Below are 56,080 nucleotides of genomic sequence, written 5' to 3'. Positions count from 1 at the left end.
TCCGTACGAGGAAGGGTGATCCCGCCGTTCAGGAGATAATCGGGGAGGTGCGAGGAGTGGTGATCGAGGTCCGTTTCGAACCACTTACCGGTAAGGTCCTCACCGCCTTCCCGAGATGATGAGGGCAATATGGAGAGATACCAATACCTGCGTTCTCTCATCTCGGGTCTTCTCGACGAATCTCCGTTGACGTCGACGGAGGTCATCGCCGATGTCCGTCATCTGATGAGCGTGGGCGAGGAGGAATTGGCCTTCGACACGATGTGCTCGTGGCTGTACGAGGATGATCTCCCGATCACCTCCGCCTACTACGAGCGTCTCGTGTCAGCCGCGAAGGAACTGGGAACGCTGAAGTCGATCAACAAGCTGGACGAGCTCATCGCGGACTAGTGGGGTTCGGGAGGCTGTTCGCCCGGCGGGCGTGCGGCGACCGGAGCAGCGGTCGGTGAGGTCGGGTGGGCTCTCGTGGTCAGCGAGCCCACCCGACCGATCACCGTCGGGGGCGAGCCTGAACCGCAGGCTCACCGGCTGCCGACGGGCTGGACCAGCACCTCGTCGACTCCCCGGCGCGGGGTGGGTCGGCCCGGCTGGCCGTACCCGATGCGCAGCACCATCTGCGGCGTGCCGAACCGCCCCAGCGACACCCGTAGCTGCTCCCGCGCGGTCGGCACCTCGATCGGCTGGGACAGCATCGACACGCTCAACCCGGAGTCGGTGGCGGTGAGCAGCACCCGTTGCAGGGCCTGCCCGGCGACCACCTGGTCGATGGCGGTGTTGCCGACCGAGCCGAGCACCCCCACCAGCGGTTCGGGTTCGAAGTCGCGCCCCGGCGCGCGGTCGCGCCCACCGAAGCCGCGCGCCGGCAGCACGTCCTGCGGCTCGTGCTGCGGGCCGCCCGCCGAGGTGGGTACGCCGTCCGGCGCGGGCTCATGCCGCAGCCACAGCTCCCGCTCGGCGCGGTACGCCGGGTCGCGCTCCAGCACCCGGTGCGCGCTGCGGGCGATCTCGCCGAACGCGTTCACCGCGCTCACGCCGACCAGCAGCTCCAGCCAGCACCCCTCGGCGCGGGCCGCGTCGCCGAGCCGCCACCGCGCGTCGGACGGCACCGGGTCCGGCCAGAACGGCAGCCGGTTGCTGTACCGGCGGGGGATGGCCACGTGCAGGCTCTGCTCGGCGGGTGTGGGCCGGCGCGGGATGTCCGGCACCAGCCGGGCCAGCAGATCCGGCTCGGACGGGTCCGGGCGCAGCCGCACCTGGGCGGGAACGCCGGCCACGGCCAGCGCGATCCGCAGGTTGAACAGGGCGGCGCCGCACGCGACCCGTACGCCCCAACCGCTCGGATCGGTCGCCGGCAACCGGCGGGTCGGGTCGGCCAGCACCTCGATGCCGCCGTCGCGCAGCCGGAACCGCCACGGCTGCGTGTTGTGCAGCGACGGCGCCCGGACCGCGTCCGCGGCGGCGGCCCGCAGGTGGGCTGTGGTGTAGCCGATGTCCATGGCGGTGCTCCCTTCCGGTGGGCCGGCCGTCGAGCCGCGACGGCTGGCGCACCCCCACGGTCCGCCCACCGGGTGGGCGCCGAGCAGGGCCGTACGTCCCGATCCACCGGGCCCGACCGCCCGGGCCGAGGCCACCCCGGGTTGGGACCACCCGGGCCGGGACCACCCGGAGTCCGGGCGGGTCGGGACCTTCGGCCCGTGCACCCGTCGCTCGGCACCTGTAGAAACGAGGGATGATCCGCGTCTTCCTCCTCGACGACCACGAGGTCGTCCGCCGTGGCCTGGCCGACCTGCTGCAGAGCAGCGGGGACATCGAGGTGGTCGGCGAGTCCGGCTCCGCGCAGGAGGCGTCCCGCCGCATCCCGGCGCTGCGGCCGGACGTGGCGATCCTCGACGCCCGCCTGCCCGACGGCAACGGCATCGACGTGTGCCGTGACATCCGGGCCGTCGACTCGTCCATCAAGGGCCTGATCCTCACCTCGTACGAGGACGACGAGGCGCTGTTCGCCGCGATCATGGCGGGGGCCGCCGGGTACGTGCTCAAGCAGATCCGCGGCACCGACCTGGTCGACGCGGTGCGCCGGGTCGCGGCCGGGCAGTCCCTGCTCGACCCGGCGATCACCACCCGCGTGTTGGAGCGCATCCGCAACGGCGTCGAGCAGCCGCGCGAGTTGAAGTCGCTCACCGAGCAGGAGCGGCGGATCCTGGAGTACGTGGCCGAGGGGCTGACCAACCGTGAGATCGCGGGAAAGATGTTCCTCGCCGAGAAGACGGTGAAGAACTACGTCTCCAGTGTGCTGGCCAAGCTCGGCCTGGAGCGCCGCACCCAAGCCGCCGTCCTGGCCACCCGGCTGCTGGGTAAGACGCCCTGACCCGGCCCGCGCCGGTCAGTCCCGCAGGGGCACCGACCAGCACAGCTCGGTGCCGTGCGGAACGGCCGGGCGGATCGTGAAGATGCCGCCGAGGCGGTCGGCGCGTTCCCGCAGGTTGACGAGGCCACCTCGGGCGGCGGCCGGGTCGCAGCCCACCCCGTCGTCGGTGACCGTCACGCTGACCTGACCGGCATCGACGCGTACGGCCACGTCGACGCGGGTGGCCCGCGCGTGCCGGACGGTGTTGGACAGCGCCTCGCGCAGCACGGCGGTGAGATCCGGGCGGATGGTGTCCGGCACGGCGCTGTCCACCGGGCCGGTCACCTCCAGGTGCGGCTTGAAGCCCAGCGACTCGGCGGCCAGCTCGATGGCCTCGCGGATCTCGGTGCGCAGCGCGGCGGTCATCGGCGTCCGCAGCTCGAAGATGGTGCGCCGGATGTCGCGGATGGTGGCGTCGAGGTCGTCGACGGCCGCGTTGATACGTCTGGCGACCTCGGGGCGGGTCATCATCGGCGCGGCGCTCTGCAACTGCAGGCCGGTGGCGAAGAGTCGCTGGATCACCACGTCGTGCAGGTCGCGGGCGATCCGTTCACGGTCCTCCAGGACCACCAGCAGCTCTCGTTCCTCCTGGCCGCGGGCCCGTTCCATGGCCAGCGCCGCCTGACCGGCGAAGCTGCCGAGCAGCGCCACGTCCTCGTCGCTGGCGCCGCCGCCGCGCTCGGGCCGGTGCGCCACGATCAGCACGCCGTGCAGAGTGTCGGCGGTGGCCAACGGCGAGACGATCGCGGGGCCGGTGTGCAGCAGCGCCGGCCACGGCGCGGCGTGGGCCAGGTCGTCCACCTGGTCGTGCCGGCCCTCGGCGACGGCCGCCCCGAAGCTGGTGTCGGCGGCCGGCAGGACCGCCCCGACCAGCGCCCGGGCCCGCTCGTCGACGCCGTCGACGACCTCCACGGTGAACTGCGCGGACTCGCTGTCGTGCAGCAGCACCAGCGCCAGCTCCGCCTCGGCGACCTCCCGGGCGCGTCGGGCGACAAGCGCCAACGCGTCGGTGCGGCGTACCTCACCGAGCAGCACAGTGGTGATCTCGGCGGTCGCGGCGAGCCAGCGTTCCCGCCGGTGGGCCAGGGCGTACAGGCGGGCGTTCTCGATGGCCACACCGGCGGCGGCCGCGAGCGCGACGACGATCTCCTCGTCGTCCTCGGTGAACTGCGCGCCGCCCTGCTTCTCGGCCAGGTAGAGATTGCCGAACACCTGCTCCCGGATGAGCACCGGCACGCCCAGGAAGCTGTGCATGGGCGGGTGGTTGGCGGGGAAGCCGTAGGAGCGCGGGTGCTGGGTGATGTCCGGCATGCGCAGCGGGCGCGGATCGTCGATGAGCAGGCCGAGCACGCCCCGCCCGTGCGGCAGGTCGCCGATCTGCGCGTGCTGCTCGGGCGTGATGCCGTGCACGATGAAGTCGTGCAGCAGATGGTCCGGGCCGACCACGCCCAGCGCGCCGTACCGGGCGCCGACCAGCTCGCAGGCCGCCTGCACGATGCGGCGCAGGGTGGTGCGCAGATCCAGGTTGGTGCCGATGCCGACGACCGCGTCGAGCAGCGCCCGCAGCCGCTCCCGGCTGGTCATCACCTCGCCGACCCGGTCCAGCATCTCCTGGAGCAGTTCGTCGAGGCGGACCCGGGACAGGGGGCTCAGCCCGAGCGACGGCGTCACCGGGGACTCCGGGCGGGGCTGCGGAACGCTGCTGGTCACCGCGCGATCGTAGCGCCGGCGTACACCGTCGATCTGCCCCCGTCAGGCCCGCTCGCCGCGCACCGCTGAGGTGTCCACCACCTGCTCGCCGGCCAGTCGCGGGGTGTGCGGTGGGCCGGCGTGTGCCGGGTCCGCGATCCCCATGCGCAGCACGAGGTACGGGTAGCCGATGCCGGCAAGCATCTGGCGCAGGGTCTGCCGGGTGCCCGGGACCTCCACCACCGCGCTGAGCGGCACCATCGACACGCCGAGTCGGGTGGCGGTCAGCCAGGCGGCGGAGAGGGCTTCACCGGCGCGCAGCCAGCTGTCCCGCTCGTCCTCGTCGCCGTGCAGCAGCGCGTACACCGCCGCGCGGTCGTGACCGGGGCCGACCGGCAGGCTGCCGGGGCGGCCGAAGTCGCGGGCCGGCACGGTCGTCTGCGGCGGCTGCTCGGGCAGCACCTCGGCCGGCAGGCCGGTGCCGGCGCCAGCCCGGCTGGTCCAGTACGCCAGTTCGGCGCGCAGCTCCGGGTCCTCGGCCTCGACCGTGTCGGCGTGCCCGGCCGTGGAGGCCAACTCCAGCACCTGGTCGCGGTCGAGGACCTGGAGTCGGCCGCCCTCGGCGGTGACCGCTCGCGCGATCTCCCCGATCGCGTCGGTGGGCACCGGCTCGTCGCTGACCGGCCGCCGGTCGGTGTGCCGCACCGACATGCACTGCACCATGCGCATGGCGTCCGGGTCGGCGGCCGTCCGGCTCAGGTCGGTCAGGCGTGCCAGCAGGCTGGGGTCGCTCGGGTCGGGCAGGCGCCGCACCACCGCGCGCCAGCCCTCGGCGGCGAGCGCCAGCCGGGCGTGGTGCAGGGCGGCGCCGCAGCTGATCGCCAGGAGTCGTCCCTCCGGATCGCTGGCGGTGAGCTGCCGGTCGGCGACCGTGTGCAGCTCCAGCGCGTCGGGGAGCACCCGCCAGCGCCACGGCTGCGTGTTGTGCACCGAGGGGGCGTGGCCGGCGGTGGTGGCGGCCTCCGCCAGCGCGGTCGTCAGCTGACTGTCCTGACTCATCGTCACGACCTTTCCGTCTCTGCCCATCGTGCCTCACCTGGCGTGGTCGCGCGGTGTGTTGCCGCTCCATCCTGCGGCATCGGCCGGGGGCGTGCAGGGGCCAGAGGTCCCGACCGCGGCGGGTCGTTGCGCCTCCCCGGACGGGCCGGCCGACACCCGTCGCGCCGCCGCCCAGGGCGGGAAAAACCCTGCGGTGTGCCGTCGAGGAGGGTCGTGGGCTGCGACGATGCGCAGGTGGCAGCCGAGTCGACCGAGTGCGTGCCGGAGCGGCCGGCCCGCAGCCGCATCCGGCGGTGGGGAACGTGGACGCCGCTGGTCGGGCTGGGCGTCGCGGTGCTGGCGGGCGCGGCGCTGCGGATCGCGGGCCGCCCCGGCGCGGCCGACCTGATCTGGGCCGCCGTCACGGTGGCCGCGCTGCTGCCCGCCGTCTGGTCGATGCTGCGGGCGTTCTGGCACCGGCACTTCGGTGTGGACGTGATCGCCGTACTGGCCCTGGCCGGTGCGCTCGGCGTCGGCGAGTACCTGGCCGGGGCGGTGATCGCCGTGATGGTGGCGACCGGACGGTCGCTGGAGGCGTACGCGCAGCGCCGGGCGACGCGCGACCTGCGGGCCCTGCTGGAGCGGGCCCCGCGTACCGCGCGTCGGCGGGGGCCGGGCGGCACGATCGAGGTGGTGCCGCTGGACCGGGTGGCGGCGGCGGATCGGCTGCTGGTCGGGCCCGGTGACGTGGTGCCTGTCGACGGGACCGTCGACGAGGCGGCCACGCTGGACGAGTCGGTGGTGACCGGCGAGTCGCGGCTGGTCCAGCGGGCGGCGGGCGAGGCGGTGGCCAGTGGCGTGGTCAACGCCGGCGCGGGGTTCGGCATGCGGGCGACGAAGAACGCGGCGGAGAGCACGTACGCGGGGATCGTCCGGTTGGCCGAGGAGGCGACAGCCCACCGGGCCCCGATGGTCCGGCTCGCGGACCGGTACGCCGCCGCGTTCGTGCCGTTCACGCTGGTGCTGGCCGGGCTGGCGTGGCTGCTCTCCGGCGACGTGGTCCGGGCGGTGGCGGTGCTGGTGGTGGCCACCCCCTGCCCGCTGCTGCTGGCCACCCCGATCGCGATCGTGTCCGGGTTGTCCCGGGTGGCCCGGCGCGGGGTGCTGGTCCGCGACGGTGGCGCGTTGGAGCTGCTCGGACGGGCCCGGACCCTCCTGGTGGACAAGACCGGCACGTTGACCGCCGGCCGTCCGCGTACCGCCGAGACGGTGGTCGCGCCGGGCGGTGACCGGGACGAGGTGCTGCGGCTCGCCGCGTCGGTGGAGCAGCTCTCCCCGCACGTGCTGGCCAGCGCCCTGGTCCGGCACGCCCGCGAGCGGGGGCTGGCGCTGACCGAGCCGACCGGGGTGACCGAGGAGCCGGGGCGCGGCGTCAGCGGCCGGGTCGACGGGCGGCTCATCCGGGTCGGGCAGCTCGCCGGCGCGCTGCCCGAGTGGGCCGACCGGGCGCGGTCCCGCACCGAGCTGGCCGGCTGGTCCGTGGTGTGGGTCAGCGACGACAGCGGCCCGCTCGGCGCGATCCTGCTGGAGGATCCGGTACGCCCCGACGCCCGCCGGACCGTACGCCGGCTGCGCGCGGCGGGGCTGCGGCGCATCGTGATGGTCACCGGCGACCGGCCGGCGACCGCCGCGCAGGTCGCCGAGGCCGTCGGTGTGGACGACGTGCTCGCCCGCTGCACGCCGCAGGAGAAGGTGGGCCGGGTCCGGGCGGAGGCCGACCGGGCCGTCACGGTGATGGTCGGTGACGGGGTGAACGACGCCCCGGCGCTGGCTCAGGCGCACGTCGGCGTCGCGATGGGCGCTACGGGCGCCAGCGCCTCCGCGGACGTGGCGGACGCGGTGCTCACCGTGGACCGGCTGGACCGGCTCGCCGACGCGGTCGAGATCGCCCGCTACGCACGCCGGATCGCCGTGCAGAGCGCCACCGTCGGGATGGGCCTCGCGGTGCTGGCGATGCTCGTGGCGGCGGTCGGCCGGCTGCCCCCGGTCGCCGGCGCGTTCCTCCAGGAGGGCATCGACGTGCTGGTGATCCTCAACGCGCTGCGGGCCCTCGGTGGTGGGCTGCGCCGTCGGGACGTCCCGCCGCGTACCCGGGAGCTGCTCGCCCGCTACGCCGGGGAACACCAGGAGGTACGCGATGTGCTGGCCGGGCTGCGCGACACCGCCGACCTGGTCGCCACCGAGCCGGCCTCCCCGAGGTGCCTGCCGGCGGTACGCGAGACGCACCGCCGGCTGACCGAACGGGTGCTGCCGCACGAGGCCGCCGAGGAACGGCAGCTCTATCCCGCCCTGGCCGACCCGCTGGGCAGCGGCGAGGCGACCTCGACGATGAGCCGGGCACACGTGGAGATCCGCCGACAGGTCGACCTGCTGGGCGCGCAGCTCGCCCAGACCGCCGACGGCCGGCTGCGCCCGGATCAGGTGCCCGACCTGCTCGCCACCCTCTACGGGTTGGACGCGGTGCTGCGTCTGCACCTGGCCCAGGAAGAGGAGGAGTTCTTCTCGCTCGACCCGTCCGATCCGGTGCCCGAACGCCGCTGAGAGTTGCCGCTCAGCGTTCGCGGACGACCGCGACCGGGCAGCCGGCGTGCTGGATCACCTGCTGGCTGACCGAGCCGAGCAGCATCCCGGCCAGCCCACCCCGGCCCCGACTGCCGACCACCACCAACTGCGCGGACCGGCTCGACTCGATGAGCGTCCCGGCCGGACTGCCCGCGACGAGGTCGAGCGTGATGTCCAGCTCGGGGAACGTCCGCCGCCACGGCTCCAGCGCCTCCTCGACGGCGGTCTGCTCGTCCGGCGCTCCGGCCGCCCCACCGGGGCCGGGGGTCCAGGCGTGCAGCACGCGCAGCGGCACCCGACGTTGGGCGGCCCGCTCGGCCGCGAACCCGAGCGCCACCAGCGACGGCTCCGAACCGTCCACCCCGACCGCCACCGGGGCCGGTGGCCCGCTGGCGGTCCCGTCGCGGACCACCACGACCGGGCAGTGCGCGTGCGCGGCGACCGCCACCGCCGTGGACCCGGCCAGCAGCCCGCCGAACCCGCCGTGGCCCCGGCTGCCGAGCACCAGCAGCCCCGCGTCGGTCGAGCGCTCCTGCAACACCAGGGCCGGCGGCCCGTCGTACACCTCGCTGGTGATCGTCAGGCCGGGGTGCGCGGCGGTGGCGTCCGCCGCGGCCTTGCGGACCAGGTCGTCCGCCTGCCGCCGGGCGGTGTCGTCCGGCCAGACGCCGGGCGCCACGCCCGGACCGACCCAACTGGCAACTGTCAGCCACTCGAAGACGTACGCCAGCCGCACCGGCTGGCCGCTGTGCTCGGCCTCGGCCAGCGCCCAGGTAAGGGCCACCGACGCGTCGGTGGAGCCGTCGTAGCCGACCAGGATCTCCGCGTCCCGCACGTCGTCCTCCTCAAGGGTTCATCGGGTCGGTCTCGCGGACCCAGCGCCACTCGGCGACCCGGGGGTCGTCCTCACCGTGTTCGCGCGTGTAGTCGCGGGCGGCCTGGCGCGCGTCGACCATCTGCTGGCGCAGGTGCGCGGCGCGGGCGCCGAGGCCGGGCACCCGGTCGATGACGTCGATGACCAGGTGGAACCGGTCCAGGTCGTTGAGCATCACCATGTCGAACGGAGTGGTGGTGGTGCCCTCCTCCTTGTACCCGCGCACGTGCAGGTTGTCATGGTTGGAGCGGCGGTAGGTCAGGCGGTGGATCAGCCACGGGTAGCCGTGGTAGGCGAAGATGACGGGCCGGTCCGCGGTGAAGATGGTGTCGAACTCCTTGTCCGGCAGGCCGTGCGGGTGTTCGGTGTCCGGCTGCAGGCGCATCAGGTCGACCACGTTGACCAGCCGCACCTTCAGCTCCGGCAGGTGCTCGCGCAGCAGCTCGGTGGCGGCCAGTGTCTCCAGGGTGGGCACGTCACCGCAGCAGGCCAGGACGACGTCCGGTTCGCTGCCGCCGTCGCTGCTGGCCCACTCCCAGATGCCCAGGCCGCGCCGGGTGTGCTGGATCGCCTCCTGCATCGTCAGCCAGTTCGGCGACGGCTGCTTACCGGCCACCACGACGTTGATGTAGTGCCGGCTGCGCAGGCAGTGGTCCATGGTGGAGAGCAGGGTGTTGGCGTCCGGTGGCAGGTAGACCCGCACCACCTCGGCCTTCTTGTTGACCACGTGGTCGATGAAGCCCGGGTCCTGGTGCGAGAAGCCGTTGTGGTCCTGCCGCCAGACATGGCTGGACAACAGGTAGTTCAGCGAGGCGAGGGGCTGGCGCCAGGGGATCGCCCGGGTCACCTTCAGCCACTTGGCGTGCTGGTTGACCATCGAGTCGACGATGTGGATGAACGCCTCGTAGCTGGTGAACACGCCGTGCCTGCCGGTCAGCAGGTAGCCCTCCAGCCAGCCCTGGCACAGGTGCTCGGAGAGCACCTCCATGACCCGGCCGTCGGGGGAGAGGTGGTCGTCGCCGGGGACGGTGCGAGCGACCCACGCCCGGTCGGTCACCTCGAAGGCGGCGTCCAACCGGTTGGACGCGACCTCGTCCGGGCCGAACAGCCGGAACGTCTGCGGGTTGGCGGTGATCACGTCACGGATCCACGGACCGAGCACCCCTGTCGCGCCGGCCATCGGCTGGCCCGGCTCGGGGACGTCCACGCCGTAGTCGCGGAAGTCGGGCAGGGTCAGGTCGCGCAGGACCACGCCGCCGTTGGTGACCGGGTTGGCGCTCATCCGTCGATCGCCGCGGGGCGGCAGCGTCCGCAGCTCGTCGACCGGGGCGCCGGTGGCGTCGAACAGCTCCTCCGGCCGGTAGCTGCGCAGCCAGTGCTCCAGCTCGTCCAGGTGGGCGGGGTTGTCGCGGACGCCCGACAGTGGCACCTGGTGGGCGTGGTACGTGCCCTCCACCTGGGTGCCGTCGACCTCGCGCGGGCCCGTCCAGCCCTTCGGCGTCCGCAGCACGATCATCGGCCAGCGGGGGCGCTCGACGACACCACCGGAACGGGCCCGCCGCTGGATCTCGGCGATCTCGTCCAGCGCCCGGTCCAGCGTCGCGGCGAGGGTGCGGTGCACCACGGCCGGGTCGTCGCCGGACACCACGTACGGCTGGTAGCCCGAACCCCGCAGGGTGTCGAGCAGGTCGGCCTCGGGGATCCGGGCCAGCACGGTCGGGTTGGCGATCTTGTAGCCGTTGAGGTGCAGGATGGGCAGCACCGCGCCGTCGCGGGCCGGGTTCAGGAAGACGTTGGAGAGCCAGCTGCCGGCCAGCGGCCCGGTCTCCGCCTCGCCGTCGCCGACGACGCAGGCCACCACGAGGTCCGGGTTGTCGAACGCGGCACCGTAGGCGTGGCTCAGGGCGTACCCGAGCTCGCCGCCCTCGTGGATCGAGCCCGGCACGTCCGCCGCGACGTGGCTGGGAATGCCGCCCGGGAAGGAGAACTGCCGGAACAGCCGGGCCATCCCGGCCTCGTCGCGCGCCACGTCGTGGTAGCGCTCCGACCAGGTGCCCTCCAGCCAGGTGTTGGCCACGATCGCCGGGCCGCCGTGCCCGGGGCCGGTGACCAGCATGGCGTTCAGGTCCCGGGCGACGATCACCCGGTTGAGGTGCGCGTAGATCAGGTTGAGCCCGGGGCTGGTGCCCCAGTGCCCGAGCAGCCGTGGCTTGATGTCGTCGGGGGTCAGCGGCTCGCGCAGCAGAGGGTTGCCCAGCAGGTAGATCTGCCCGACGGTGAGGTAGTTCGCGGCACGCCAGTAGGCGTCCAGTCGGCGCAGCTCGTCTTCGGTCAGAGGGCTGTGCAGGTCGACAGCGGAATCCATGCTGCGTAAGCCTCTCGCGAAATCGGGGACGTCGCGTCCGGTGTCCCGGGTTCTCCCGGCCACGTCCAGCTTCATCGCCGCCGAGAGGATGGGGCAGGGCCGTTGACCCCCACTGGTGCGGACGTGTGTCCCGCCTGGCGCGATGGAGGCCGGTCCGCGAACGGCCCCACCTCCCGGCGCCGCCCCTCTTCCCTGACCGAGGGTAGTCGCGTCGGTGCGTCGACGGGGTCGGATCGGCGGTGCGTGAAGGCCGCCGGGGAACGTGGTCCGCTCTGGCAGGACCCGTCGGTAGGCCCACCTCGGCTTGCGCTGCGTGGCGTGGCCGGGCCGGAGAGACCAACGATTGTGATCGATTCGAGACTTGTGGATCTATGAACTTTACACAAAGATCATTGATGTAAAGAACTGACGACCGACAACTGACGACGGACCATCGACGTACGTCGAGGTGAGTGTCGGATCCCCTACGTGTCCCAGGTCAGACAGCGGGTGGGCCTGGAAGTCCGGCGCCATGATCTGTCGGAGTCGACTTCCCGATTCCACCCTGCGCGCCATGATCGGACAGAGAGAAGTCCTCCATGCCTCATTCCCGTAATCGATCATGGGTGCACAGAAATAGGCGGCACGGCACCCGTCTCACGGCGTTCTTCCTTGCGTTGGTGCTGGTCGTGGCCGGCTCCACCAATATTGGCGTGACCCAAGCGGCCGCCGCCCCTGCGGATGCCGCGTGCTCCGTGCACGGCTCGTCCTTCGACGTCAAGCCGGTCGAGGCGGATAGCGTAGGGCTGCGCGTGGGCTGCGCGCGCGACTCCGGGCAGTTCCGGCAGTTGGCCAACAATGACGACGATGTCGTGGCGATCCTGGACTTCAATCCTGTGCAGCGCCCTGAGCAATTTCAGGAGATACTGCTGCAAAGGGTAGCGGTCTTTCACCGCGACCAGACCCAAGCAGGGCTTCTTCTCAGCGAGTCTTTCGCGCGCCAAGCCCAAGAAAATGCGGCAGGCTATTACTCACCGCGGAGCGACATCACGTTCGGCGGAAGCATCCAGGCTTTCGGCAACAGCCTGGTGATCGTGGTGCCCAAGGGGGACGTCGGCGCTGCGGGCTTCTGGGATGGCTTCTGGAAGGCGCTTGTGGTCGGCCTCGTCCAAGCAGCGACAGTGATCCTGATCGGTGCCGTTTGCCTAGCCTTCTTCAACGTCGGTGCTCCCGCCGCTGCACCGTTCTGCGGTGCTGTCTCTGGAGCCTTCGCCGGAGCCTTCGGCGAGTTGACGAGCGCCGGCGTGGACGGACATCCGATTGACGCCGACGTCTGGGGCAAAGCGGCAGGCGCCGCGTTGTGGGGCGCTCTCGGCGGCGCCATCACCGGGGGTCTCATGCAAATCCTCTCCAAGAGCACGCGGCCGTTTATAGAAGAGGGCCAGAAGTTCTTGCAAAAATTGGCGACTCAGTTCCGTTTCTGGGAGACACCTCTTACTGCCATAGCCAACATACTCAACCCGAAAACTGCCGACACGATCTTCGAGACGGTCATGCGGTTCAGGCGGGGCGCCGGGTCAACGACAGAAGGGCCAGCCGGGGCTCTCAGGGTCATGGTGGTGGGCGATTCGATGTCCCAGGGTGCCGAGGGTGACTGGACTTGGCGCTACCGGCTGTGGGACTGGTTCAGAACTCAGAATGTCGCTGTCAACTTCGTCGGTCCCTACTACGGCACCACGCCCCCTACGGAAGCAACCGGTCCGACTCCGCCGCGTTTGCAAGGGGCTCCCGACCCTGGGGAGGGCATTCCTCGCGTCTGGGGGCAGTACGCCGCAGGAGCGCCGGCCTTCGACTCCGACCACTTCGCGGTCTGGGGCCGCCAAGCGGCGCAGGTCAAGAACGAAATCCGTACGCAGGTAGCGGAGCACAAGCCCGACCTGCTCCTGGTCGGGCTCGGGTTCAACGACCTGGGCTGGTTTGTCGACAACCCCGACGGGACCATCGCCAGCATGAGGACGCTGGTGAGCGAGGCCCGTGCCGCCAATCCCAACATCAAGGTGGCCCTGGCCAACATCCCTCAGCGCACCCGGCTCGGTATCAATCCAGATCTGCCAGCCAAGACGGATCGTTACAACACGCTGCTGGCCACCTCGATCCCGTCGTGGAGCACCAGCCAGTCCCCGGTGGCGTTGGTCGACTGGCGGGCGAACTACGCCTGCGGGCCCGACAGCTGTCCGGACGGTTACGACGGGCTGCACCCCAACGCCCGCGGCGAGTACAAGATCGCCCAGGCGTTCGAACGCACCCTCGTCAACAACTTCGGCATCGGCTCGAGCGTGCCCGCCATCCCCAACACCATTCCGGCGCGGCCGACCCCCGTGCCGAGAAACGTCGTCGTCGAGCCCGGCCCCCAGGGTCTCAAGGTGACGTGGGATGCGGTCTTCGGTGCCCACGGATACACCGTCCGGTCCCGTCTTGTCGGCTCCGCGGACTGGAGCGAGTCCAGGGCGGCGTCCAACCGCCACGACACGCTCTCTGTCCATGGCCTGAAGTGGGAATACCAGGTCCGCACCGACAACGGCGACACCGAGGACCAGAAATCCGCTTGGACGTCCCCGACGGCGCCCGTGGTGGCGAGCCCGACGGCTCCTCCGGGCCCGGCGCAGATCGTCACCCGGGCCACCAGCACCGGCTTCGACATCACCTGGGGCGAAACGGTCGGGACGGTCGAACGTTACGGCGTCATCTACTGGGACCAGGACGATCCGGGCGCATTCCTCAGCGCGGTCGGAATCAGGGGTCATGCGGCCCACATCGACGGTCTGACAGTCGGCCACCGCTATCTCGTCTCGGTATCGAGTTGGGACACCAGCGGCGGCGGAGGGGTGCCGAATCCCGGCCGCCCGGTCCTCGTCGGCGGCGGAACCCCCGCGGCGCCGAGCGGCCTGAAGGCCAATGCCCTCGACGCCTCAAGCGTCTACCTCACCTGGAACAAATCCACCGGTGCGGCCGGCTATCGCGTCTGGGTCCGCAACCCTCTCGATGGCAGCGAGATGACTGCGAGTGATCAGACGAGCATGGAAACGACCTGGGGCGTCGGGTTCCTCGTCTACGGTGCCTTGAACTACGAATTCTGCGTCACCGCCGTCAACGGTGCGTTGGAAAGCGGAATGTCCAACTGCGTGAAGCCCGTGGGATCGTCCTGACCGTCGTGCTGTGGCGCGGTCGGGTGACCGCGCCACAGCCATGCCGCCACGGAATTGTCCGCCCCCGCGTCAGCTCTTGTTGAGACTGCGTGTCGCCGCCCCGGGTCAGGGCCGTTGGTCCCTCGCCGGACGGGTGTCGGGCCCGGTCAGTGGCATTTCAGCCAGACCGCGGACGACGACCACCGGGGCGGGGGAGTGGTAGAGCAGGGACTGGGCGACCGCGCCGAGCATGGCTCGTCCCGGTTCGTCGCCCCGGGCGGCGACAACCGCCACCTGGGCCGACCGGGACGTGTCGACGAGCACCTGCCCGGGGTCGCCGCGGACGACCCGGCACTCGGTGGGCACCCCGCTGTGGGGGTCGGCGTGGCGGGCCAGTGCCTCGCTGAGCTGTTCGGCGACCGCGTCGGTGTCCTCGTCGCTCTCGACCACCCGCAGCGCCACGAGGCGGGCGTCGCGCCCGCGGGCGCAGTCCGCTGCCCACCGCAGGGCGAGGTGTGAGCTGGGGGAGCCGTCCACCCCGACCAGGACGGGGCCCTGCGGTGGCGGTTCGCGTCGGACCACCAGCAGTGGGCAGTTGGCTCGCGCGGCCAACTGCACGGCGGACGTCTCGGCCGGGACGCACTGGCCACTGCCGGCCATTCCGCTGTCGCCGACGGCCAGCAGGAAGGCCGTCTCGGACCGGCGGATGAGGGTGGGCAGCAGGCCGCTCTCGACGATCTCGGCGCGTACGGTCAGGCCGGGTTCGACCTGGTGGGCGAGCTGGGCGGCCCGGGTGATCAGGTTCTCGGCCTCGTCCCGCGGCGCGGCGACGGTCTCCGCCGCGAAGGCCGCCTGCCAGTCGAAGGTGTGTATGACGTGCAGGGGTCGGTCGTGCCCGGCGGCCTCCTGCGCGGCCTGCTCCACGACCGGAAGGTCACCGTCCGAGCCGAGGCCGACCAGCACCTCCGCGTCGGCGGATACCGCCATCGGATATCACCTCCCGGGCGTCGCGCCCGGCACGACTGCGCTGTCTCCTCACCGAGGGTAGTCGTGTGGTGACGACGGCGGGCCGGTTCGGGTCGCGCCGACGGGCCTGCGGTGGTCGGCACGTCGGGGTCGACGCGATTGGCGTCAACAAAGGTTGACAGCGGGGAGGCTGTCAACGTATGTTGACGGCATGAGTCAGGCGACGGAACTCGCGGCGGCAGCCGGCAGCACCGACCCCCGGGTCGGGCTGCGCGCCGTCCGCGCGCTGCGCCGGCTGCTCGAGCGACTCGAGGTGGTCCAGGTGGACAACGCCCGTCGACAGGGCTGGTCCTGGCAGGAGATCGCCGACGCGCTCGAGGTCAGCCGGCAGGCGGTGCACAAGAAACACGCTGGGCGACCGGCGGTCAACTCATCCTGGGAGGCGTGATGTTCGAACGGTTCACCGAGCGGGCGCGCGGCGTGGTGCGGGCGGCGCTGGAGGAGGCACGGGCCGAGGGTCAGCGGCCGGTCGGCACCGAGCACCTGCTGCTCGGCCTGCTCGCCGACGAGGCCGGCCTGGCCAGTCGGGTCCTGACCGACGCCGGGGTGCGCGCCGACGACCTGCGCGAACGGGTCCGGCGGCACACCAGCGGCGGAGGCGCGGGCCTCGGCGACGCGGACGCGGCGGCGCTGCGCGAGATCGGCATCGACCTGGCCGCCATCGTGGCCCGCATCGAGCAGTCCTTCGGGCCCGACGCGCTGCGCGAGGCCGTGCCCGCGCCGCGGCGCCGGTGGGGGCGTCGACGCTACCTGGGCGGGCCGTTCTCGCCCCGGTCGAAGAAGGCACTGGAGCTGTCGTTGCGCGAGGCGCTGCGGCTGCGCCACAAGCACATCGGCACCGAGCACATCCTGCTCGGGGTGCTGCGAGAGGGTCAGGGGCTGGGCGCGCTGGTGCTCACCGAAGCGGGCGTCGACCTCGACGATCTGCGCCGACGGGTGGAGACCGCGCTGCGGACGGCGGCGTGACGGACGCGTACGCGTTGAAACCTGTCTGTGGCACTTCCGACGCCGGCGCGTCGTCGGGTCGCTGAAGGCGGCCCGGTGCTGCACACTGGCGCCGTGAATGCTGGACAGGACAGGCGCCCCTCAGGTGGCGACGGCGGGCTGCGCTCCGCCGTGGTGGTGAACCCGGCGAAGGTCGACGATCTCGACGGGCTGCGCCGCACCGTGAACGACGCCCTGAGCGCCGCCGGCTGGCCCGAGCCGCAGTGGTTCGAGACCACCGTCGACGATCCCGGCCGAGGCCAGACCGAGCAGGCCGTCAAGGCCGGCGTCGACCTGGTCTTCGCCTGCGGCGGCGACGGCACCGTGATGTCCTGCGTCAGCGGGCTCGTCGGCACCGACGTGGCCCTCGCCGTGCTCCCGCAGGGCACCGGCAACCTGCTCGCCGCCAACCTCGGCCTCTCCACCGACCTCGCGGCGGGGCTTCAGGTCGCCGTCGAACGCGGCCGGCGGCTGCTCGACGTCGGCGCGGTGGAGGACCAGTATTTCACCGTCATGGCCGGCATGGGCTTCGACGCCAAGATGCTCGAGGCCACCAACGAGACCACCAAGGCCCGCATCGGCTGGCCGGCGTACGTCGTGGGTGCCGTGAAGCACCTGCGCGACCGGCCGATGCGGGTGCAGATCCGCATCGACGACCGCCCACCGGTACGCCGCCGGGTCCGCTCGGTGCTGATCGCCAACGTCGGCCGGCTCCAGGGCGGGGTGCGCCTGCTCACCGAGGCCGAGCCGGACGACGGCTGGCTCGACGTCGCCGTGCTCACTCCGCGCAACCTGCGGCACTGGCTCGCGCTCGGCTGGGCCGTGGTCCGCCGCAGCGGTCAGGTGCCGCAGATGGAGGTCTTCCGGGGCCGCACCGTCGAGGTCAGCAGCAACCGCGCGCAGCCGAGGGAACTCGACGGCGACCTCATCGCGCCGGGCCGGCGGCTGCGTGCCGAGATCCGACCGCAGGCGCTGTGGCTCTGCGTCCCGCAGCCCGAGGACGCCCCCGACCTGTCCGTCGACGCCCAAGCCGCCGGGGAGCGGGGCGAGCAGCTGATCGAGGAAGCGCGCCGTGAGTAGCACCCGGATCGTGCCGGAGACCCGGCTGATGGCCAACGAGGAACTGTCGGCCGACGACGCCTGGCACACCCTGCGCCGCAAGGGCGGCTGGCACCTGCTGCGCGACGCGTTCATCCGGTTCCGCTACGGCGACGGGTTCAGTCACTCCCGCGCCTTCGCGTTGCAGCTCTGCCTCGCCGTGGTGCCGTTCCTGATCGCCCTCACCGGCCTGATCAGCGAGCTGGGTGTCGAGGAGGGCGGCCAGGTGGTCGCCGACACCGTGCTGGCGCTCACCCCGGGCCAGAGCGCCCAGGTGGTCGGCGAGCTGCTCGGCGAGGGCGAACGCGTCGAGGACGCCGGCGAGCTGGCGCTCACCCTCGGTCTGCTCACCGGACTGGTCGCGCTGACCACCACGATGGCGCAGATCGAGCGGGGCGCGAACCGCATCTACGGGGTCGAGCGGGACCGCCCGGCCCTGTGGAAATACCTGCGGGCGGCAGTCCTGGCCGTCACCGCCGGTCTGCCCGCGCTGGCCGGCTTCCTGATCCTCGTCGGTGGCGGGGCGATGGGCGACTCGGTCCGCAAGCACTACGAGTGGGGCGAGGTCGCCAACGGCATCTGGGACGTGGTCCGCTTCCCGTTGAGTCTCGCGCTGACCGTGCTCGCCGTGGCCGTGCTGTTCCGGCACGCGCCCCGCCGCAACCAGCCCGGCCTGTCCTGGCTTTTCTTCGGCGCGGGCATCGCCACGGCCCTGTGGTGGTTGGCCAGCCTGCTGCTCGCCGCGTACGTGCGGTTCAGCGACGGCTTCGGCCAGACCTACGGGGCGCTGGCCGGCATGATGGCGCTTCTGCTCTGGGCCAACCTGACCGGCATGGCGCTCTTCGGCGGGCTGGCCTTCGCCGCCCAGTTGGAGGCACTGCGAATCGGTGTGGAGGAGCCGGCGCAGCCCGACCTGTGGGAGCCCGAGGCCGACCGTGCCGAGCTGTTCGACACCGGGGACATGACGGCGCTCTGAGCGACGCCCGGGTGTACGCCGGACCCGGATCGGGTACAGCGCCTCGCCAGGTACAACAAGGGAGGTGCGGGGTGACCGCGGTCAAAGAGGTGGCTCGGCGTCCAATCGGTCACTTCGCCGAGCGGAGCATCGCCGGCCTGGTGGCCGTCACCGGCGCCGGCGTGGCCTTCGGGCTGTTGCTGTTGCTCGTGCGGGTGCGGTGGAGCCCGTTGCAGGACGCCGACCACGCGGTCGCCGAGTGGTTCAACTCGCTCGTCGCCCCGCACCACCCGCTGGTCACCGTGCTTCAGGCGGTGACCGATCTGGGCGGCCGGCCGATCCTCATCTGGCTGGTCACCATCGCGGTGGTCGGTCTGCTGATCCGACGGCAGCCCCGGCTGGCCGTCTACCTGATCATCACCGGGGTCGGTGGGCTGATCCTCGACCCGTCGCTCAAGGCGCTTGTCGGCCGGCTCCGCCCGGTGGTGGACGTGCCGATCGCCAGCGCGCCCGGCAACAGCTTCCCGAGCGGGCACGCGCTCGGCTCGTTCGTCGCGTACGGGGCGCTGCTGCTGGTGTTCCTGCCGGCGATGGCGCCGCGCTGGCGCAAGCCCGCGATCGTCGGCGTCGGTGTGCTGGTGGCGCTGATCGGGCTGACCCGCATCGCGCTGGGCGTGCACTTCGTCTCCGACGTGCTGGCCGGCTGGCTGCTCGGCGCCGCGTGGCTGGGCGTGACCGCGTACGCCTTCCGGCTGTGGCGGCGCGAGCGCGGCAAGCCGGTGCCGCCGCTGAGCGAGGGGCTGGAGCCGGAGGCCGGGCACGACATCGCGCCCGCCCCGGCCGAGGAGCACGTGCTGGCGCACCCCCGCTCGGCGGTGGCCGAGCTGCTGGTCGGCTGGGTGCTGGTGTTCGGCGCGCTGTACGGCTTCGGCATGTACGTCAGCTATCACGCCAAGAACACCTTCTTCGACACCCTGGACACCGAGGTTCCCCGCTGGTTCGCCGCCCGGCACACCGACGTGCTGACCGACGTGAGCTGGTGGTGGAGCAAGTTCGGTGACACCCACGCGATCCTGCTCATCTCGCTGGTGTTCTGCCCGCTGGTGCTCGCGGTGTGGCGGCGGTGGCGGCCAGTGCTGTTCGTGGCGCTGGCGATGGTAGGCGAGCTGACCCTCTTCCTCGCCTCGGCGCGTGTGGTCGACCGGCCACGGCCCCCGGTGGAGAACCTGGACGGGCAGATGCCCACCTCCTCATTCCCGTCCGGGCACATCGCGGCGACGATCTGCGTCTGGCTGGCGATCACCCTCATCGTGTTCCCGCGTACCGACCGCTGGTGGCGGTGGATCTTCGTGGCGATGGCCGTGATCATGCCGGCCGGGGTGGCGACCTCGCGGATGTACCGGGGGATGCACCACCCGACCGACTTCATGGGCGCGATCCTGCTCTCCGCACTCTGGATCGGGCTGCTCTACCTCGTGATCCGCCCGAACGCCGACCTCAAGGAGGGCAACCAGCCGGCCATCGAGTCCGAGGACGTGGACACCCTCGACGACGAGCTGGCGCGCGCCGGCCGAGCCGACTGAGCGCTGCCGTGCGGGCGATGACCTGGAACATCCGTACCGGCGGTCGGGACCGGGGTGGCGCCGACCGGCTGGATCAGGTGGTTCAGGTCGTCAACGAGCAGACGCCGGACGTGCTGGCCCTGCAGGAGCTGCGCGGCTTCGACGCCGATGGGCTGATGGCAGGCGTGGCGGGCCGGGTGGGGATGACGCCCCACCTGGCCCGGTCCTGCTTCGGGCAGCCGGTGGCGGTGCTGGTCCGGCCGCCGTACCGGGTTCTCGCCGCGGGGGCGGTGCGCCGGCCGTTCCACCACGCCGCCGCCCGCGTCGTGGTGTCCACCTCGGCCGGCCCGCTCACCGTGCTCGGCACCCACCTCTACCCGTACTCCGGGGGACGCCGGCGGATGGAGGTCGACTGGCTGGTGGCGGCGCTGCGCCGCGCCCCGGAGCCGCTGACGCTGCTCGCCGGCGACCTCAACTCGCTGGACCCGACGGTCGACCACACCGCCCGCCTGGCCGGCCTGAGCGCTCTCTACCGGCGACGACACCTGCGCCGGGGCGGTGGCGCCGTGGACACCCGCGCGATCGCCCGCCTGCTCGCGGCCGACCTCGTCGACCTGTGGCCGTCGTCAAACGTCGGTGCGCCGGAGGCCGACGGTCTTACCGTGCCCACCCGCTTCGGCGGGGCCGAGTTCGCCGGCATGCGGCTGGACTACCTCTTCGGCAGCCGCGCGGTGGCCGAGCGGGTACGTGGCTGCCAGGTGATCCGTGGTGGAGCCTCGGACACTGCCTCGGACCACTATCCGCTGCTGACCACACTGGACCTGGGCGTCGGCTGACGCTGCCCGCACCGCCGACCCCACGGGCTGGCGCGGCCCGGTTACGGTGCCACCGTGACCGACCGTCCGACCGTTCGCGCTTCGTTGCCCGCGCCGCGCGGCGAGGGCCCGACCGCGCCGACGCTCGCGCGTCTCGCCCGTGACGCGCCGACTCCGCACCCAGGGGAGCCGGCCGTCGTCCCGCTTCCGCTGGTCGCGGCCGTCGCGCGTGCCGTGGCGCTGGTCGTGGTGCTGCCGGTACGCCTGCTCTGGGAGCTGATCGCGGCTGCGGGTCGGCTGCTGCGCCGGCACCTGATCAGCCCGGCCGGTCGGTTCCTGCGGCAGTGGCTGCTGGCCCCGTTGGCCTGGGCGCTGCACCGGCTGCTCTGGCTGCCCCTGCTCTGGTGCGCCCGCACGCTTGTCTGGCTGCCGCTGGTGTGGTTGGGGCGGGGGATCGCGTGGGTCGCCCGCACCCTCATCTGGCTGCCGCTGGTGTGGGTGGCGCGCACGCTGGTCTGGCTGCCGCTCGTGTGGCTCGGACGGGGGATCGCGTGGGTGGCGCGCACGCTCGTCTGGCTGCCGCTCGTGTGGCTCGGGCGGGGGATCGCGTGGGTGGCGCGCACGCTTGTCTGGCTGCCGCTGGTCTGGCTGGGCGGCGCGCTTGCCGCTCTGGGCTCGGCTGCGGGGCGGGCGGTTCGGCGTCTGCTGTGGGATCCCCTGCTCTGGGTGGTCCGCAACGTGCTGCGCCCGCCCGTCGTGGGTCTGGGTCGCGTGCTGGTCTGGCTCGCCGATCACCTGATCCGGCGGCCGCTGCGCTGGCTGGGCGCGACGCTCAGACCCGTTGGACGGCTGCTCGTGCGCGGTCTCGTCCTCCTCGTCGGTGCGCTGGGCGCGGCGCTCGTCGGGTTGGCCCGGGGCATCTGGTGGGCGGTTCGCGGCCTGGGTCGGCTGGTCGTCTATGCCGTGGTCGGCGCCTGGCGCACGGCCGGCTGGCTGCTGCGCCTGGTCTACCGGGGGCTCCTGCGCCCGCTCGGGCATGGACTGCGCTGGCTGTGGCGGCACACCGTGCACCCACTGCTGCGGGGTGTGCGCTGGGTCTGGTCGGTGACGGTGGTACCGGTGGCGCGCGGCGTGCGGGCAGCCTGGCGGGCCACGGTCACCCCCACGGCCCGCTGGATGCGCCGCTCGGTGCTCGACCCGGCCCGGCTGGCCTCCCGGGAGGTGCTCAGCGCCCTGGGTCTGCGGCGCTGACGGCCCGGCCCCACCCGGCACGGTGCTCTCAGAGCACCACGTTGAGCAGGACGGTGAGCAGCACCGAGGCGACGATCGAGAAGAGGATCATCAGGAGGCAGCCGAGGCCGCCGCCGAGGGGTCGAATCTCCGTGTTGCCGAAGCGCATGGGTTTCACCTGTTCACGAGTGTCGGGGCGAGAAGCTGGGGGATCGCGTCGGCGACCGCCGTCGGAGCCGTGGTGGCCACGTTGTGTGCCGCGCGGGGGACGACCACCAGGTTGGCGTCCGGCACCAGTTGGGTCACCTGGGCCCGCCAGTCGGCCGGCGCGACCGGATCCCGCGCGCCGCTGACGACCAGCGTCGGCGCGGTGATCCGGACCAGGTCCGCTTCGATCGTGTTGTGGACCGAGTGCGACAACGTCGCCAGGACCCGCCAGGGTCGGGCGTTCCAGACGTCGCGAAGGAGGATCGGCGCCTGCAACGGCGACTCGCGCAGGGTGTCCACCAGCCACCGGCCGAACTGGGTCCGGCGGGACCGGCCGGCCGGGTCGGCGGTCGGCCCGGCCAGCACCAGCGCGCGTACCGCCTCCGGGTGGGTCGCCGCGAGCGCGGCGGCCACCTCCGCGCCGAACGAGTGCCCGAGCAGGCAGACCGGCGGCAACCGGTACGCGACCAGCCAGGCCGCCAGGTGCGCGGCGTGCCGGCGCACGTCGTACGCCCCGTGGGGGTGCGCGGTCAGGCCGAAGCCGGGCAGGTCCGGCACGTACACCGGATGGGTTTCGGCGAGCGCGACGGCCAGCGGGGTGAGGTAGCGGTGCGAGACCGCCAGGCCGTGCACCAGGACCACCGGCGGGTTGCCGGTGCCGAGGTCCGGGCCACGCCGCGTGTGGGTACGCAGCCCGTCGACGAGGCGCCACTCGCTGGTCAGGCCGGCGGCCGGCCGGGGCGCGGCCATGGCGAGCCGCAGCTCGGCCGGCCCGAACCGACCGGCGGGCGTCAGCCTCACAACTGGCGCAGCCGGGGCAGCAGCTGCTCCTGTGCCCAGTCCAGGAACATCGGCTGGCTCTCGCCGCCGACCTGGATGATCGCCACGTGCGTGAAGCCGGCGTCGACGAACTTGCGGAACGCCTCGACGTGCGCCTCCACGTCCGGGCCGCAGGAGACGCCCTCGGCGACGTCCTCCTCCCGGACGAACTGGGTGGCGGCGGCGAAGGCGTCCGGGTCGGGCAGGTCGGCGTTGACCTTCCACCCCATCCCGAACCAGCGGAACTGGTCGTGCACGATCTTGCGGCACTCGGCCTCGTCCGGGCCGTAGCAGATGGCCACCTGCCCGTAGCGGGGCTGGCCGACGCCACCGGCGTCGTCGTACATCTCGATGATGTGCCGGTCGGGCTCGGTGGACACGAGGCCGTTGCCGTACTCGGCCGCCAGGGTGGCGGACTGCCGGCCGGAGGCGGCGATGGCCATCGGCACCGGCCGTTCGGGGCGGTCCCAGACGTAGGCGTCGGGCACGTCGAAGTGGTTGCCGGAGAAGGTCAACGTCTCACCGTTGAGCAGCGGCCGGATGATCTGCAGCGCCTCCTCGAACATCTCGTGGCGCTGCTGCACGTGCGGCCAGCCGCCGACGACATGCTCGTTGAGGTTCTCCCCGGCGCCCAGGCCGAGGGTGAACCGCCCGTCCGAGAGTGCCCCGATGGTGCTGGCCTTCTGCGCGACCACGGCTGGGTGGTAGCGGCGGATCGGGCAGGTCACGAAGGACATCAGCTCCGCGCGGGAGGTGGCGTGCGCGACCGCGCCGAGCACCGACCAGGCGTACGGGGAGTGGCCCTGGGCGTCGAGCCAGGGATAGTAGTGATCAGAGATCACCAGTTGGTCGAAGCCGGCCGCCTCGGCCCGTACCGCGTGGTCGACCAGCTGCTTCGGACCGGCCTGCTCGCACATCAGGGTGTAGCCGACGCTCACCATCCGGGTATCTCCTTCTCGCCGACGGTTCGTCCCGAGATACCCAGGTCAGCAGCCGTCAACCCTCTCGTCCGGTTCGGACGGGCGATGCTTGACGGATGCCTGAGACCGGCCTACGGTCGTCTTAACCGGTTAAGACCTACGGTCTGGCGCACATCCTGTGGTGGGGATGACCGCCCCGTGACGGCCCGCGTCCGCGCGGGCCGTTGCGGCTGTCTGCGTCCCGGACCGAAATACTGAACCGGTTGCTAGGGCTGATCCATCGCCCTAGGCTGATGCGAGCATCGCCGGGAGTCGGGCGGTGGCTGTCGGGCTGCAGCCGCCTTCCCCTGTCACGTCCCACCCCTGTCGGGCACCGGGGGTCCTCCCTGAGGAAGGCCATGAAGACTCGACTCTCCGCCGCCGGCGCGGCCCTGCTCGCGTTGCTCCTCGCCGTGCTGGCGTTCAGCCAGCCGGCGCACGCCGCGGCCGGCTTCTCCGTCGCGGGCGGCAAGCTGTACGACGCCAACGGCACCGAATTCATCATGCGTGGGGTGAACCACGCCCACACCTGGTATCCACAGCAGACCAGCTCGTTCGCCGACGTCAAGGCGCTCGGCGCGAACACGGTGCGGGTGGTGCTCGCCAGCGGCGACAGGTGGACCCGCAACACCAACGCCGACGTCGCCAACGTCATCTCGCTGTGCAAGGCCAACCGGCTGATCTGCGTGCTGGAGGTGCACGACACCACGGGCTACGGCGAGCAGAGCGGCGCGATCACGCTGGACCGTGCCGTCGACTACTGGCTCAGCCTCGCCGATGTGCTGGTCGGCCAGGAGCGGTACGTCATCGTCAACATCGGCAACGAGCCGTACGGCAACCAGAACTACGCCTCCTGGGCCACCGACAACGCCAACGCGATCAAGCGGTTGCGGGCCGGTGGGCTGACCCACACCATCATGGTGGACGCCCCGAACTGGGGGCAGGACTGGTCGTTCACCATGCGCGACAACGCCGCCTCGGTCTTCGCCGCGGACCCGGCCCGTAACACGGTCTTCTCCATCCACATGTACGGCGTCTTCGACACCGCCGCCGAGATCACCGACTACCTGGGCCGGTTCCGGGCGGCGGGGCTGCCCATCGTGGTCGGTGAGTTCGGCTTCAACCACTCCGATGGTGACCCCGACGAGGACACCATCCTCGCGTACAGCCAGGCCAACGGGATCGGCTGGCTGGGCTGGTCGTGGAGCGGCAACGGGGGTGGCGTGGAGTATCTCGACATGGCCACCGCGTTCAACCCGGCCAGTCTGACGACGTGGGGGCAGCGGGTCTTCAACGGCGCCAACGGCATTCGCCAGACCGCCCGCGAGGCAAGCGTCTTCGGCGGCACCCCGCCGCCGACCACGCCCCCGCCGACGACTCCTCCTCCCACGACGCCGCCGCCGACCACTCCGCCTCCGACCACGCCGCCTCCGACCACTCCGCCGCCCGCCGGTGGCTGCGCGGCCACCTACACCGTCACCAACCAGTGGCAGGGCGGCTTCCAGGCCGAGGTGCGGGTGACCGCCGGCGCGTCGGCGATCAACGGCTGGACCGCCCGGTGGACCCTCGCCAACGGCCAGAGCGTCACCCAGTCCTGGAACGCGACGGTGACCAGCAGCGGCTCCACGGTGACCGCGCGCAACGTGGACTACAACGGCAGGCTGGCTGCCGGCGCCAGCGCCAGCTTCGGGTTCCTCGGCGGCTGGTCCGGCACCAACCCCAAGCCGGAGGTGAGCTGCACGGCGAGCTGACCGACGCCAGGTGGCCGGGCCCGCGTCGGGCCCGGCCACCGCGGCGGCTGCGGTCAGTGCTCCCCGGTCAGGTTCACGATGACCACCCCCGCGATGATCAGGGCGATGCCGGCGAGCTTGACCAGCCCGACCGACTCACCCAGGAACACCGCGCCGATCGCCACGATGGCCGCGGTGCCCAGACCCGACCAGAGGGCGTACGCGACACCCACGGGTATCTCCTTCACGGCCTGGGCCAGCAGGAGGAACGCCAGCGCGTACCCGGTCAGGCACCCCAGCGTCGGCCAGAGGCGGCTGAATCCGGCCGTACTCTTGATCAGGCTGGTCGCCAGGACCTCCGCGAGGATGGCGATCCCCAGCAGCACGTACGCCATGTGGCTCCTCAGTCGTCGGTGGTCGGCGGACCGGCGGCGAGCCGGGCGGCGCGCATGGTGAGGTAGCGCTGTTCGGGAAGGCTGCTGGTCCGCGCGGCGGCGGCGCGGTAGTCCGCGATCGCCCGCTCCCGGTCGCCGGCCATCTCGTGCAGGTGCGCGCGGGCGGCGGCCAGCCGGTGGTGCCCCGCCAGCCGGGGGTCGTCGCCGAGAGCGTCGAGGGCCGTGAGGCCGGCTGCGGGCCCGTGCACCATGGCGGTCGCCACGGCCCGGTTGAGCGCCACCACGGGGGTTCCGGCGAGCCGTTCCAACACGTCGTACAACGCCAGGATCTGCGGCCAGTCGGTCGCGTCGGTGCTCGGCGCCTCGTCGTGCAGGGCGGCGATGGCGGCCTGCACCTGGTACGGGCCGACCGGGCCGCGTGGCAGCGCCCGGGTGACAAGTGCGACGCCCTCGGCGATCGCCGCGGCGTCCCAGCGGTTGCGGTCCTGATCGCCCAGGGAGATCAGCTCCCCGGACGGGCCGGTGCGCGCCGGGCTGCGCGCCTCGGTGAGCAGCAGCAACGCCAGCAGCCCGGCCGTTTCGCTGTCGTCGGGCAGTCGCGTGTGCAGCGCACGGGCCAGCCGGATCGCCTCGGCCGCGAGATCGACACGGCGCAGGGCCGGACCGGCGGTGCTGGTGTGCCCCTCGGTGAAGATCAGATAGAGCACCTGCCGGACGGCGGACAGCCGCTCGGCCCGCTCCGCCTCCTCCGGCATTCGAAACGGCAGCCCGGACGCGCGGATCCGCTGCTTGGCCCGGCTGATCCGCTGGGCCATGGTCGCCTCGGGCACCAGGAACGCGCGCGCTATCTCGGCGGTGGTGAGCCCGCCGACCGCGCGCAGGGTCAGCGCGACAGCCGATGCCGGGGCGAGCGCCGGGTGGCAGCACAGAAAGAGCAGCACCAGGGTGTCGTCCCGCTCGGCGGTCAGTTCCTCGTCCGCTGCCGGCGCGTACTGCCGGTCGTCCGGGTCCCGGCGGGCGACCAGGTCCTCCCGGCGGCGCCGGGCCTGCTCGCCGCGGATCAGCTCGATCATCCGGCGGTAGCCGACCTGGATCAGCCAACCGCGCGGGTTGGCGGGCAACCCGTCAACCGGCCACTGGGTGGCGGCGGCGAGCAGCGCCTCCTGCACGGCGTCCTCGGCGGTGGCGAAGTCACCGAACCGGCGGGCGAGCACGCCGAGGACCTGCGGCGCCAACTCGCGCAGCAGGTCCTCGATGTGGGGATCGGTGGTCAGCCGCTCACAACTCCTCGGTGGGTGCGGACATCACCGGGTGCACCTCGATCGGCATGTTCAGCGGCCGACCACCGGGGCCGGGCGCGGTGGAGATGTACGCGGCCACCTCCACCGCCCGCTGCGGGCTGTCGCAGTCGACGATCCAGAAGCCGGCGAGGAACTCCTTCGTCTCGGCGAACGGCCCCTCCGTGACCACCGGCGTGCCGCCCTCGCCGGCGCGTACGATCCGCGCCTGCTGCGGGCCGCCGAGGCCCTGCGCGTCGACCCACTCCCCGGCGGCGGTGAGCTTCTCGTTGACCTCGCCCATGAACGCGATGTGGGCCCGGACCTCGTCCGGGGTCCAGGTGTCGATGCTCGGGAAGTCGGTCCCGGTGGCGCTGAACTGCATCAGCAGCATGTACTTCATGGTTCGCCCCTCACGTCCGCGCACCGTCGTCGGTGCTCTCACCCTGAGGTAGAAGCACGCCGCACCGTTCTCGACACTCCGGCGGAAGAATTTCTAGCCGACCTCGTCGACCTCCAGCACCAGGCTCTGCTCCGGGTGCAGGGCGGGCAGCTGCACACCGACGCGGGCCAGCGCCGCCCCGCTGAGCGTGACACCGGAGGCCAGCCACGGTGCCGCGGACCGTTCGACTGTCGCCGGTGCGGGTACGCCCGCCACCGCCCGCACCCGGTAACGCCGGGCCGGGTCGAGGCCGGGAAGCCGTACCGCGCCCGGGGTCTGCGCCACCGAGGTGGCCAGCGTGGCCACCGCGTACACCGCCCGGGTCGTGTCGTGATCGACCACGCCGTGCGCCCAGACGGCCGGGTCCGGGTGGTCGACCCGGACCACCCGGCCGGCGTGCAGCAGCGGGCGCAGCCGCTTGTGCAGTGCCACCCAGGCGGCCAGCTCGGTCTGTTCGGCGGCGCTGATGGAGGCGATGTCCCACTCGATGCCGTGGTGGCCGAACAGCGCGGTGGCCGCCCGGAAACCCAGGTCGTGCACGCGGTGGGTGGTGTGCGAGCGTTCCGGGCCGATGTGCGTGCCGATCAGCTCCGGTGGCAACAGCAGACCGGTCCAGCGCTGGATGCTGAGCCGTTCCAGGGCGTCGTTGCAGTCGCTGGCCCAGACCCGGTCGGTGCGGGCCAGGATGGCCAGGTCCACCCGGGCGCCGCCGGACGAGCAGCTTTCGATCTCCACGCCGGGATGCCGGCGGCGCAGCTCGTCCAGGAGGCGGTAGACCGCGAGGGTCTGCCCGTGCACCCCGGGCCGGCCGTGGTGCCCGGCCTCGGTGAGGTCCCGGTTGTGGTCCCACTTGAGATAGCTGATGCCCCGATGGTCGCTAAGTAGCGCGTCGAGGCGTTCGAGGACGTGGTCGTACGCCTCCGGACGGCCCAGGTCGAGCACCTGCTGGTTGCGCCAGGCCGGCGGCAGCCGCCCGGGCACGGCCAGCAGCCAGTCCGGGTGGGCGCGGAACAGGTCGGAGTCGGGGTTGACCATCTCCGGCTCCACCCACAGGCCGAACTGGAGGCCGTGGCCTGTCACGTGGTCGATGAGCGGTTGCAGGCCGTCGGGCCAGACGCCCTCGTCGACGTACCAGTCGCCGAGCCCCGCGGTATCGTCGCGCCGGCCCCGGAACCAGCCGTCGTCGAGCACGAACCGTTCCACGCCGAGGTGCGCGGCCCGGTCGGCGAGCGCCCGCAAACGGTCCAGGTCGTGGTCGAAGTAGACCGCCTCCCAGACGTTGAGGGTCACCGGGCGGGGTGAGCGCGGGTGTCCGGGCCGGGCCCGCAGATGAGAATGGAGTACGTCGCTGAGCCCGTCCAGCCCGACGTCGGACCAGACGGCGTGGAGCAGGGGAGTGGCGTACTCCTCGCCGGGGGCGAGCCGGATCTCGTCGGGCGCGAGCAGTTCGCCGCCGCCGAGGGTGGACTCGCCTGTGGGACGCCGCTCGGCGACTGTGACGTGGTCGCCGCTCCACGCCGTGTGCACCGCCCAGACCTCGCCGTGGCCGAAGCCGAACCCGGCGGTGCCGGCGACCAGCAACAGCGTGGCGTCGTGCCCGGTGCGCCCGTGCCGGCCCTCGCGCACCCAGGCGCCGTGCTGCCACGGGTGGCGTTGCGGCGAGCGCTCCCGACACCAGCGGCCGGTCAGGTCGAGCAGTTCGGTGGCGACCGCCGGCACCGGCAGCACAGGGGTCAGCCCGCGCACCTCGTACGCGCCGTCGCCGTCGTTGCGCAGGCGATGGCGAATGGTCAGCAGGCCGTACGGGTCGAGGGTGATCTCGATGGTCAGGCCCAGCCCGGCGGCCCGGTCCGACGCCCGCACGGTGACCCGCGCCGGAGCGTCGGAGGGCGTGTCGACGTCGAGACCGTCGAGCTGGAACGCGGTGGACCAGTCCCGCCCGTCGCGATGACCGGCCAGACCCGGCCGGCCGCTCCAGCCGGCGCTGGCCTCCGGCAGGAGCGACAGCGCGGGCGGCTCGTCGAAGCTGCTCGGCACCACGGGTGGCACTGTCGCGTCGGTGAGCTGCCGGAGGGCGTCGGCGTCGAGGTCGCCGACGTCGCCACCCCAGTGCACGACCCGGGGCAGCCCCGGGCCGCGCGCGTCGAGCACCAGGTGAGTCCGCGCGCGGCGCAGGTGCAGGATCGTCATCCCTTTGAGGCTCCCAAGGTCAGGCCCCGGACGAAGTGCCGCTGGAGCATAAAGAAGATCACGAGGGTGGGGATCGCGACGAGCACGCTGCCCGCCGAGACCAGGTTGTTGTCGGTGAAGAACTCACCGCGCAGGTTGTTGAGTGAGCTGGTCACCGGGAACTTGTCGCCGGTGCGCATGAGGACCGTGGCCCAGAAGAACTCGTTGTAGATCCAGGTCACCTCCAGGGTGGCGAGCGCCGCCAGGGCCGGCCGGCACAGCGGCATGGTGACCTGCCAGTACTGTCGCCAGACGCTGGCGCCGTCGACCATCGCCGCCTCGTACAGGTCGCGGGGCAGCGCCTTCATGTAGTTGCTGAGCACGAAGACGCAGAACCCGCACTGGAAGGCGACGTTGATCAGGATCAGCCCCCAGTAGCTGTCGTAGAGCAGCTCGGAGTCGCTCATGAACTCCGGCAGCGGCACCTCGGTGAACAGCCGGAACAGCGGGATGAGCAACGCCTGCTGCGGCAGCAGGTTGGCGGCGGTGAACACCCCGAGCAGGACGAGGTTGATCTTCCAGTTGAACCGGGCGATGACGAACGCCACGCAGGAGGCGAGGAAGAGCGTCAGCAGCACCGCCGGCACGGTGATGTAGACCGAGTTGAGGAAGTGCTTGCCGAACTCCGCCGTCTGCCAGGCGGTGACGTAGTTGTCGATGGTCCAGCCGCCGAACGAGACGTAGCCGTTGGCTGCCGTGTACTCGTAGGAGCGCAGCGAGGTCAGCACGGCCCAGGCGATCGGGAAGATCCAGGCCAGCGACACGACGATGAGGAAGCCGTGCAGCAGCAGCCGGGCCGGGGTCAGCTTGCGGCGGCGGACCGGGATGTCCGTGCCATCCTCGGTACGCCGGGTCACTGTCGCGGTGCTCATTCCCGGTTCTCCCTCATCACGGTCGCCAGGTAGATGGTGATGAAGACCAGCGAGACGACCAGCATGATCGTCGCCAGCGCGGAGCCGAAGCCGATCCGGCTCGCCTCACCCACCACGTTCTGGGTGACCAGCGCCGAGATCAGCTCCAGGCCGTTGCGTCCCTTGTTGACGACCCAGACCAGGTCGAACGCGCGCAGCGACTCGATCACGGTCACCACCAGCACGATGATGTTGATCGGCCGCAGCACCGGAAACACGACCCGGAAGAACGTCCGGCTCTCCGAGGCGCCGTCGACCGCGGCGGCCTCGCGCAACGATGGGTCGACACCCTTCAGGCCGGCGAGGTAGAGCAGCATGATGTAGCCGACGTGCCGCCACCCGGAGGCGACCATGACCGCCCAGATGTTGACGTTCGAGTCGCCGTACCAGTCGATGTTGCTGCCGAAGACGGCGTTGATGAGACCCTGGTCGCGGGAGTAGAGCAGCTGCCAGACGAAGCCGATCAGTGCCAGCGAGAGCACCACCGGCAGGTACAGCGCGGTCTGGTAGAAGCGGCTGCCGCGCAGCTCCTTGTCGAGCAGCACGGCCAGGAACATGCCGAACGGGGTGGCGACGACGAACAGCACGGCCAGCCAGAGCAGGTTGTGCTGGATCGCCGGCACGAACGGCGGGTAGATGTTCACGACGTCGCTGTAGTTGCGGGCGCCGACGAAGTCGATCTCGTTCAGTGGGCCGATGCCGTCCCAGTCGGTGCCGGAGAGCACCACTGTCGCCAGCGCAGGAAGCCAGACGAAGGCGGTGACGAGCAGCAGCGGGACGAGCACCATCAGCGTGATGACCACGCGGTCGGTGCGGGACAGGAGCCGTAGCCGCCGGCGACGACCACCCGTTGAGGTGGTCGCGGCCGGCGGCGGCACGGCGCGATCCGCTTGGATCAGGGGCAGGTCGGACACGATGTCCTCCCCCTTCCGCCGTCAGTCAGTGAAGATCGACTTCTTCTGGTTCTCGATGGACGAGGTCAGACCGTCAATGTCCTTGGGGTTCTTGATGAACTGCTGGATCGCCGGGATCATCACCGTGGAGGCGAAGTCCGGCCGGGTGTCCCGGTCGAGGAACTGCGCGATCTCGGTGGCCGATCCGACCAGCTCGGCGGCCTTCTTCTGCAGGGCCGTGTAGCCGCCGACGTCCGCGCCACTGTTGGCGACGAGGACGGCCGGGTCGTTCTTGAGGTTGATGTCCGCGGCGGCCTTGCCACCGAAGTACTCCAGCAGCTTGCGGGCGTTGTCCTCGTTCTTGGGCTTGCGGGCCATCATGTAGCCGTCGATCGGGGCGTCCAGGGCCTTCGCGCCGATTGCCGGGTCGATCTCGGGGAAGGTGAAGAAGTCGAGGTCGTCCTGCTCGTCGTTGCTGAACTGCTGACCGACGAAGAGGCCGAGCAGGTACATGCCGCTCTTCTTCTGCTGCAACGACTGCGCGGCCTCCTGCCAGGTGCGGCCGAGGCTGTCCGGCTGGTGCAGGGGGAGCAGGCCGGCCCAGGTGTCGAAGACCTTCTTGACCTTGTCGGAGGTCCAGGCCTCCTTGCCGGCCATCAGGTCGACGTGGAACTGGTAGCCGTTGATCCGCAGGTTGAGGATGTCGAAGGTGCCCATCGCCGGCCAGCCGTCCTTGTCGGCGAACGCGATCGGGGTGAGGCCGTCCTTCTTCATCTGCGCGCCGAGCGCGGTGAACTGGTCCAGTGTGGTGGGCACCTGGTAGCCGTGCTGCTGCCACACCGACTTGCGGTAGAAGACGGCCCACGGGTAGTACGTCGCGGGGACGAAGTACTGCTTGCCGTCGTCACCGGTGGACGCCTTCTTGAAGGCATCGGAGTAGCCGGAGAGCTTGCCCCACACGTCGCTGATGTCGCTGGCCAGGCCCTTCTGCGCGAAGAAGCGCATCCGGTAGCCGGCGAACCAGGTGAAGACGTCGTCCGGCTTGCCCTGGAGGTAGTTGTTGATGTTCTCCTGGAAGGTGTTGTGGTCGACCGTGTTGGTCGCGACCTGCACGCCGGACGAGGTCTTGAACCCGTCGGTGACCTTGGCGAGGACGTCCTTGGGCTTCGGGTCGGACTGGTTGGACCCGAGCGTGACGTCCTTGCTGGACCCGCCGGAGCCGGAGTCGTCGTCGCCGCAGCCGGCGAGCAGGCCGGTGCCGAGCAGCGCGCCCGTGCCGGCCGCGCCGGCCAGCAGTGACCGTCGGTTGATGCCGGCGACGGAGGGCGGTACGAGCCGAGCCAGATACTCGGCTTGGGATCGGGGACGGGACATCTGTGCCTCCTGCGGATGAAGAGGTGCTACGCCCAAGGGCCGTCAGAGGTGAAGAGCGGTCCGACCTTGTGAATACACATCGTGATCCACCGAGAATCCACATTGGCGAACACGATCGGCCAGTGGGGCCTCAAGCTACCCCTCCATAGGCCGCTGTCAAGAGGTCTGTTCGCCTCCGATAACCCAGTCGTGATACGGCTGTTACGTGGTAAACGTTGGAAACGAAGTCGATGTTGGAACCTGTTGACTTCCGTGCGGCGGCGGGTGCACCCTCAGCTGTCATGCGGCGATGGCAGGGGAACGGCATCTATTTCGGCGGCGACTACAACCCCGAGCAGTGGCCCGAGCAGACCTGGTCGGAGGACATCGAGCTGATGCGCCGGGCCGGGGTCAACCTGGTCTCCGTCGGCATCTTCTCCTGGGCCCTGCTCGAGCCCGCCCCGGGCCGGTTCGAGTTCGGCTGGCTGGACCGGGTCCTGGATCTGCTGCACGAGGGTGGCATCCAGGTCGACCTGGCCACCGCCACCGCCAGCCCGCCACCCTGGCTGGCCCGCGCGCACCCGGAGACGCTGCCCCGCCGGGCCGATGGCGCGATCCTCTGGCCGGGTGGGCGGCAGGCGTACTGCCCCAGCTCCCCGGTGTTCCGCGAGCACTCCCTGGAGCTGGTGCGGGCGGTCGCCGGCCGCTACGCCGAGCATCCCGCAGTGGTCATGTGGCACATCTCGAACGAGCTGGGCTGCCACAACGTGCACTGCTACTGCGACGTCAGCGCCGAGGCGTTCCGGGGGTGGCTGCGGGAGCGATACGGCGACCTGGACCGGCTCAACGACGCCTGGGGCACGGCCTTCTGGAGCCAGCGTTACGGCGACTGGGCCGAAATCAACCCGCCGCGCACCGCGCCGACCCTCGCCAACCCCACGCAGCAGCTCGACTTCCTGCGCTTCTCCTCTGACGAGCAGCGCGCCCAACTGCGCGCCGAACGCGAGGTGCTGGCGGCAGTGGTCCGCCAGCCGATCACCACCAACTTCATGATCGGCATGGGCGTCAAGCACATGGACTACCACTCCTGGGCGTCCGATGTGGACCTGGTGTCCAACGACCATTACCTGACCGCCGCCAACCCGCAGGCGCACCTCGGGCTGGCCTTCGCCGCCGACCACACCCGGGGCGTCGCCGGCGGTGACCCGTGGCTGCTCATGGAGCACTCCACCAGCGCGGTCAACTGGCAGCCGCGCAACGTGGCCAAGCTGCCCGGCCAACTGCGCCGCAACAGCCTGGCGCACGTCGCCCGCGGCGCCGACGGGGTGCTGTTCTTCCAGTGGCGGGCCTCCCGGGCCGGCGCGGAGAAGTTCCACTCCGCGCTGCTGCCGCACGCCGGCCCGGACACCAAGGTGTTCCGCGAAGTCAGCCAGCTCGGCGCGGATCTGAAAGCGCTGGCCGAGATCCGCGGCAGCCGCGTGGACGCCGACGTGGCGATCCTGTTCGACTGGGAAGCGTGGTGGGCGGTCGAGCTGGATTCGCACCCCAGCGCCGACGTCACCTACGCCGACCGGATCAACGCCCTCTACGGCGCGCTGTGGCGGGCCGGCGTGACAGCTGACATCGTCCACCCGTCGGCCGACCTCAGCGGCTACCGTCTGGTGCTGGTGGCCACCCTCTACCTGGTCCGCGACGCCGACACCGAGGCGCTGCACCGGTTCGTCGAGGGCGGTGGCACGGCGGCCGTCACCTACTTCAGCGGCATCGTGGACCCCAACGACCACATCCGGCTGGGCGGGTACCCCGGGGCTTTCCGGGACCTGCTGGGCGTACGGACCGAGGAGTTCTTCCCGCTGCGCGAGGGCGAGCGGGTCCGGCTCGACGACGGCAGCACCGCAGACGTGTGGACCGAATGGCTGCACGCCGAGGACGCCGAGGTGCTGGCGTCGTACACCGACGGGCCTCTGCCGGGCGTGCCGGCGCTGACCCGGCGGCCGGTCGGCGCGGGCGCCGCCTGGTACGTCGGCACCCGGCTGGACGAGCCGGCCACCGACCGGCTCGTCGCCCGGCTGCTCGACGAGGCCGGGGTCCGTCCGGTGGCGCAGGCGCCGACCGGGGTGGAGGTGGTACGACGACGTGACGGCGAGCGGAGCTGGCTGTTCGCGATCAACCACACCGATACCGAGGTACGCGTCGCGGCAAGCGGCGCCGAGCTGTTGACCGGGACGCGGTGTGCGGGTGAGCTGACAGTGCCGGCCGGCGAGGTTGCCGTGGTCCGTGAGGACCGGGCCTGACTTGGGCGACACCCACGATGCGAAGGAGGTTCCCCAGATGCTGGCCCAGCAGCGGCAGACCGCCATCCTCGATCTGATCCGCCAGCGTGGCGGCGTACGGGTGAGCCACCTGGTCAGCCGGTTCGGCGTGTCCGACATGACGATCCGGCGCGACCTGGAGGTGCTGGCCGAGCGCGGTCTGGTGGACAAGGTCCACGGCGGCGCGACCCTCGCCGGGCCGGGCTCGGCCGAGGAGCCCGGGTTCGCCGCGAAATCGATCCGCCAGCAGACGGAGAAGCGGGCCATCGCCGAGCGGGCGGCAACGATGGTGGAGCCGGGGATGGCCATCGCGCTGTCCGCCGGGACGACCACCGCCGCGCTGGCCACCCTGCTCTCCGATGTGCACGGGCTGACAGTGGTGACCAACTCGATCCCGGTGGCCGACGCGCTCTACCAGAACCCGCGTGCCGACCAGACCGTCGTGTTGACCGGCGGCATCCGTACCCCGTCGGACGCGCTGACCGGTCCGGTGGCCGAGGCGGCGATCAGCGCGCTCAACGTCGACCTGCTGTTCCTGGGTGTGCACGGGCTCAGCCCGCGTACCGGCTTCACCACGCCGAACCTGCTGGAGGCCGGCGTCAACAGGTGCCTGATCGGCGCGGCCCGCCGGCTCGTGGTGCTCGCCGACCACACCAAGTGGGAGACGATAGGCATCGCCACCATCGCCCCGCTGGAGGCGGCCGACGTGCTGATCACCGACGTCGGGATACCCCCCGAGGCCCGCACCACGATCGGCGAACAGGTCGGCGAGCTGGTCGTCGTGGAGACGTGACCGTGACCCACTCGGCTTCCTGGAAATCGGGGTGTCCTCTTCGGCGGGACACCCCGCCTTCCAGGAACACGAGTGGATCACCCGGTCACCGGCTGGCAGGGCGGCTAGGGGCCGCCGACGGGAAGGCAGGCGCCGCCGTGGTCCGCCTGCCGCCCACACCGGCGGCGATCAGGCATGATCCGGTCGCAGAAGACCCAATGTCGTACGTGCTGCGCGTCCTCGGCCGACACGGTGGCCCCGGCGACGTCGACCTGCGGTGTCGAGGTCAGCGCACGGGCGAGCCAACGGGCCAGGTCCAGCGCCTCGGCCAGGTCGGCCACCGCCACCGGCAGGTGGATAACGTGTCGGGGCGGTGGCTCGGCCGGCTCGGTGAAGGCCAGCACGACGGCCCGAGGCAGCGGCACGAAGATCCGGTCCGGTGGGATCACCACTGACGCCTCTCCGGCCAGGCGCTGTGCCGGGCACGCAGCGCCCGCTTGACCCGCGCGTTCTCCTCGCTGAGCAGCGCCAGATCGTGGTGCAGCGTGCTCAGGTCGAGCGCGACGCGGTGCAGGAACCGCCGCACCTCACGAGGGTCGAGGCCCCTGCGGCCGAAGCCGACGGTCGCGAACTGGTGGTCGCGCACGTGCCGCGGATGCAGCCGGCCGCCGTCCTGGTATGCGCCTCTGGTCATCGGCCACCCCTGTCGTCGGTCGATGGTGGGTCGGGGTCGCGATTGCGGCCCTCTTCGTGGTACGTATTCGTGCAAGTCGGTTCGGAGCCGGGATTTCCCCATCCCGACGCTCTAGTTGAGACCCGACGAGAGCCGGTATGCGACTGCCACTCGCGACGCCGCCTCTCGTCACCTTCTCGGCTGTTGGCCCAGCCGCGGTCGCCGTGTTTGCACCGGGCTTCCCCGGGGGCCGGCGATCACCCTCACCCGCAGGCCACGTTTCCAGTGGCCCCGGCATTGGTGCAACGACACCAACGGAATCCTTCTTTGGGTGCCCTGGAGAGGTGAGCATGGCCGCGAACCGAGAGCCGTTCGTTCGAACCCTGCGTGCCCAATGGCTGGGCCAGCAGATGCGTGAGCTGCGCGAGAAGCGTGGGCTCACCCTCAAGTACGTCGCGCAGTATCTTGAGCGTGACTTCTCGTCGCTGGCTCGCTACGAGAGAGCGGAATGGCCCTTCCGGAGAGATCTCGTCGTGGCTTTGCTGGACCTTTACGGCGTCTACGACGAGCGAGAACGGGAGCGGCTCATCCAGCTCGCGCAGGACGCCTGGCGCGTCGACCGCTGGGACAACGGCTTCGACAAGACGATCTACGACAACTCGTTCATTGACTTCCCGTGGTTGGAATCGAGAGCCGATGAGGTCTGTACCTACGCCGCGCATCTGATACCCGGTCTGCTTCAGACGCGCGACTACGCCGAGGCGGTCATCAGGAATGCCGAGCCCAGTTCCGCGAGCGAGGTCGAGATCCGCAGGTGGGTCCAACTGCGGATGGATCGGCAGCTGCTGCTGGATGGTCCTTCGCCGATGAGACTCGCCGTGATTATTGAGGAGACGGCCCTGCGGAGGCCCGTCATGAGTCGAAGCGTCATGGCTGCTCAATTGGTCCACCTGGCGTGCACCACCGCGAAGCCGACCGTCGAGGTCCGTGTTCTCCCGCTGACCCTCGGGCTGCACGCGGGCCTGGACGGCACCTTCTGGCTCTTCAGGATGCCTCCTCCCTACTCGGACGTCGCCCATGCCGAAACCCTCGGTGGACGGCTCTTCCTGGAATCGCACAATGCCTCGCGCTACGTCCGCGCGTACGATCGCCTCCGGGAGGCCGCACTCAGTGCGACTGAGTCGGCGAAGCTGATCACAGCACTCGCGGAGGAGCTGTCATGAGCGAGTCCACGCCTGATGTCGCCTGGCGCATCAGCACCAGGAGCCCGGACAACGGCGGCAACTGCGTCGAGGCGGGGCCTGTTCTCGACGGTTCTGGTCGGGTGGCGGTGCGCGACAGTAAGAACCGCGCGGCGGCGACCCTCGTCTACGGCGTCAGCGACTGGACTGCCTTCGTCAATGGGGTCAAAGACGGCGCGTTCGGCCGCACCGAGCCGTGATCGACTCGACATCGCCGATATCGGGGTGTCCCGGTCGCGTTGATACCCCGACATCGGCGATGTCGAGTCGATCAAAAGTCGCTGGCGGCATGCCCTGACCGGCGGGCACCATCCTGGCCGTGGAAGCGCACGAGGTGGCGGACCTGTTCGACCGGGCGGTGCGGCGGTTGCGGCGGGCCATCGAGGATGGCGACCCCGACGACGGATCGAAGCTGCTCCGGCAGGCGGTTGTCGATCATGGACTTGTGGTGCCCGGTTCGGTAACTCACGGACGTTTGGTCCCCCACCACGATTCCATGATCGACGATGCGGGGCGGGCGGGGGCAGGCCGGAGCGGTGCGGGTGTGGTGGCCTTCCGGCTGGCTGTCGGCCGGCTCGCCGATCCGGACCGCGTGGTGCGGGCGGCGGCGTGCGACCTGCTCGGCTTCGCGAGCGAGGTGCACGGGGACGACCTGCGCGCGGACGCCGCGACGGCCCTGATCTCGCTGGCCGCCACCGAAGCCGATCCCGAGGTGCACTGGTCGATCGCCCGCGCGCTGGGCGCCACCTGCGACCCTCGCGCCCTGCCGACCCTGGTCACCCTCGCGCGTAGCCCCGACAGCGATGTGCGTTTCCAGGTCGCTGTCGCCGTGCCGGCGGTCCTCGACGATCCACCGGCCGAAGCCGGCGAGGCGGTACTGATCGATCTGTGCGCCGACCCCGACGCGTCGGTGCGGGAGTGGGCCACGTTCGGGCTCGGCTGGGTGAGCACCGCCGACGGGAACGCCGTCCGCCGGGCGTTGTGGGACCGTACCCGCGACGTCGACCCGGAGGTACGCGCGGAAGGCGCCCGAGGGCTGGCCCGGCGGCGGGACGCGCGGGCACTTCCACTGGTACGCGAACTGCTCGTCCGGGACGAGGTCCACCGGTTCACCGTCCAGGCCGCCGCGTACCTGGCAGACCCGTCCCTGCTGCCGCTGCTGGACGGCGTCGATCCTGACGCCGACCACGTCGCCGAGGCCCTGCGCGAATGCGATCCGCTGCGACGTGACCGGCGGACCGACCTGGCATGGCGGCTACTGCTCGCCGTTCACTCGCGTCGGCCCGACTGGGAGGTCACCCTCGCCGGCACGCGGTGCGACCTCGACCTGAATCTCGACATCACCGACGGCACCGACCGCTCGGGCTACTGGTGTGTGGACGGGTTGCTGCGCCGGGCCGGCTCCGATCCCGAGCGCGCGGCCGAGATGGCGATCGCGGACCTGGGCCCGGCCCGAGACGCGCCGGGGCGCTGATCGACACCAGGTCGCCGATGTGGCGGTGTCCTGGGCAGCGGATACCGCCACGTCGGCGATGTCGAGCCGATCAACCCTGGCCGGTGCGCGCGCGGGCGGGTGGCGCGCTCACAGCCACCTCACAGGGGTGCTGGATAGGGTGCCCTTCGAGTCAACGTCCGACTCCAACACAGGAGTTTTCGATGGTCTTCAAGAAGATGTTGAGCGCGTTCGGTGTGGGTGGTCCCAGTGTGGACACCGTGCTGACCAACCCCAACACCCGGCCCGGCCTGACCCTCGACGGTCAGGTCAACCTTGTCGGCGGTGACAGCCCGGCGGCCATCGAACAGGTGGTGATCGGCCTCGTCACCCGGGTCGAGGTCGAGGGCCACGACACGGAGTACGCCGGCACCATGGAGTTCCACCGGATGGCCGTGAGCGGCGCGTTCCAGCTCGCGCCCAAGCAGGAGCTGTCGATCCCGTTCCAGCTCCCGGTGCCGTGGGAAACCCCGATCACCGACGTGTACGGCCAGCGCCTGCACGGCATGACGATGGGCCTGCGCACGGAGCTGTCGGTGGCCCGCGCCGTCGACAAGACCGACCTGGACCACGTGGCGGTGCACCCGCTGCCGGTGCACGAGCGGATCCTGGAGGCGTTCCAGCGGCTCGGTTTCCGGTTCAAGCACGCCGACCTGGAGCGCGGTCACATCCGCGGCGTGCAGCAGACGCTGCCGTTCTACCAGGAGATCGAGTTCTTCGCGTCCCCGCAGTACGCGCGCACCATCAACGAGGTCGAGCTGACCTTCGTGACGAGCCAGCGCGGCGTCGAGGTGATCCTGGAGTGTGACAAGCGCGGCGGCTTCCTCAGCGCCGGGCACGACGCCTTCGGCCGCTACCAGGTGTCCCACGCCGACGTCGACCGCGTCGACTGGGCGCAGGTCGTCGACGGTTGGCTGCGCGAGACCACGTCCCGCTACGGCAGCCTGCGCTCGCAGTACGGCCACGGCCACGGCTACGGTCCGGGCCACGGTCACGGCCGTGGCGGCATGGGCGTGGGCGGCATGGTCGCCGGCGCGGCGCTCGGCGTCGCCGGCGGCATGATCGCCGGCGAGATGATCGAGGACGCGTTCGAGGGCGACTTCGGCGACTTCGGCGGCGACGAGTAACGGCTCCACAGACGACGGTGGCCTCCGGGAGATTCTCCCGGAGGCCACCGTTCACGCAGGAGGCGTCAGCGCATGCTCCGCTCCTTGCCGGACCGGCGGGCGGAGCCGGCCTTCGACAGACCACGGCTGACCAGGTAACCACCGGTCAGGATGGTCAGATACCACCATGCCTGGTTCGGGTTGTTGATGTTCAACCCGTTGGTGGCGGCGCCCCGCCAGAACGCGGCGATCACCACGAGCGCGACAGCGGCGGCGTAGACCCAGAATTCCGTCGTCAGGAACGCCTGCTTGGTCTCCGTGCCCGGCGACGGCATCGGGTCTCGGTGCCCGTCGCGCATTGCCGGCATCTGCTGCGTGTCCCGCATCATGGCGGGGTTCTGCGGGTCGTTCATGGGCCGGTTCATCGGCCGGGTGGAAGCAGCCTGCGTGCTCATCTGGTCCTCCTCAGGATGCGATGAGTCGTACCTGCATTCCCTCGCCCCGCTACCGCGTTTCGGTCACGGCACGGTTCGCTTTCACGGCGGGGACACCCCCCGACTACCCGAGGCCCGGGACCAGGTAACACTCCCTCGGCCGGAAAAGAATCGACAGCGGCCGGGCCGACGACGGCGCCGGCGCGACCCGCACGGCGCGGGCGGTTCACGACCGGTCGGGGCGGATGTCCGTTTCCCCCTCGGCACGCGGCGCTGCGGGTTTGGCCGACCGGCGACCGGGCACGCCGTCAGTTCCACAGCTTCTGCGAGGTGATGAACGTGCGTGAGGACGACATGCGGCAGGAGGCCGCCCGGCGGGCCGAGGACCGGATCACCGACAGTGTGTACGGCAAGGGTGCCGTCGACGAGGTGACACTGCCCCGTACCGACATCGAGAGCGAGATCCAGCGGGTGGACCCCATGGACCCGGCGCACGAGCGGATCGATCCGCAGGTGCTGCGCGACGGTGGCCCCGTCGGCGGACAGGGCGCGGTGACCACCACCGGTGGCACGGCCGGCCCGGCGAGCGTGCGACGGGTGGCCCGCCAGCCGGAGCGGCACCCCGGCAAGGTGGCCCCGACGACGACCGGGGACGCCACCACCGGCGGTCTGAGCACCCCGATGGGTGGCGGCACCAGCGACCAGTCCACGTCCGCCACCGGGCCGAGCAAGTCCATCCGGGACCGCTCGACCGATTGACCGACGGTGAGCCCGCCCCCGCCGACCGGCCGGTCGGCGGGGGTGCCGTCGGTCAGCGGCAGGGGCGTAGGACGCCCAGGCGCTGGGTGGCCCGGGTGAGCGCGACGTACAGGTCGCTAAGCCCGCGCGGCGACTCCGCCACCATCCGGTCCGGGTCGACCACCAGCACCGAGTCGAACTCCAGCCCCTTGGCCTGCGCGACAGTCAGCACGACCACCCGGCTCTCCAGCTCCGGGTGCTCGCCCACGGTGGCCTCCGGCAGCGCGGCGGTCAACGCCGCGCCGAGCGCGTCCACCCGGCTGGCCGGCACGATGACGCCGAGCCGCCCGTCGGTCAGCCCGGCGGCCTCGCGCGTCGCCGCCGACACCAGCTCCGCGGGCAGCTGCTCGTCGGGCACCGCCCGGTCCCACGGTGGTACGCCGCTCTCGCGCACCGAGCGCGGTGGCCGCAGCGCCGGGTCGATCTCGGCCAGCACGTCGGCGGCGACCGCCATGATCTCGGCCGGCGTGCGGTAGCTGACCGTCAGCTCGGTCAGCCGCCAGCGCCGCGCCACGTAGGGGGCGAGGGCATCGGCCCAGGAGGGCGTGCCGGCGAGCGCGCCGGTCTGCGCCACGTCCCCGACGATCGTCATCGACCGGCTCGGGCAGCGGCGCATCAGCAGCCGCCACGCCATCGGCGACAACTCCTGCGCCTCGTCCACGATCACGTGCCCGAACGCCCAGGTCCGGTCGGCGGCGGCGCGCTGCGCGGTGGTCAGCCGGTCGGCCTCCTCCTGCCGCTCCAGCAGGCGGTCGGCGTCGATCAGGTCGGTCACGCCGAGGATCTCACCGCCCTCGGCCTCGTCCTCGACGTCGATCGAGCGGGAACCCCGGGCGATCTCCAGAACGCCCTCGGCGTACTCCCGTTCCATCATGCGGATGCGGTCCCGGCGGGCCGCGGCCGCCCGCTCGTCCTCACCGAGCAGCTCGGCGGCCTCGTCCAGCAGCGGCACGTCGGCGGGCGTCCAACCGCCCGGTTCGCGATGCAGCCGGGCCCGCTCGCCGTCGGTGAGCATCGGCGCGGCGGCGGCGATCCGGTCCGGGTCCGCATACAGGTCGGCGAGCAGGCGCTGGGGGGTGAGCACCGGCCACAGCCGGTCGAGGGCGGCCTGAATCTCCGTCTCCTCGCGCAGCTCGCGGCGGATCTCGGCGCGGTCGGCCTCGTCGAGCAGGTTGTCCCCGCCCAGCGGGTCGGCGCCGATCCGCTCGGCCACCTGGTCGGCGAGCGCGTGCACGATCTCCACGTCGAACAGCGCCCGGGCCAGGTTGTGCGGCCGGTCGGTGCGGCGCACCCGGTCCCGGGCGGCGCGCACCGTCTCCGGGTCGAGGGTCAGCACCTCGCGCTCCACCTCGATCTCCAGCGGCTCGTCCGGCACCCACTGCCGGTCCCGAACGGCCAGCGCCAGCACCTCGGCGAGCACAGCGCGGCCCTTGAGCGCCGCGGTCTCGGCCGGCTCGACGCGCTGGGCGCTCACCCCGGGAAACAGATCACCCTGGGTACGCAGCAGCACGCCCGTCTCGGCCAGTGTGGGCAACACCTGGGAGATGTAGCGCAGGAACGTCGCGTTCGGGCCGACCAGCAGCACACCCCGGCTGGACAGCTCCCGCCGGTGTGTGTAGAGAAGGTACGCCGCCCGGTGCAGCGCGACAGCCGTCTTGCCGGTGCCGGGGCCGCCCTGGACCACCATGACGCCGGGCAGGTCGGCGCGGATGATCTGGTCCTGCTCGGCCTGGATGGTCTCCACGATGTCGCGCATCCGGCCGGTCCGACCGGCGTTGAGGGCGGCCAGCAACGACGCCTCACCGGTCAGCTCCTCGTGCCCGCCGGGCGAGGCGCTGTCGATGTCGAGCACCTCGTCGTTGAGCCCGGTCACCTTGCGCTGGCGGGTGCGCAGGTGCCGCCGCCGGCGTACGCCCTGCGGGTTGGCGGCGGTGGCGAGGTAGAAGGGACGTGCGGCGGGGGCCCGCCAGTCCATCAGCAGCGGGTCGTAGTCACCGCTGGTGTCGAAGATCCCGATTCGGCCGATGTATCGGCGGGAGTCGTCGTCGCCGTCGAGCCGACCGAAGCAGAGACCATTCTCCACGGCGGAGAACTGCTCCACCTGGTCGGCGTACATCGCCACGGAGCTGTCGCGCTGGGAGCGGTCCTGCAGGGTGCCGCCGGTGTTGCGCAGCTCGGCGGTGAGCCGGTGGGCGGCCTGCTCACGCAGCCCGTCCAGCCGGTCGTAGAGCATCGAGACGTACTCCTGCTCGCGGCCGATCTCGTCGTCGAGCGGCAATTCACCGGTACCGCCGGAGTGCCTTGACAAGCCGTCTCCCTAAAGATTAGAATGCTCTGCAGGAACGGCTTTTATGCCGTTCTTTTTTGTGCCCTCGAATTGTTGAAGATAGCGCGGCCCGGCGGCTGTCACCAAGCCGACCGGGCCGATTCGAGTCACACAACGCCGGGCCGACCAACAGGTCGACCCGGCGCGAGAGCTTCGGGAAATCAGCCGCGGGCCACCTGGTAGAGGCGCTCGGGGGTGACCGCTCCGGCGAGCACCCGACCGTCGTCGGTGAGCAGCACGCTGAACAGCTTGCCGGCGAGCAGTCGGCCACTGCCCCAGTCCCCGCTGACGGCCGGCAGCCCGCCGAGCAGCTTCGACACGTCCGCGTCCGGCGTCGCACCGGCAGGCTTGCCGGCGGCCGCCTTGCCCGGGGCCCCGTCCAGGCGCGCGACCAGGACTGTGGTCCAGCCGTCGCCCACGGTACGCACCTGCGGGTCGCCGCCCCTTGCCGCCTGCGCGGGCCGGCCCGCCGACGGCCGCTCGGCGGTCTCCTCGGTGACGGACACCCCCGGTGGCGGGTTGAAGGCGAACTGGTCGGCGTCGGGACGCCGGTAGTCGACCTGGGTGAAGGCCATCTCGAAGGCCGGCTGGTCGCTGCCCTTGGCGAGCACCTCGAAGCGCAGCGGCACGTGCTGCGTGGCGTCGATGGCGATCCGCAGCTGGTGCACCAGCGAGTCGCTGTCGCGCGGCTGGAGCACCAGCTCGTAGGCGTCCCGGCCGGCGACGGTGGCCGAGCGGCCGACGCTGACCTCGGTGCTCGGATCGATCGCGCCCAACGCCAGGTCGGCGGCCTCCTGCGGGGTGGCGGGGAGGCTCGGCGTCGCCGCGGGACCCGGCTGTCCGGTCGTGCCCGCGTCGCCCAACGTGCGATGGCGCGCGGTGTTGCCCCGGCTCTCCCAGGTCCACACGTCCCGGCCGTTGCGGATCACGTCCTGCTCGCCGAGGGTGTCCACCAGCGCGACGCGCTGCCGCTCCGGACCGGAATACCAGACCCGCAGGGTGTGCGTACCGGTCAGCAGGGCGCTCAGATCGTTGCCGGGGATCAGCCCGACCAGCGGCGGCAGACCGAGGTCGGCGCGCTGCACCACCGTCCCGGACAGCCCCTCCAGCCGGGACGTCTGAAGATCCACCAGGAGTTGGGCTGCGGTACGCGGCGGCAGGCTCGGCTCCGCCTCGGCGGCGAACGTGCCGATCGCGGCGCCTCCACCGATGACGACGACGCCAGCGGCCGCCGGGACCAGCCAGCGCAGGACGGGACGGCTTCTCAGGATCGACATGGTGCACCTCCTGCCAGACATCCTGCCCGGTCCGCGCTGTGAAGGCGCTGAGGACGCCGAACCTTCGACTTTGACCCAGGTGGCACCCTTGGACCGTGCGGTTGTTGGTGGTGGAGGACGAGGCCCGGCTGGCGGCTGCCCTGCAACGCGGCCTGCAGGCGGAGGGGTTCGCGGTCGACGTGGCGGCGACCGGCCCCGCCGGCCTGGACGCGGCCCGGCACGGTGGGTACGACGCGATGATCCTCGACGTGATGCTGCCCGGGCTGTCCGGCTACGAGCTGGTCCGCCGACTGCGCGCCGAGCAGCACTGGCTGCCGGTCCTGATGCTCTCGGCCAAGGACGGCGAGTACGACCAGGCCGACGGCCTGGACTGCGGCGCCGACGACTACCTGACCAAGCCCTTCTCGTACGTGGTGCTGTTGGCCCGCCTGCGGGCCCTGCTGCGTCGGGGAGCGCCGGAACGCCCCACCGTGCTGACGGTCGGCGACCTGCGGTTGGATCCGGCCCGCCGACGGGTGACCCGCGCCGACGCCGAGGTGACGTTGACCGCGCGGGAGTTCGCGTTGCTGGACTATCTGATGCGTCGTCCCGGCCAGGTGATTTCCAAGATCGAGCTGCTGGACCACGTGTGGGACGCCAGCCTGGAGACGGCGCCCAACGCGGTCGAGGTGTACGTCGGCTATCTGCGCCGCAAGCTCGGCCGCGACCGGCTGGAGACCGTCCGGGGCGCCGGCTACCGGCTGGCGACGTGACACCTGCCGGTCCGGTCCGCCGGCTGCCCGGGTGGGGCCTGCGCGGGTTGGGTCTGCGCGGGCGGCTCACGGCGCTCGGCGTGCTCGGCCTCACCGTCGGGCTGGCCCTCGGCGGGGCGGTGCTGCTGGGCGCGCTCGGCTTCGTGCTCCAGCGCACCGTGGACACCGAGGCGTTCCGGACCGCCGACGCGGTAGTCCTGCTCGCCGCCGAGGACGCGTTGCCCGACCCGCTGCCGGTGGCGGGCGGGCAGGTCCGGGTCCAGGTGATCGACGCGCAGGGTCGGATCCGGGCCGCCTCGATCGACGCGGACCGGCTGGTCCCGATGGTCCGCCCCGAGCGGCTGGACACCGGTCACCGTCAACGCCTGGTGGTGCCGGCCGAGCGCGTCGGACTCGCCGGCCCGGTGCGGGTGGTCGCCGTACCGGCCGGCACCGACGCGGATCCGCTCACCGTCCTGGTCGCCCGGTCGATGGCCGACGTCCGGCACAGCACGCACGTCGTACGCGCCATCCTGCTGGTGGCGTTCCCCCTGTTGGTGGCGATCCTGGCCGGGGTGGCGTGGCGGGTGATCGGTGCGACGTTGCGTCCCGTCGAGGCGCTGCGCCGGGGCGCCGAGGAGATCACCGGCCGCGCGGGCGGCGGTCGCCTGCCGGTGCCCGCCTCCGCCGACGAGATCCATCGGCTGGCGGTCACCCTCAACGGGATGCTGGACCGGATGGAGTCGGCCCGGATCCGGCAGCGTGCCTTCGTCTCCGACGCGGCCCACGAGCTGCGCAGCCCGCTCACCAACATCCGCACCGAGCTGGAGGTGGCCCAGCGGCTCGCCGACCGCACGGACTGGACGGCGGTGACCGTCAACCTGCTCACCGACACCGAGCGGTTGAGCCGGCTGGTCGACGACCTGCTGCTGCTGGCCCGCCTGGACGAGATGCCACCGGCGCGGGGGACCGGCCCGGTCGACCTGACCGCCCTGCTGACCGAGGTCGCCGCCCGGTACCCGTCGCCACCGGTGCTCCTCGTGCCGCCGCCCGGCCCGCTGTGGACGACCGGAAACGCGGCCGAGCTGCGGCGGGTGCTGTCGAACCTCGTCGACAACGCGGTCCGGCACGCACGCGGCAGCGTGGTCCTCGCCGCCCAGCCGCACGACGACGCCGCGTACCACCTGGTGACGGTGACCGACGACGGCCCGGGGATTCCGGCGGCCGACCGGCGGCGGGTCTTCGACCGTTTCACCAGGTTGGACGACGGCCGGGGCCGCGACGACGGTGGCGCCGGCCTGGGCCTCGCCATCGTGTGGGAGCTGGTCCGCCGTGCGGGCGGCACCATCACCCTGGCCGACACCGACGGCCCGCAGGGGCTGCGGGTGCGTCTGCTGCTGCCGAGGACGCCGACCGGGGATGCGCAGGAAGCGGCGGTCGACACACCATGACGGCGGCGGCGAGTCGGTCGGGTCGTCAGCGGCGCTCGGTGCAGACCTGGTTGGCGCTCGCGACGGTGTCGGTGGACCAGACGACAGCCACGGTGAAGCAGTAGTCGTTGGCGCGGTTCAGCGCGTAGACGATGTAGCTGTCGGTGCCGGCGGGCAGCGTGGCGATCGCCGTCTTCTCCTGCCCGGCCCGGCCGGCCGACACGACCACCGGTCCCTCGCCGCCGGCCGGGTACGTCCAGCGCAGGGCGATGTTGTCCCGGTTGTCGCGCAGACTCACCGCCCCGGGCGGGGTGCCGGGAGCGGCGACCGGCGCCGCCGTGCCGGCGGCAGCGGTGCCGGTGGCGGCCGGCGCACCCGTGCCGCTCGGGCCGGTGCTGGGGGAGCCCCTGTCCGGCCCGGGTTTCGGGTCGTCCCCGTCGCCGACCCGCGCCACCCCGGCGATCACCGCCGCCGTGCCCAGCAGCACCACGACGACGCCGGCCACCAGTACCGGCACCAGCCGGCTGCGCGGCGACGTCTTCGCCCGGTGCACGGGCACCGGCAACAGCCGGGACGGCGTGTACGGCTCCAGCGGGGCGTACGGCTGCGCCGGTTGGTCCGGCTGGGCCGACGCGCCGGGGCGGTGCAGCCGGTAGACGCCGGACGTCTCCTCGGTGCCGCCCGTGAACCCGGCCACCGACGGGGGCACCGGCGGAACCGTGGAGTGCGGGACGGGGTCGTCCGTCGGGTCCGGTGGCCAGCGGAAACCCGGCGACCCGTCCGGCTCGTCGGCCGGCACCCGCGGGTTCGGCACCGAGCCGACCCCGTGCACCGGCCGGCCCTCGTCGTCGTGCTCGACCGGACCGGTCACCCCCGGGTCCACCGGGCGGGGCGGGGGCGCGGGTGGGTGGTACGCGGACTCGACCGGCCGGTCGCTGTGCGGCGCGGTACGCGCGGCGGGCACCACCGGGGCGTCCCGGTCGGCGGGTGCGTCGTCGGCGCAGACATGGTCGGGGTTGGCCGCCGCCCGGGCAAGAGCCGCCACCTGCAGCGCCAGCGGATCGTCGGCGGCCAGGTGCTGCCGGCACAGCTCGCGGGCCAGCGCCAGGTTGTCGTGCGCCTCGGCGAACTGCCCACAGTCGCGCTGCATGGCACCGAGCCGGGCCAGCATCTTGATTCCGCTGGGGTGACCGTCGCCGTACACCTCGCGGTGCAGCTCCCAGGCGTCCTGGAGGCGGTCGCGGGCCACCGTGCACTGGCCCCGGGCGTACTCGACGGTGGCCAGATCGGCGTGTGCGGCCAGCACCCGCAGCGACTCGGGCCCGTCCTGCGCGGTCAGCTCGATGATGACTTCCTGGTACAGCCGGGCGGCCCGGGAGTGGCTGCCGACCCGGTGCAGCACCGCGGCCAGGGTGGCCGCGGCGGCCACCGTGCGAGGGTCGGAGCGACCGTGCAACCGGGTGGTGGCCGCGTACGCGAAGGCGGCCCAGCCTCGGGCGGAGTGCGGCTCGCCCAGGGCGACGAGCACCCGCGCCTGGAGGCTGGCCGCCTCGGCCAGCTCGGGCGTGGCGTTGGCCGGGCGGGGGTCGGCGTCGGTGAGCGCGTCGGAGAGCAGCCGTTGCGCGCCAGCCACGTCGCCAGTGGACACGAGGTGGTGCGCCTGGTCAGTCAACTCGTCGAAGCCGGAGGACACGCCCCATCGTGCTCATCCGACGACGGTAAGTACAAGACCCGCGCCGGTGTCGATCGGTCAGGATCTCCTCAGGTGCTCGGCCAACGTCTCGCTGATCCGGCGCAACTGGTCGACCTGGGCCGGGCTCAACGGGTCGAACAGGTGTCGGCGTACCCCCTCGACGTGGCCGGGGGCGGCGGCGGCGAGGGTGGCGAAACCGTCGTCGGTGAGCACCGCGATCTGCCCGCGCCGGTCGGTGGGGCAGTCCTCGCGGCGCACCCAGCCGGCCGCCTCGAGGCGGGCCACGGCGTGCGAGAGCCGGCTGCGGGACGACCCCGCCGCGTCGGCCAGGTCGCTCATCCGAAGTTGCCGGCCCGGGGCCTCGGAGAGCCGGACCAGGATCTCGTAGTAGGCGTGCGGCATGCCGGCATCGCGTTGCAGCTCGCGGTCGAGCGTGTCCATCAGCGCCCGGGAGGCGGCGAGGAACGCCCGCCAGGTGCGCTGCTCATCGGGGTCCAACCAGCGGGTCATGACGACCATCATACCTGCAGTGGTTGAACGCTCAACTAAATCGCGCTAGTCTGGGGCCATGGGCATCCACCGACTCAACCACGCGGTCCTCTACGTCAGTGACCTCGCCCGCAGCGTCGCCTTCTACCGCGACGTGCTGGGCTTCCGCCCGGTGGCGATGACCCCGGACGGCTTCCGGGGCGCCACCTTCCTCCAAGCCCCGGACTCCACCAACGACCACGACCTCGGCCTGTTCGAGATCGGCGCGGCGGCCGGCCGCTCCACCGCCGGCCGGGCCACCGTCGGGCTCTACCACCTGGCGTGGGAGGTCGACACCCTCGACGAGCTGGCCGCCACCGCCGAGCGGCTCGCCGCCGCCGGGGCGCTGGTCGGCACGTCCGACCACGGCACCACCAAGAGCCTCTACGGCCAGGACCCGGACGGCCTGGAGTTCGAGGTGGTCTGGCTGATCCCGGCCGACCTGCTCGACGACACCGCCCTGGCCGCCCGCAAGCAGATCGGTCGGCTCGACCTGGACGCCGAGCGGCAGCGCTACGGCGGGCAGACCCGCGGTGGCGTGGGGATCTCCGTGCCGGCCTGAGCCGGCCATAGGGTAGAACGGACCGATGCCGACCAACCGGACCACCGACTTCCTTCGTGAGCTGCTGGTCCGTCAGGTGACGACCTGGTTGCCCGCCGCCCTGCACCGCTCCCGGCGGGCAACCATCGCGCTGGCCTGGGCCGGTGCCGACGGCGGCGCGGCCGAGGCGGTGCTGCGGGTGGTCGCCGGCCACGCCGCCCAGGTGCGGGGTCGGCAGGTGACGGTGTTGGTGCTGGCCGACGACGCTGCCGACCTGCCGGCCCGGCTCGGGCCGATCGAGGCGGAGTTGCCTGCCGAGGTGACCGTGCACCTGCTGCCCGGCGGTCCGGACCGGCTGCCGGTCGCGGTGAAGGCGGCCGGCGCGGCCGGGTCGCCGCTGTTCTGTTTCCTGGACCTGCCCGGCCAGGTGTCCCCGCAGTTGCTCGGCGCCGCCGCCAACGGCCGCACCGGCGAGGTGCTGCTGCACGCCGGCGACGTCGCCCGTGCGGCCCTCGTCGCCGCCGGATTCCCGCTGGTCGCCGAGGTGGCGCCGGTGCTCCCGACCGACGCTGCGGCCGGCGCGCAAGCTCCGGCCGGCACGACGGATGACGCTGCGGCCGGCGTGGTCGCGTTCGGCAGCCGTTCGGACCGCAGTCTGGAGGCGGTGCGTGACGCGCTCTGGACGGTCGGCGCGGACCTCGGTGTGCGCTACCGCGACCCCGCCGACCCGACGGTTCCGCCGGTGGACGTGGCCGGGGATCCGGCCCTGGAACCGCTGGCCGGAAAACTGCTGGCCGAGCTGCGCCGGGGCGGGCCACGGCCGGTCACCGAGCTGCGCCGGCACACCCTCACCGCAACTGTCTACCGTGCCGCGGACGCCAACCGCGCGCTGGCCAACCTGGTCGAGGCGGGCGACGTACGCCGCGAGCGCGACACGGGCCGCCTGGCCGGCGACGAGATCATCACGCCCACGCGCTGAGGCCCCCGCGATCTTGCACTTTCTGTCCCGGCATACCGGAGATACCGCCCAAAACAAAGACCGAAACTGCAAGATCGGCGGGGCGGGGCGGGGCGCGGGCGGGGAGGGGCGGGGAGGGGTGCGCGGGCGGGTGCGGGTGGGGTGGACGCCGAGCGGGGTGCCGGTGAATCACCGGCACCCCGCTCGACTCCCGGGACGCTACGACCGGGACTTGTCCTGCTTCCAGGACAGCGGACCCGGCAGGTCGACGCGGTGCGCCCGGGCCTTCGAGTTCCAGGACCAGCGCCCGATCTTGATGCTCCACGAGGAGAAGCCGTTCTCGGTGAAGTTCAGGATGATCGGACCGTACTTCTTGCGCTTGCGAAACATGAGGCCCATCGGAGGTCTCCCCTCGTCACCGTTCCCTGCCGTGTCGAGATCGAACATGCCCGAACGGACGAAATCCGAAACCCCCTCGCCGTCCCCGGTGGACGGTGCTGCGGCACGAGGCGGCAATCTCTATTCATCAGATAGGTGTTGCGCGGCGGTAAACGCTGCTAGAGACGCTTCGTAACATCGCTGGCGATGAAAGTCTCACCTTCTGGAAGACCGTTGACCGGTCGCTGCGACCGGCGGCAGCATGAGGTCATGTCGCAGCGGGATGAGCTCCTCCTCATCGCTTGCGTGCACGTCGACCGGCTCTGGGACGGCTGGGATGACGACGCGCTGGTCTTCGACACCTCCGGCGGGATCTTCGCCGACACCGACCGGGTGCACGAGGTGGCCCACGCCGAGCTGCGCCGCCAGGTCACCGCCGCCGGCCGGGACCCCGACCTGGTGAAGGTGCTGCCCGGCATCGCGCCCGTAATCGGTGGCACCGAGGCCGAGGCACGGACGCTCGCCGCGGAGTTGGAGGAGCTGATCGTCCCCGAGTACGCCCTCGCGCAGCTCTCCGGGATGCTCGGCATCGACCTCACCGGCCTGCCCCGGCCGGCCAGCTCGTACGCCGCGCCGACCCTGGTGCCGGCGTGACCACCGTGGAGCGTCCGACAACGGACGCGACCGAGCTGCGACCGGTGGACCGGGACCTGTTCCGCGCGCTGCTGCGCCGGCAGGCCACCAGCGTCACGGTGGTCACCGCCGTGGCCCGGACCACCGACCCGGCCTGCCTGGGTGGGATCGGCGCACCCGTGCGGGCCGGGTTCACCGCCACCTCGTTCACCTCGGTCTCGTTGGATCCGCCGCTCGTCTCGTTCTGCCTCGGCACGGCGTCGTCGAGCTGGCCGGTGCTGGCCCGCGCCGAGCACGTCGCGGTCCATCTGCTGGCCGCGCGGCAGCGGGAAGCCGCGACGGTCTTCGCCACCAGCGGCATCGACCGGTTCGCCGCCTACCCGGACTGGACACCCGGTCCGTTCGGGGTGCCGCTGCTGAGCGGGGTGCTGGCCCGGCTGCTCTGCCGGGTGGTGCACCGCGTCCCGGCCGGCGACCACACGCTGGTGATCGCCGAACCGCTCGCCCTGAGCGACGGCGGCGACGGTGCCCCGCTGGTGCACCACCGGGGTGGGTACACCACGGCAGCGCCAGCATGACCGCACCGACCACGTCCGACCTGCTCGCGCTGGACCGGGCCGCCCAGGACCTGCTGTTCCGGGCGGCCCGAACGGCCGAGGTGTTCACCGACGAACCGGTCACCGACGCGCAGATAGCGGCGATCCACGAGCTGATCCGGTACGGGCCGACCGCGTACAACGGCCAGCCGCTGCGGATGCTGCTGCTGCGCTCGCCGGAGTCCCGGGCCCGGCTGCTGCCGTACCTGTCCAGCGCCAACCGGGCCAAGACGGCCAGCGCGCCGCTGACCGCGATCCTCACCGCCGACATCGACTTTCACGAGCGGCTGCCCGAGCTGTATCCGCACCGTCCACAGGCCCGGGAGTGGCTGACGGACCGGGCCGCGCGCGTCGAGCAGGCCCGGTTCAGCGCGACCCTGCAGATCGGCTACCTGATCGTCGGTGTCCGCGCCGCCGGTCTCGCCGCCGGCCCGATGGCCGGTTTCGACGTCGCGGGCGTCCAGCGGGAGTTCCTCCCCGACGGTCGGCACGAGGTGCTGCTCCTGCTGAACCTCGGGCACCCGGCCCCGTACACCGGGCCGGCACGTCTGCCCCGGCTGGACACCGGGGACGTGATCCGCACCCTCGACTGCTGACCGGGAAGACGGGACCGTCCCCGGTGCCGGAGGAACGCCGGCACCGGGGACGGAAGGTCGCGGGTCAGGCCCCCTTGACCCAGTCCACCGTGAAGCGGGCGAAGAAGATCCCGCCGGTGTCGCCCACCTCGTACAGGTTGCCGACCGTCCCGTCGTTCAGCACGGCCATCGTCGAGTAGCCCGCGCCGCCCGGCTTGACCAGCGCACGGGCCGGCCAGCTGGCGCCGTCGTCGGTGGAGAGCCGGACCGTGAGGTCGTTGCGCGCGGCCGGGGCGGCGTTGTTGCTGAACAGGGCGGTGCGGGTGCGCACCGGAGCGCCGTTCGTGCCCACCTCGGACGGGCGCAGGTAGGAGATCTCGTCGGCGTTGCACAGCGGGTCGGTCAGCACGGCGCTGGCCGTGGCCGGGCCGAACGTCACGCCACCGTCGGTGGACGTGGAGTAGAACCGGCTGCGGGTGCTGTTGTGCCGCATGTTCTGCACGATCGCGCCGGTGCCGCGCTCGATCGCCTTGCTCTCGTTGATGTTCCCGCCCGCCGGTCCGCCGCGCCGCCACGTCACGCCGTGGTCGTCGCTGTAGATGTTGCCGGTCTGGGTGAGGCCCGCCGCGTCCCGGTAGACGAACGGCTGGATGAGGCGTCCGGTGCTGCTCTGGATGCCGTGCCCGGAGGAGAAGAACGCCTGCTGCCAGGTCGCCACCTTGATGGTCGGGTTCAGCTCCACCGGGGCGCTCCAGGTGGCGCCGTTGTCCCGGCTGGTGATGTATTGCAGGTGCAGGCTGTTCGGGTCGTCGGCGGTGTTGAGACCCGAGGAGCCGGACCAGAAGCTGATGCCCGGCTTGGGGGAGCGGGTGTAGAAGCAGTAGACGACACCTGTGGTGCGGTCCACCAGCAGGCTCGGGTCGCCCGATCCCTCACTGATGGTGGCCGGCGCGTGGATGACGCGCGGCTGGTCGAAGGTACGTCCACCGTCGGTGCTGCGGGTCATGGCGATCTGGATGTTGTTGGTGCCGCCACCCAGGTCGTACGAGCCGTTGACCCGGGCGTCCGCGACGGCGATGACGGTGCCGTTGTTGGTGACGGCCATGCCCGGGATCCGAACCGAGGCCACCGTTCCGTCGTACCGGCCGTTGGCGCCGTTGAGGTTGCGGATGACGCTCTGGGTGGTCAGCACCGCCGTGCTGTTCATCTGCGGGGTGCCGGCGGCCAGGCCGCACCCGGCGGTGCCGCGCACCGTGGTGTCGAACCCGGAAGCGGTGACCCGCAGGGTGTACGCGGTGCCGGCGCCGACGGTCCAGTAGTGCAGGTAGTTGCCGCCGGCCGCGATGCTGCGCGTCCACGGGGATCCGGTGCGCCCGGGCCACGTGACGGTGAAGTCGCGGGCGGTGGTGGTGCGGTTCTCCAGGGCGAGCTGGAGCCGGCCGGCCGTGCAGTCGTAACTGGCGAGCGCGGACATGCCGGTGCCGCAGTGGAAGATGCCGGCGGAGGTGTCGTCCAGCCCGGTCGGGGTGGTCGTCCGCAGGGTGTACGGGGTGCCCGCGGGGAGGGTCCAGTACAGCTCGTTGCTGCTGCTGCCGGCTGCGACAGTCCGGGTCCAGGGCGAGTTGGTGCGGCCCGGCCAGGTGACGGTGAAGGTCTGCGCGGTGGTGCTGCCGTTGGTGAGCCGCAGGTTGAGCCGGCCGGTCGTGCAGTCGGCGCTGGCGGTGGCGCTCACGCCGGCGGGGGCGGCGTGAGCTGGCGTGGCGGGCAGGATCGCGGCCACACCGAGGACGGCGGCCACGACAGCTGTCACTCGGCGCGACAGTGCTCGGACAGGAGACACAAGATTCCTTCCGGGGGACGGGGGTGCGAACGGGGGAAGTAGGGCGTAAGACGTCGGATATCTGATGTCGGGACGCTAACCGGACGTCGGCCGGTCGTCAATAGATCGACGCGGGACGGTGCGCGGGGGCGTGGGCGTCCAGGGTGGACGGCCGCTCTGATCGAAGATGCCGGATAGGGCGTACATATTTACATCATGTTGCGTCGTCTGGCAGGCTCGACCGCATCGACCACCTTCGTCATCCCGGCGATCGGGCCCGTCCACGGCCCGCGACCGCCGCCGGCGACGCCTGTCCGAAGGAGACCCCATGGAACGGCGCCAACTCCTCACCCTCGGCGTGCTCAGTCCGTTCGCGGCGATGCTGACCTCGGGCGGCCCGGCCAACGCCGCGGCGGCGGCGCAGACCTTCGGGTTCTCCGCCGACGGCAGCAACTTCCTGCTCGACGGCCAGCCGTTCCAGATCCGCAGCGGCGAGATGCACCCGGCCCGCATCCCGGTGCAGTACTGGCGGCACCGGATCCAGATGGCCAAGGCGATGGGCATGAACACGATCGCCATCTACGTGATGTGGAACCACATCGAGGAACGACCTGGCGTCTTCGACTTCACCACCGATCGGCGGGACATCGCCGGCTTCATCCGCCTGTGCCAGGCCGAGGGCATGTACGTGCTGCTGCGTCCCGGCCCGTACGTCTGCGGCGA

General features: G+C 71.8%; 53 protein-coding genes (2 of these 53 running past the window's edge). 28 read left to right on the top strand and 25 right to left on the bottom strand.

The features are described from left to right. Both AB0B97_RS20910 and AB0B97_RS20905 read left to right on the top strand, forming a co-directional pair. Nucleotides 1–119: the 3' end of a polymorphic toxin-type HINT domain-containing protein gene (locus tag AB0B97_RS20910; RefSeq protein WP_357495640.1), read on the top strand. The gene continues 6,775 nt to the left of window position 1, outside the view; the window shows 119 of its 6,894 coding nt (coding positions 6,776–6,894); its start codon lies off the left edge, out of view; its stop codon occupies nt 117–119. Between the two features lie 10 nt (nt 120–129). After that, a complete protein-coding gene (locus AB0B97_RS20905) occupies nt 130–390 on the top strand; it encodes a MafI family immunity protein (protein ID WP_357495638.1) in 261 nt (86 codons plus the stop codon). Between the two features lie 131 nt (nt 391–521). On the opposite strand, the gene AB0B97_RS20900 is transcribed toward AB0B97_RS20905, so the two are convergent. Further along, on the bottom strand, nt 522–1,496 hold the full coding sequence (locus tag AB0B97_RS20900; RefSeq protein WP_357495636.1) for a nitroreductase: 975 nt from the start codon (nt 1,494–1,496) through the stop codon (nt 522–524). Between the two features lie 233 nt (nt 1,497–1,729). Between AB0B97_RS20900 and AB0B97_RS20895 the strand changes: the two genes are divergently transcribed. After that, a complete protein-coding gene (locus tag AB0B97_RS20895; RefSeq protein ID WP_234581614.1) occupies nt 1,730–2,368 on the top strand; it encodes a response regulator transcription factor in 639 nt (212 codons plus the stop codon). 15 nt (nt 2,369–2,383) lie between these two features. Here the strand turns inward: AB0B97_RS20895 and AB0B97_RS20890 are convergent, their stop codons facing one another. Both AB0B97_RS20890 and AB0B97_RS20885 read right to left on the bottom strand, forming a co-directional pair. Next, nucleotides 2,384–4,015 (bottom strand): GAF domain-containing sensor histidine kinase, encoded by a 1,632-nt coding sequence (locus AB0B97_RS20890; protein WP_357495714.1) that lies wholly within the window; start codon nt 4,013–4,015, stop codon nt 2,384–2,386. 144 nt (nt 4,016–4,159) lie between these two features. After that, nucleotides 4,160–5,182: a nitroreductase family protein gene (locus tag AB0B97_RS20885; protein WP_357495633.1), complete on the bottom strand. Its 1,023-nt coding sequence runs from the start codon at nt 5,180–5,182 to the stop codon at nt 4,160–4,162. A 207-nt stretch (nt 5,183–5,389) separates the two neighbouring features. Here AB0B97_RS20885 and AB0B97_RS20880 point away from each other — a divergent pair, with 207 nt between their 5' ends. Next, on the top strand, nt 5,390–7,735 hold the full coding sequence (locus AB0B97_RS20880; protein WP_357495631.1) for a heavy metal translocating P-type ATPase: 2,346 nt from the start codon (nt 5,390–5,392) through the stop codon (nt 7,733–7,735). Nucleotides 7,736–7,745: 10 nt separating this feature from the next. Here AB0B97_RS20880 and AB0B97_RS20875 read toward each other — a convergent pair whose 3' ends face one another. Together AB0B97_RS20875 and AB0B97_RS20870 are read right to left on the bottom strand one after the other, a co-directional pair. Next, on the bottom strand, nt 7,746–8,591 hold the full coding sequence (locus AB0B97_RS20875; RefSeq protein WP_357495629.1) for a universal stress protein: 846 nt from the start codon (nt 8,589–8,591) through the stop codon (nt 7,746–7,748). A gap of 10 nt (nt 8,592–8,601) precedes the next feature. Continuing rightward, nucleotides 8,602–10,995 carry a phosphoketolase family protein gene (locus AB0B97_RS20870; protein WP_357495627.1) on the bottom strand — a complete coding sequence of 798 codons (2,394 nt, stop codon included), beginning with the start codon at nt 10,993–10,995 and terminating at the stop codon, nt 8,602–8,604. Nucleotides 10,996–11,654: 659 nt separating this feature from the next. Here AB0B97_RS20870 and AB0B97_RS20865 point away from each other — a divergent pair. Then, nucleotides 11,655–14,180 carry a GDSL-type esterase/lipase family protein gene (locus AB0B97_RS20865; protein WP_357495625.1) on the top strand — a complete coding sequence of 842 codons (2,526 nt, stop codon included), beginning with the start codon at nt 11,655–11,657 and terminating at the stop codon, nt 14,178–14,180. Between the two features lie 105 nt (nt 14,181–14,285). On the opposite strand, the gene AB0B97_RS20860 is transcribed toward AB0B97_RS20865, so the two are convergent. Beyond that, nucleotides 14,286–15,146 carry a universal stress protein gene (locus tag AB0B97_RS20860; protein WP_357495623.1) on the bottom strand — a complete coding sequence of 287 codons (861 nt, stop codon included), beginning with the start codon at nt 15,144–15,146 and terminating at the stop codon, nt 14,286–14,288. Between the two features lie 190 nt (nt 15,147–15,336). Between AB0B97_RS20860 and AB0B97_RS20855 the strand changes: the two genes are divergently transcribed. The 7 genes from AB0B97_RS20855 (at nt 15,337) to AB0B97_RS20825 (ending at nt 21,850) form a co-directional block, all read left to right on the top strand. Then, on the top strand, nt 15,337–15,573 hold the full coding sequence (locus AB0B97_RS20855; protein WP_007457155.1) for an HTH domain-containing protein: 237 nt from the start codon (nt 15,337–15,339) through the stop codon (nt 15,571–15,573). After that, the gene (locus AB0B97_RS20850) at nt 15,573–16,151 is read left to right on the top strand and encodes a Clp protease N-terminal domain-containing protein (RefSeq protein WP_234581619.1); all 579 of its coding nucleotides are present in this window, start codon (nt 15,573–15,575) and stop codon (nt 16,149–16,151) included. Before AB0B97_RS20855 ends, AB0B97_RS20850 begins: the two co-directional genes overlap by 1 nt. Before the next feature lie 93 nt (nt 16,152–16,244). Beyond that, complete coding sequence (locus tag AB0B97_RS20845) at nt 16,245–17,249, top strand: diacylglycerol kinase family protein (protein WP_357495621.1); 1,005 nt, start codon at nt 16,245–16,247, stop codon at nt 17,247–17,249. After that, nucleotides 17,242–18,243, top strand: coding sequence for a YihY/virulence factor BrkB family protein (locus AB0B97_RS20840; protein ID WP_234581621.1), 1,002 nt, complete (start codon nt 17,242–17,244; stop codon nt 18,241–18,243). The genes AB0B97_RS20845 and AB0B97_RS20840 overlap by 8 nt, the downstream gene beginning before the upstream one ends. 71 nt (nt 18,244–18,314) lie before the next feature. Next, a complete protein-coding gene (locus AB0B97_RS20835) occupies nt 18,315–19,805 on the top strand; it encodes a phosphatase PAP2 family protein (protein WP_357495619.1) in 1,491 nt (496 codons plus the stop codon). Nucleotides 19,806–19,822: 17 nt separating this feature from the next. Next, complete coding sequence (locus AB0B97_RS20830) at nt 19,823–20,620, top strand: endonuclease/exonuclease/phosphatase family protein (RefSeq protein ID WP_357495617.1); 798 nt, start codon at nt 19,823–19,825, stop codon at nt 20,618–20,620. Between the two features lie 54 nt (nt 20,621–20,674). Beyond that, nucleotides 20,675–21,850: a hypothetical protein gene (locus tag AB0B97_RS20825; protein ID WP_357495615.1), complete on the top strand. Its 1,176-nt coding sequence runs from the start codon at nt 20,675–20,677 to the stop codon at nt 21,848–21,850. Between the two features lie 153 nt (nt 21,851–22,003). Here the strand turns inward: AB0B97_RS20825 and AB0B97_RS20820 are convergent, their stop codons facing one another. Both AB0B97_RS20820 and AB0B97_RS20815 read right to left on the bottom strand, forming a co-directional pair. Next, nucleotides 22,004–22,837, bottom strand: a complete 834-nt coding sequence (locus tag AB0B97_RS20820; RefSeq protein WP_357495613.1) for an alpha/beta hydrolase — start codon at nt 22,835–22,837, stop codon at nt 22,004–22,006. Continuing rightward, nucleotides 22,834–23,796, bottom strand: coding sequence for a TIGR03557 family F420-dependent LLM class oxidoreductase (locus tag AB0B97_RS20815; RefSeq protein ID WP_357495611.1), 963 nt, complete (start codon nt 23,794–23,796; stop codon nt 22,834–22,836). Before AB0B97_RS20815 ends, AB0B97_RS20820 begins: the two co-directional genes overlap by 4 nt. A 377-nt stretch (nt 23,797–24,173) precedes the next feature. On the opposite strand from AB0B97_RS20815, the gene AB0B97_RS20810 reads away from it, so the two are divergent. Beyond that, nucleotides 24,174–25,565 carry a cellulase family glycosylhydrolase gene (locus tag AB0B97_RS20810; RefSeq protein ID WP_357495609.1) on the top strand — a complete coding sequence of 464 codons (1,392 nt, stop codon included), beginning with the start codon at nt 24,174–24,176 and terminating at the stop codon, nt 25,563–25,565. A 53-nt stretch (nt 25,566–25,618) separates the two neighbouring features. Here AB0B97_RS20810 and AB0B97_RS20805 read toward each other — a convergent pair whose 3' ends face one another. From AB0B97_RS20805 to AB0B97_RS20775, 7 genes are all read right to left on the bottom strand, one after another. After that, nucleotides 25,619–25,939: a multidrug efflux SMR transporter gene (locus tag AB0B97_RS20805; RefSeq protein WP_234581628.1), complete on the bottom strand. Its 321-nt coding sequence runs from the start codon at nt 25,937–25,939 to the stop codon at nt 25,619–25,621. Nucleotides 25,940–25,947: 8 nt separating this feature from the next. Beyond that, on the bottom strand, nt 25,948–27,213 hold the full coding sequence (locus AB0B97_RS20800) for a sigma-70 family RNA polymerase sigma factor (protein WP_357495712.1): 1,266 nt from the start codon (nt 27,211–27,213) through the stop codon (nt 25,948–25,950). A 4-nt stretch (nt 27,214–27,217) separates the two neighbouring features. Further along, entirely contained in the window at nt 27,218–27,619 is a 402-nt protein-coding gene (locus AB0B97_RS20795; RefSeq protein WP_355063832.1) for a YciI family protein, read from the bottom strand. Between the two features lie 93 nt (nt 27,620–27,712). Beyond that, on the bottom strand, nt 27,713–29,848 hold the full coding sequence (locus AB0B97_RS20790; protein WP_357495607.1) for an alpha-galactosidase: 2,136 nt from the start codon (nt 29,846–29,848) through the stop codon (nt 27,713–27,715). Beyond that, a complete protein-coding gene (locus tag AB0B97_RS20785; RefSeq protein WP_357495605.1) occupies nt 29,845–30,759 on the bottom strand; it encodes a carbohydrate ABC transporter permease in 915 nt (304 codons plus the stop codon). Before AB0B97_RS20785 ends, AB0B97_RS20790 begins: the two co-directional genes overlap by 4 nt. Continuing rightward, a complete protein-coding gene (locus AB0B97_RS20780) occupies nt 30,756–31,712 on the bottom strand; it encodes a sugar ABC transporter permease (RefSeq protein ID WP_357495603.1) in 957 nt (318 codons plus the stop codon). Before AB0B97_RS20780 ends, AB0B97_RS20785 begins: the two co-directional genes overlap by 4 nt. A 21-nt stretch (nt 31,713–31,733) precedes the next feature. Continuing rightward, complete coding sequence (locus AB0B97_RS20775; RefSeq protein ID WP_357495601.1) at nt 31,734–33,065, bottom strand: ABC transporter substrate-binding protein; 1,332 nt, start codon at nt 33,063–33,065, stop codon at nt 31,734–31,736. Nucleotides 33,066–33,346: 281 nt separating this feature from the next. Here AB0B97_RS20775 and AB0B97_RS20770 point away from each other — a divergent pair, with 281 nt between their 5' ends. Both AB0B97_RS20770 and AB0B97_RS20765 read left to right on the top strand, forming a co-directional pair. Next, nucleotides 33,347–35,338, top strand: coding sequence for a beta-galactosidase (locus tag AB0B97_RS20770; RefSeq protein ID WP_357495599.1), 1,992 nt, complete (start codon nt 33,347–33,349; stop codon nt 35,336–35,338). Nucleotides 35,339–35,375: 37 nt separating this feature from the next. After that, a complete protein-coding gene (locus tag AB0B97_RS20765; protein WP_357495597.1) occupies nt 35,376–36,149 on the top strand; it encodes a DeoR/GlpR family DNA-binding transcription regulator in 774 nt (257 codons plus the stop codon). A gap of 104 nt (nt 36,150–36,253) precedes the next feature. Here AB0B97_RS20765 and AB0B97_RS20760 read toward each other — a convergent pair whose 3' ends face one another. After that, the gene (locus AB0B97_RS20760) at nt 36,254–36,529 is read right to left on the bottom strand and encodes a hypothetical protein (protein WP_357495710.1); all 276 of its coding nucleotides are present in this window, start codon (nt 36,527–36,529) and stop codon (nt 36,254–36,256) included. Nucleotides 36,530–36,573: 44 nt separating this feature from the next. After that, nucleotides 36,574–36,822: a DivIVA domain-containing protein gene (locus tag AB0B97_RS20755; RefSeq protein WP_357495595.1), complete on the bottom strand. Its 249-nt coding sequence runs from the start codon at nt 36,820–36,822 to the stop codon at nt 36,574–36,576. A 329-nt stretch (nt 36,823–37,151) separates the two neighbouring features. On the opposite strand from AB0B97_RS20755, the gene AB0B97_RS20750 reads away from it, so the two are divergent. Next, nucleotides 37,152–38,024 (top strand): helix-turn-helix transcriptional regulator, encoded by an 873-nt coding sequence (locus tag AB0B97_RS20750; protein WP_357495593.1) that lies wholly within the window; start codon nt 37,152–37,154, stop codon nt 38,022–38,024. Next, on the top strand, nt 38,021–38,242 hold the full coding sequence (locus AB0B97_RS20745; RefSeq protein ID WP_357495591.1) for a DUF397 domain-containing protein: 222 nt from the start codon (nt 38,021–38,023) through the stop codon (nt 38,240–38,242). The genes AB0B97_RS20750 and AB0B97_RS20745 overlap by 4 nt, the downstream gene beginning before the upstream one ends. A 71-nt stretch (nt 38,243–38,313) precedes the next feature. Here AB0B97_RS20745 and AB0B97_RS20740 read toward each other — a convergent pair whose 3' ends face one another. Continuing rightward, entirely contained in the window at nt 38,314–38,481 is a 168-nt protein-coding gene (locus AB0B97_RS20740) for a hypothetical protein (RefSeq protein WP_234581639.1), read from the bottom strand. Nucleotides 38,482–38,538: 57 nt separating this feature from the next. Between AB0B97_RS20740 and AB0B97_RS20735 the strand changes: the two genes are divergently transcribed. Then, a complete protein-coding gene (locus tag AB0B97_RS20735) occupies nt 38,539–39,516 on the top strand; it encodes a HEAT repeat domain-containing protein (RefSeq protein ID WP_357495589.1) in 978 nt (325 codons plus the stop codon). Nucleotides 39,517–39,698: 182 nt separating this feature from the next. After that, on the top strand, nt 39,699–40,661 hold the full coding sequence (locus AB0B97_RS20730) for a sporulation protein (protein WP_234581641.1): 963 nt from the start codon (nt 39,699–39,701) through the stop codon (nt 40,659–40,661). Nucleotides 40,662–40,726: 65 nt separating this feature from the next. On the opposite strand, the gene AB0B97_RS20725 is transcribed toward AB0B97_RS20730, so the two are convergent. After that, nucleotides 40,727–41,095 carry a hypothetical protein gene (locus tag AB0B97_RS20725; RefSeq protein WP_357495587.1) on the bottom strand — a complete coding sequence of 123 codons (369 nt, stop codon included), beginning with the start codon at nt 41,093–41,095 and terminating at the stop codon, nt 40,727–40,729. 318 nt (nt 41,096–41,413) lie between these two features. On the opposite strand from AB0B97_RS20725, the gene AB0B97_RS20720 reads away from it, so the two are divergent. Further along, the gene (locus AB0B97_RS20720) at nt 41,414–41,833 is read left to right on the top strand and encodes a hypothetical protein (RefSeq protein ID WP_234581643.1); all 420 of its coding nucleotides are present in this window, start codon (nt 41,414–41,416) and stop codon (nt 41,831–41,833) included. A gap of 52 nt (nt 41,834–41,885) precedes the next feature. Here the strand turns inward: AB0B97_RS20720 and AB0B97_RS20715 are convergent, their stop codons facing one another. Continuing rightward, complete coding sequence (locus AB0B97_RS20715; protein ID WP_357495585.1) at nt 41,886–44,180, bottom strand: ATP-binding domain-containing protein; 2,295 nt, start codon at nt 44,178–44,180, stop codon at nt 41,886–41,888. Nucleotides 44,181–44,359: 179 nt separating this feature from the next. Next, nucleotides 44,360–45,475, bottom strand: coding sequence for a hypothetical protein (locus AB0B97_RS20710; protein WP_357495583.1), 1,116 nt, complete (start codon nt 45,473–45,475; stop codon nt 44,360–44,362). Nucleotides 45,476–45,570: 95 nt separating this feature from the next. Here AB0B97_RS20710 and AB0B97_RS20705 point away from each other — a divergent pair, with 95 nt between their 5' ends. Together AB0B97_RS20705 and AB0B97_RS20700 are read left to right on the top strand one after the other, a co-directional pair. Then, on the top strand, nt 45,571–46,227 hold the full coding sequence (locus AB0B97_RS20705) for a response regulator transcription factor (protein ID WP_234581645.1): 657 nt from the start codon (nt 45,571–45,573) through the stop codon (nt 46,225–46,227). 47 nt (nt 46,228–46,274) lie between these two features. Beyond that, nucleotides 46,275–47,657, top strand: a complete 1,383-nt coding sequence (locus AB0B97_RS20700; protein WP_357495708.1) for an ATP-binding protein — start codon at nt 46,275–46,277, stop codon at nt 47,655–47,657. Between the two features lie 25 nt (nt 47,658–47,682). Here AB0B97_RS20700 and AB0B97_RS20695 read toward each other — a convergent pair whose 3' ends face one another. Together AB0B97_RS20695 and AB0B97_RS20690 are read right to left on the bottom strand one after the other, a co-directional pair. After that, nucleotides 47,683–49,329: a tetratricopeptide repeat protein gene (locus tag AB0B97_RS20695; protein WP_357495581.1), complete on the bottom strand. Its 1,647-nt coding sequence runs from the start codon at nt 49,327–49,329 to the stop codon at nt 47,683–47,685. Nucleotides 49,330–49,386: 57 nt separating this feature from the next. Further along, nucleotides 49,387–49,848, bottom strand: coding sequence for a MarR family transcriptional regulator (locus AB0B97_RS20690; RefSeq protein WP_357495706.1), 462 nt, complete (start codon nt 49,846–49,848; stop codon nt 49,387–49,389). Between the two features lie 49 nt (nt 49,849–49,897). Between AB0B97_RS20690 and AB0B97_RS20685 the strand changes: the two genes are divergently transcribed. Then, on the top strand, nt 49,898–50,419 hold the full coding sequence (locus AB0B97_RS20685; RefSeq protein ID WP_357495579.1) for a VOC family protein: 522 nt from the start codon (nt 49,898–49,900) through the stop codon (nt 50,417–50,419). Nucleotides 50,420–50,444: 25 nt separating this feature from the next. Further along, nucleotides 50,445–51,377, top strand: a complete 933-nt coding sequence (locus AB0B97_RS20680) for a hypothetical protein (protein ID WP_357495577.1) — start codon at nt 50,445–50,447, stop codon at nt 51,375–51,377. 198 nt (nt 51,378–51,575) lie between these two features. Here AB0B97_RS20680 and AB0B97_RS20675 read toward each other — a convergent pair whose 3' ends face one another. Then, nucleotides 51,576–51,755 carry a DUF4236 domain-containing protein gene (locus tag AB0B97_RS20675; RefSeq protein ID WP_030333600.1) on the bottom strand — a complete coding sequence of 60 codons (180 nt, stop codon included), beginning with the start codon at nt 51,753–51,755 and terminating at the stop codon, nt 51,576–51,578. A 249-nt stretch (nt 51,756–52,004) separates the two neighbouring features. Here AB0B97_RS20675 and AB0B97_RS20670 point away from each other — a divergent pair, with 249 nt between their 5' ends. The 3 genes from AB0B97_RS20670 to AB0B97_RS20660 are packed head-to-tail and all read left to right on the top strand — an operon-like array spanning nt 52,005 to nt 53,559. Beyond that, the gene (locus AB0B97_RS20670; protein ID WP_357495575.1) at nt 52,005–52,388 is read left to right on the top strand and encodes a hypothetical protein; all 384 of its coding nucleotides are present in this window, start codon (nt 52,005–52,007) and stop codon (nt 52,386–52,388) included. Further along, a complete protein-coding gene (locus AB0B97_RS20665; protein ID WP_357495573.1) occupies nt 52,385–52,945 on the top strand; it encodes a flavin reductase family protein in 561 nt (186 codons plus the stop codon). Before AB0B97_RS20670 ends, AB0B97_RS20665 begins: the two co-directional genes overlap by 4 nt. Next, nucleotides 52,942–53,559: a malonic semialdehyde reductase gene (locus AB0B97_RS20660; protein WP_357495571.1), complete on the top strand. Its 618-nt coding sequence runs from the start codon at nt 52,942–52,944 to the stop codon at nt 53,557–53,559. The genes AB0B97_RS20665 and AB0B97_RS20660 overlap by 4 nt, the downstream gene beginning before the upstream one ends. 64 nt (nt 53,560–53,623) lie before the next feature. Here the strand turns inward: AB0B97_RS20660 and AB0B97_RS20655 are convergent, their stop codons facing one another. Beyond that, nucleotides 53,624–55,348 carry an exo-alpha-sialidase gene (locus AB0B97_RS20655; RefSeq protein ID WP_357495569.1) on the bottom strand — a complete coding sequence of 575 codons (1,725 nt, stop codon included), beginning with the start codon at nt 55,346–55,348 and terminating at the stop codon, nt 53,624–53,626. Nucleotides 55,349–55,685: 337 nt separating this feature from the next. Between AB0B97_RS20655 and AB0B97_RS20650 the strand changes: the two genes are divergently transcribed. Next, on the top strand, nt 55,686–56,080 hold the beginning of the coding sequence (locus tag AB0B97_RS20650) for a beta-galactosidase (protein ID WP_357495567.1). 1,948 nt of this gene lie beyond the right edge of the window; the window shows 395 of its 2,343 coding nt (coding positions 1–395); its start codon is at nt 55,686–55,688; its stop codon lies beyond the right edge, outside the window.

The organism is Micromonospora sp. NPDC049004 (assembly GCF_040649315.1).
Classification (GTDB): Bacteria; Actinomycetota; Actinomycetes; order Mycobacteriales; family Micromonosporaceae; genus Micromonospora.
The sequence above is the reverse complement of the archived record's forward strand: the minus strand, read 5'-3'. Positions and strand labels throughout refer to the sequence as shown.

Coding starts and splice junctions, on each gene's coding strand:
- AB0B97_RS20730 (WP_234581641.1), top strand. CDS start 39,699: ATGGTCTTCAAGAAGATGTTGAGCGCGTTCGGTGTGGGTGGTCCCAGT.
- AB0B97_RS20765 (WP_357495597.1), top strand. CDS start 35,376: ATGCTGGCCCAGCAGCGGCAGACCGCCATCCTCGATCTGATCCGCCAG.
- AB0B97_RS20815 (WP_357495611.1), bottom strand. CDS start 23,796: ATGGTGAGCGTCGGCTACACCCTGATGTGCGAGCAGGCCGGTCCGAAG.
- AB0B97_RS20660 (WP_357495571.1), top strand. CDS start 52,942: ATGACCGCACCGACCACGTCCGACCTGCTCGCGCTGGACCGGGCCGCC.
- AB0B97_RS20905 (WP_357495638.1), top strand. CDS start 130: ATGGAGAGATACCAATACCTGCGTTCTCTCATCTCGGGTCTTCTCGAC.
- AB0B97_RS20685 (WP_357495579.1), top strand. CDS start 49,898: ATGGGCATCCACCGACTCAACCACGCGGTCCTCTACGTCAGTGACCTC.
- AB0B97_RS20680 (WP_357495577.1), top strand. CDS start 50,445: ATGCCGACCAACCGGACCACCGACTTCCTTCGTGAGCTGCTGGTCCGT.
- AB0B97_RS20770 (WP_357495599.1), top strand. CDS start 33,347: ATGCGGCGATGGCAGGGGAACGGCATCTATTTCGGCGGCGACTACAAC.
- AB0B97_RS20860 (WP_357495623.1), bottom strand. CDS start 15,146: ATGGCGGTATCCGCCGACGCGGAGGTGCTGGTCGGCCTCGGCTCGGAC.
- AB0B97_RS20795 (WP_355063832.1), bottom strand. CDS start 27,619: ATGAAGTACATGCTGCTGATGCAGTTCAGCGCCACCGGGACCGACTTC.
- AB0B97_RS20675 (WP_030333600.1), bottom strand. CDS start 51,755: ATGGGCCTCATGTTTCGCAAGCGCAAGAAGTACGGTCCGATCATCCTG.
- AB0B97_RS20885 (WP_357495633.1), bottom strand. CDS start 5,182: ATGGGCAGAGACGGAAAGGTCGTGACGATGAGTCAGGACAGTCAGCTG.
- AB0B97_RS20725 (WP_357495587.1), bottom strand. CDS start 41,095: ATGAGCACGCAGGCTGCTTCCACCCGGCCGATGAACCGGCCCATGAAC.
- AB0B97_RS20785 (WP_357495605.1), bottom strand. CDS start 30,759: ATGAGCACCGCGACAGTGACCCGGCGTACCGAGGATGGCACGGACATC.
- AB0B97_RS20710 (WP_357495583.1), bottom strand. CDS start 45,475: ATGTCGATCCTGAGAAGCCGTCCCGTCCTGCGCTGGCTGGTCCCGGCG.
- AB0B97_RS20805 (WP_234581628.1), bottom strand. CDS start 25,939: ATGGCGTACGTGCTGCTGGGGATCGCCATCCTCGCGGAGGTCCTGGCG.
- AB0B97_RS20830 (WP_357495617.1), top strand. CDS start 19,823: ATGACCTGGAACATCCGTACCGGCGGTCGGGACCGGGGTGGCGCCGAC.
- AB0B97_RS20755 (WP_357495595.1), bottom strand. CDS start 36,822: ATGACCAGAGGCGCATACCAGGACGGCGGCCGGCTGCATCCGCGGCAC.
- AB0B97_RS20670 (WP_357495575.1), top strand. CDS start 52,005: ATGTCGCAGCGGGATGAGCTCCTCCTCATCGCTTGCGTGCACGTCGAC.
- AB0B97_RS20735 (WP_357495589.1), top strand. CDS start 38,539: ATGATCGACGATGCGGGGCGGGCGGGGGCAGGCCGGAGCGGTGCGGGT.
- AB0B97_RS20900 (WP_357495636.1), bottom strand. CDS start 1,496: ATGGACATCGGCTACACCACAGCCCACCTGCGGGCCGCCGCCGCGGAC.
- AB0B97_RS20775 (WP_357495601.1), bottom strand. CDS start 33,065: ATGTCCCGTCCCCGATCCCAAGCCGAGTATCTGGCTCGGCTCGTACCG.
- AB0B97_RS20790 (WP_357495607.1), bottom strand. CDS start 29,848: ATGACGATCCTGCACCTGCGCCGCGCGCGGACTCACCTGGTGCTCGAC.
- AB0B97_RS20750 (WP_357495593.1), top strand. CDS start 37,152: ATGGCCGCGAACCGAGAGCCGTTCGTTCGAACCCTGCGTGCCCAATGG.
- AB0B97_RS20870 (WP_357495627.1), bottom strand. CDS start 10,995: ATGGATTCCGCTGTCGACCTGCACAGCCCTCTGACCGAAGACGAGCTG.
- AB0B97_RS20810 (WP_357495609.1), top strand. CDS start 24,174: ATGAAGACTCGACTCTCCGCCGCCGGCGCGGCCCTGCTCGCGTTGCTC.
- AB0B97_RS20855 (WP_007457155.1), top strand. CDS start 15,337: ATGAGTCAGGCGACGGAACTCGCGGCGGCAGCCGGCAGCACCGACCCC.
- AB0B97_RS20895 (WP_234581614.1), top strand. CDS start 1,730: ATGATCCGCGTCTTCCTCCTCGACGACCACGAGGTCGTCCGCCGTGGC.
- AB0B97_RS20745 (WP_357495591.1), top strand. CDS start 38,021: ATGAGCGAGTCCACGCCTGATGTCGCCTGGCGCATCAGCACCAGGAGC.
- AB0B97_RS20850 (WP_234581619.1), top strand. CDS start 15,573: ATGTTCGAACGGTTCACCGAGCGGGCGCGCGGCGTGGTGCGGGCGGCG.
- AB0B97_RS20890 (WP_357495714.1), bottom strand. CDS start 4,015: ATGCTGGACCGGGTCGGCGAGGTGATGACCAGCCGGGAGCGGCTGCGG.
- AB0B97_RS20740 (WP_234581639.1), bottom strand. CDS start 38,481: ATGATCGACAACCGCCTGCCGGAGCAGCTTCGATCCGTCGTCGGGGTC.
- AB0B97_RS20690 (WP_357495706.1), bottom strand. CDS start 49,848: ATGGTCGTCATGACCCGCTGGTTGGACCCCGATGAGCAGCGCACCTGG.